The 57,671-nt window shown below is 62.0% G+C and carries 51 protein-coding genes and 2 pseudogenes (1 of these 53 running past the window's edge); 28 read left to right on the top strand and 25 right to left on the bottom strand.

Going from position 1 to position 57,671, the window contains the following annotated elements; genetic code table 11:
- From CO655_RS09055 to CO655_RS09085, 7 genes and pseudogenes are all read left to right on the top strand, one after another.
- Positions 1-185: pseudogene (locus CO655_RS09055) on the top strand (S-(hydroxymethyl)glutathione dehydrogenase); the annotation flags it as partial.
- A 3-nt stretch (positions 186-188) separates the two neighbouring features.
- A complete protein-coding gene (gene fghA, locus CO655_RS09060) occupies positions 189-1,025 on the top strand; it encodes an S-formylglutathione hydrolase (RefSeq protein ID WP_097664410.1) in 837 nt (278 codons plus the stop codon).
- Between the two features lie 57 nt (positions 1,026-1,082).
- Positions 1,083-1,655 carry an S-(hydroxymethyl)glutathione synthase gene (gfa, locus tag CO655_RS09065; RefSeq protein ID WP_097608700.1) on the top strand — a complete coding sequence of 191 codons (573 nt, stop codon included), beginning with the start codon at positions 1,083-1,085 and terminating at the stop codon, positions 1,653-1,655.
- Positions 1,656-2,179: 524 nt separating this feature from the next.
- The gene (locus CO655_RS09070) at positions 2,180-3,385 is read left to right on the top strand and encodes a sugar ABC transporter substrate-binding protein (protein ID WP_245423768.1); all 1,206 of its coding nucleotides are present in this window, start codon (positions 2,180-2,182) and stop codon (positions 3,383-3,385) included.
- 73 nt (positions 3,386-3,458) lie between these two features.
- Positions 3,459-4,376: a sugar ABC transporter permease gene (locus CO655_RS09075; protein ID WP_097608702.1), complete on the top strand. Its 918-nt coding sequence runs from the start codon at positions 3,459-3,461 to the stop codon at positions 4,374-4,376.
- Complete coding sequence (locus CO655_RS09080; protein ID WP_097608703.1) at positions 4,376-5,206, top strand: carbohydrate ABC transporter permease; 831 nt, start codon at positions 4,376-4,378, stop codon at positions 5,204-5,206. Before CO655_RS09075 ends, CO655_RS09080 begins: the two co-directional genes overlap by 1 nt.
- A gap of 13 nt (positions 5,207-5,219) precedes the next feature.
- Complete coding sequence (locus CO655_RS09085; protein ID WP_097664412.1) at positions 5,220-6,368, top strand: ABC transporter ATP-binding protein; 1,149 nt, start codon at positions 5,220-5,222, stop codon at positions 6,366-6,368.
- Between the two features lie 26 nt (positions 6,369-6,394).
- Here the strand turns inward: CO655_RS09085 and CO655_RS09090 are convergent, their stop codons facing one another.
- Positions 6,395-7,138, bottom strand: coding sequence for a GntR family transcriptional regulator (locus tag CO655_RS09090; protein WP_097608705.1), 744 nt, complete (start codon positions 7,136-7,138; stop codon positions 6,395-6,397).
- A 149-nt stretch (positions 7,139-7,287) separates the two neighbouring features.
- Between CO655_RS09090 and CO655_RS09095 the strand changes: the two genes are divergently transcribed.
- From CO655_RS09095 to CO655_RS09155, 13 genes are all read left to right on the top strand, one after another.
- The gene (locus CO655_RS09095) at positions 7,288-8,487 is read left to right on the top strand and encodes a mandelate racemase/muconate lactonizing enzyme family protein (RefSeq protein ID WP_097608706.1); all 1,200 of its coding nucleotides are present in this window, start codon (positions 7,288-7,290) and stop codon (positions 8,485-8,487) included.
- Positions 8,488-8,501: 14 nt separating this feature from the next.
- Positions 8,502-9,266 carry an SDR family oxidoreductase gene (locus CO655_RS09100; RefSeq protein WP_097608707.1) on the top strand — a complete coding sequence of 255 codons (765 nt, stop codon included), beginning with the start codon at positions 8,502-8,504 and terminating at the stop codon, positions 9,264-9,266.
- Positions 9,267-9,293: 27 nt separating this feature from the next.
- Positions 9,294-10,328, top strand: a complete 1,035-nt coding sequence (locus tag CO655_RS09105) for an L-idonate 5-dehydrogenase (protein ID WP_097664413.1) — start codon at positions 9,294-9,296, stop codon at positions 10,326-10,328.
- Positions 10,329-10,690: 362 nt separating this feature from the next.
- Positions 10,691-11,407, top strand: coding sequence for a GntR family transcriptional regulator (locus tag CO655_RS09110; RefSeq protein ID WP_088936132.1), 717 nt, complete (start codon positions 10,691-10,693; stop codon positions 11,405-11,407).
- The gene (locus CO655_RS09115) at positions 11,404-12,315 is read left to right on the top strand and encodes a dihydrodipicolinate synthase family protein (protein WP_097664414.1); all 912 of its coding nucleotides are present in this window, start codon (positions 11,404-11,406) and stop codon (positions 12,313-12,315) included. Before CO655_RS09110 ends, CO655_RS09115 begins: the two co-directional genes overlap by 4 nt.
- Complete coding sequence (locus tag CO655_RS09120) at positions 12,308-13,825, top strand: aldehyde dehydrogenase (protein ID WP_097664415.1); 1,518 nt, start codon at positions 12,308-12,310, stop codon at positions 13,823-13,825. Before CO655_RS09115 ends, CO655_RS09120 begins: the two co-directional genes overlap by 8 nt.
- The gene (locus tag CO655_RS09125) at positions 13,822-15,168 is read left to right on the top strand and encodes an FAD-binding oxidoreductase (RefSeq protein ID WP_097664416.1); all 1,347 of its coding nucleotides are present in this window, start codon (positions 13,822-13,824) and stop codon (positions 15,166-15,168) included. The genes CO655_RS09120 and CO655_RS09125 overlap by 4 nt, the downstream gene beginning before the upstream one ends.
- 78 nt (positions 15,169-15,246) lie before the next feature.
- Positions 15,247-16,098, top strand: a complete 852-nt coding sequence (locus CO655_RS09130; protein WP_097664417.1) for a glycine betaine ABC transporter substrate-binding protein — start codon at positions 15,247-15,249, stop codon at positions 16,096-16,098.
- An 83-nt stretch (positions 16,099-16,181) separates the two neighbouring features.
- Entirely contained in the window at positions 16,182-17,273 is a 1,092-nt protein-coding gene (locus CO655_RS09135) for a glycine betaine/L-proline ABC transporter ATP-binding protein (protein WP_097664418.1), read from the top strand.
- A 21-nt stretch (positions 17,274-17,294) separates the two neighbouring features.
- Positions 17,295-18,143 carry an ABC transporter permease subunit gene (locus tag CO655_RS09140; protein WP_097664419.1) on the top strand — a complete coding sequence of 283 codons (849 nt, stop codon included), beginning with the start codon at positions 17,295-17,297 and terminating at the stop codon, positions 18,141-18,143.
- Positions 18,140-18,991 carry an ABC transporter permease subunit gene (locus tag CO655_RS09145; protein ID WP_097664420.1) on the top strand — a complete coding sequence of 284 codons (852 nt, stop codon included), beginning with the start codon at positions 18,140-18,142 and terminating at the stop codon, positions 18,989-18,991. Before CO655_RS09140 ends, CO655_RS09145 begins: the two co-directional genes overlap by 4 nt.
- Before the next feature lie 16 nt (positions 18,992-19,007).
- Positions 19,008-20,006 carry a 4-hydroxyproline epimerase gene (locus CO655_RS09150; RefSeq protein WP_097608715.1) on the top strand — a complete coding sequence of 333 codons (999 nt, stop codon included), beginning with the start codon at positions 19,008-19,010 and terminating at the stop codon, positions 20,004-20,006.
- Positions 20,007-20,031: 25 nt separating this feature from the next.
- A complete protein-coding gene (locus tag CO655_RS09155) occupies positions 20,032-21,045 on the top strand; it encodes a GlxA family transcriptional regulator (protein WP_097608716.1) in 1,014 nt (337 codons plus the stop codon).
- A gap of 20 nt (positions 21,046-21,065) precedes the next feature.
- Here CO655_RS09155 and CO655_RS09160 read toward each other — a convergent pair whose 3' ends face one another.
- From CO655_RS09160 to CO655_RS09170, 3 genes are read right to left on the bottom strand one after another with little or no spacing between them, the layout of a single operon-like run.
- Positions 21,066-22,346, bottom strand: coding sequence for a Xaa-Pro peptidase family protein (locus CO655_RS09160; protein ID WP_097664421.1), 1,281 nt, complete (start codon positions 22,344-22,346; stop codon positions 21,066-21,068).
- Between the two features lie 39 nt (positions 22,347-22,385).
- Complete coding sequence (locus tag CO655_RS09165; RefSeq protein ID WP_097664422.1) at positions 22,386-23,477, bottom strand: hybrid-cluster NAD(P)-dependent oxidoreductase; 1,092 nt, start codon at positions 23,475-23,477, stop codon at positions 22,386-22,388.
- A complete protein-coding gene (locus CO655_RS09170) occupies positions 23,467-24,720 on the bottom strand; it encodes an aromatic ring-hydroxylating dioxygenase subunit alpha (protein WP_097664424.1) in 1,254 nt (417 codons plus the stop codon). The genes CO655_RS09165 and CO655_RS09170 overlap by 11 nt, the downstream gene beginning before the upstream one ends.
- Positions 24,721-24,830: 110 nt before the next feature.
- Between CO655_RS09170 and CO655_RS09175 the strand changes: the two genes are divergently transcribed.
- Entirely contained in the window at positions 24,831-25,718 is an 888-nt protein-coding gene (locus CO655_RS09175) for a LysR substrate-binding domain-containing protein (protein ID WP_097608720.1), read from the top strand.
- On the opposite strand, the gene CO655_RS09180 is transcribed toward CO655_RS09175, so the two are convergent.
- Together CO655_RS09180 and CO655_RS09185 are read right to left on the bottom strand one after the other, a co-directional pair.
- Positions 25,719-27,371 (bottom strand): acyltransferase, encoded by a 1,653-nt coding sequence (locus CO655_RS09180; RefSeq protein WP_097664425.1) that lies wholly within the window; start codon positions 27,369-27,371, stop codon positions 25,719-25,721.
- Positions 27,372-27,439: 68 nt separating this feature from the next.
- Positions 27,440-27,934, bottom strand: coding sequence for an Lrp/AsnC ligand binding domain-containing protein (locus tag CO655_RS09185; RefSeq protein ID WP_097608722.1), 495 nt, complete (start codon positions 27,932-27,934; stop codon positions 27,440-27,442).
- A gap of 173 nt (positions 27,935-28,107) precedes the next feature.
- Here CO655_RS09185 and CO655_RS09190 point away from each other — a divergent pair, with 173 nt between their 5' ends.
- The 3 genes from CO655_RS09190 to CO655_RS09200 all read left to right on the top strand — a co-directional run bounded on the left by CO655_RS09190 (position 28,108) and on the right by CO655_RS09200 (position 34,965).
- Positions 28,108-28,314, top strand: coding sequence for a hypothetical protein (locus CO655_RS09190; protein ID WP_097608723.1), 207 nt, complete (start codon positions 28,108-28,110; stop codon positions 28,312-28,314).
- A gap of 29 nt (positions 28,315-28,343) precedes the next feature.
- Complete coding sequence (putA, locus tag CO655_RS09195; RefSeq protein ID WP_097664426.1) at positions 28,344-32,051, top strand: trifunctional transcriptional regulator/proline dehydrogenase/L-glutamate gamma-semialdehyde dehydrogenase; 3,708 nt, start codon at positions 28,344-28,346, stop codon at positions 32,049-32,051.
- Between the two features lie 373 nt (positions 32,052-32,424).
- Complete coding sequence (locus CO655_RS09200; protein ID WP_097664427.1) at positions 32,425-34,965, top strand: HAMP domain-containing methyl-accepting chemotaxis protein; 2,541 nt, start codon at positions 32,425-32,427, stop codon at positions 34,963-34,965.
- Between the two features lie 33 nt (positions 34,966-34,998).
- Here the strand turns inward: CO655_RS09200 and CO655_RS09205 are convergent, their stop codons facing one another.
- The gene (locus CO655_RS09205) at positions 34,999-36,324 is read right to left on the bottom strand and encodes an FAD-binding oxidoreductase (RefSeq protein ID WP_097664428.1); all 1,326 of its coding nucleotides are present in this window, start codon (positions 36,322-36,324) and stop codon (positions 34,999-35,001) included.
- A gap of 231 nt (positions 36,325-36,555) precedes the next feature.
- Between CO655_RS09205 and CO655_RS09210 the strand changes: the two genes are divergently transcribed.
- The gene (locus CO655_RS09210) at positions 36,556-37,032 is read left to right on the top strand and encodes an Lrp/AsnC family transcriptional regulator (protein ID WP_004679019.1); all 477 of its coding nucleotides are present in this window, start codon (positions 36,556-36,558) and stop codon (positions 37,030-37,032) included.
- Positions 37,033-37,150: 118 nt separating this feature from the next.
- On the opposite strand, the gene CO655_RS09215 is transcribed toward CO655_RS09210, so the two are convergent.
- The 4 genes from CO655_RS09215 to CO655_RS09230 all read right to left on the bottom strand — a co-directional run bounded on the left by CO655_RS09215 (position 37,151) and on the right by CO655_RS09230 (position 39,673).
- Positions 37,151-37,666: a DoxX family protein gene (locus tag CO655_RS09215; protein ID WP_097608727.1), complete on the bottom strand. Its 516-nt coding sequence runs from the start codon at positions 37,664-37,666 to the stop codon at positions 37,151-37,153.
- The gene (locus tag CO655_RS09220; RefSeq protein WP_097664429.1) at positions 37,663-38,445 is read right to left on the bottom strand and encodes a DNA-binding domain-containing protein; all 783 of its coding nucleotides are present in this window, start codon (positions 38,443-38,445) and stop codon (positions 37,663-37,665) included. The genes CO655_RS09215 and CO655_RS09220 overlap by 4 nt, the downstream gene beginning before the upstream one ends.
- Entirely contained in the window at positions 38,442-39,323 is an 882-nt protein-coding gene (locus tag CO655_RS09225) for a DUF692 domain-containing protein (protein ID WP_097664430.1), read from the bottom strand. Before CO655_RS09225 ends, CO655_RS09220 begins: the two co-directional genes overlap by 4 nt.
- A 62-nt stretch (positions 39,324-39,385) precedes the next feature.
- Complete coding sequence (locus tag CO655_RS09230) at positions 39,386-39,673, bottom strand: DUF2282 domain-containing protein (protein WP_097608730.1); 288 nt, start codon at positions 39,671-39,673, stop codon at positions 39,386-39,388.
- Positions 39,674-39,872: 199 nt separating this feature from the next.
- Between CO655_RS09230 and CO655_RS09235 the strand changes: the two are divergent.
- A pseudogene (locus tag CO655_RS09235) lies at positions 39,873-40,049 on the top strand (Lrp/AsnC family transcriptional regulator); the annotation flags it as partial.
- Between the two features lie 272 nt (positions 40,050-40,321).
- Positions 40,322-40,678 (top strand): cupin domain-containing protein, encoded by a 357-nt coding sequence (locus tag CO655_RS09240; protein ID WP_064685941.1) that lies wholly within the window; start codon positions 40,322-40,324, stop codon positions 40,676-40,678.
- Positions 40,679-40,942: 264 nt separating this feature from the next.
- Here CO655_RS09240 and CO655_RS09245 read toward each other — a convergent pair whose 3' ends face one another.
- Genes CO655_RS09245 through CO655_RS09260 form a run of 4 tightly spaced genes read right to left on the bottom strand, consistent with a single transcriptional unit; the run spans position 40,943 to position 45,228 of the window.
- A complete protein-coding gene (locus tag CO655_RS09245; RefSeq protein WP_097664431.1) occupies positions 40,943-42,445 on the bottom strand; it encodes an NAD(P)/FAD-dependent oxidoreductase in 1,503 nt (500 codons plus the stop codon).
- The gene (locus tag CO655_RS09250; RefSeq protein ID WP_097664432.1) at positions 42,442-42,744 is read right to left on the bottom strand and encodes a (2Fe-2S)-binding protein; all 303 of its coding nucleotides are present in this window, start codon (positions 42,742-42,744) and stop codon (positions 42,442-42,444) included. The genes CO655_RS09245 and CO655_RS09250 overlap by 4 nt, the downstream gene beginning before the upstream one ends.
- The gene (locus CO655_RS09255) at positions 42,725-43,852 is read right to left on the bottom strand and encodes an FAD-dependent oxidoreductase (protein WP_097664433.1); all 1,128 of its coding nucleotides are present in this window, start codon (positions 43,850-43,852) and stop codon (positions 42,725-42,727) included. The genes CO655_RS09250 and CO655_RS09255 overlap by 20 nt, the downstream gene beginning before the upstream one ends.
- A 53-nt stretch (positions 43,853-43,905) precedes the next feature.
- A complete protein-coding gene (locus CO655_RS09260; protein ID WP_097664434.1) occupies positions 43,906-45,228 on the bottom strand; it encodes an FAD-binding oxidoreductase in 1,323 nt (440 codons plus the stop codon).
- A gap of 447 nt (positions 45,229-45,675) precedes the next feature.
- Here CO655_RS09260 and CO655_RS09265 point away from each other — a divergent pair, with 447 nt between their 5' ends.
- Positions 45,676-46,359: an aspartate/glutamate racemase family protein gene (locus CO655_RS09265; RefSeq protein ID WP_097664436.1), complete on the top strand. Its 684-nt coding sequence runs from the start codon at positions 45,676-45,678 to the stop codon at positions 46,357-46,359.
- 281 nt (positions 46,360-46,640) lie between these two features.
- Here the strand turns inward: CO655_RS09265 and CO655_RS09270 are convergent, their stop codons facing one another.
- From CO655_RS09270 to ltnD, 10 genes are all read right to left on the bottom strand, one after another.
- Positions 46,641-48,296, bottom strand: a complete 1,656-nt coding sequence (locus CO655_RS09270) for an ABC transporter ATP-binding protein (RefSeq protein WP_097608735.1) — start codon at positions 48,294-48,296, stop codon at positions 46,641-46,643.
- Entirely contained in the window at positions 48,293-49,159 is an 867-nt protein-coding gene (locus CO655_RS09275) for an ABC transporter permease (RefSeq protein ID WP_097664437.1), read from the bottom strand. The genes CO655_RS09270 and CO655_RS09275 overlap by 4 nt, the downstream gene beginning before the upstream one ends.
- The gene (locus CO655_RS09280) at positions 49,156-50,106 is read right to left on the bottom strand and encodes an ABC transporter permease (RefSeq protein ID WP_097664438.1); all 951 of its coding nucleotides are present in this window, start codon (positions 50,104-50,106) and stop codon (positions 49,156-49,158) included. The genes CO655_RS09275 and CO655_RS09280 overlap by 4 nt, the downstream gene beginning before the upstream one ends.
- Before the next feature lie 91 nt (positions 50,107-50,197).
- Positions 50,198-51,808 (bottom strand): ABC transporter substrate-binding protein, encoded by a 1,611-nt coding sequence (locus CO655_RS09285; RefSeq protein WP_097608738.1) that lies wholly within the window; start codon positions 51,806-51,808, stop codon positions 50,198-50,200.
- Positions 51,809-51,871: 63 nt separating this feature from the next.
- The gene (locus tag CO655_RS09290) at positions 51,872-52,585 is read right to left on the bottom strand and encodes an HAD-IA family hydrolase (RefSeq protein ID WP_097608739.1); all 714 of its coding nucleotides are present in this window, start codon (positions 52,583-52,585) and stop codon (positions 51,872-51,874) included.
- Between the two features lie 219 nt (positions 52,586-52,804).
- Entirely contained in the window at positions 52,805-54,181 is a 1,377-nt protein-coding gene (locus CO655_RS09295) for an aspartate aminotransferase family protein (protein ID WP_097608740.1), read from the bottom strand.
- Positions 54,182-54,192: 11 nt separating this feature from the next.
- Positions 54,193-55,029, bottom strand: a complete 837-nt coding sequence (locus CO655_RS09300) for a GNAT family N-acetyltransferase (RefSeq protein WP_010035350.1) — start codon at positions 55,027-55,029, stop codon at positions 54,193-54,195.
- 147 nt (positions 55,030-55,176) lie between these two features.
- On the bottom strand, positions 55,177-56,457 hold the full coding sequence (otnK, locus tag CO655_RS09305; RefSeq protein WP_097608741.1) for a 3-oxo-tetronate kinase: 1,281 nt from the start codon (positions 56,455-56,457) through the stop codon (positions 55,177-55,179).
- Positions 56,458-56,461: 4 nt separating this feature from the next.
- A complete protein-coding gene (gene otnI, locus CO655_RS09310) occupies positions 56,462-57,238 on the bottom strand; it encodes a 2-oxo-tetronate isomerase (RefSeq protein WP_097608742.1) in 777 nt (258 codons plus the stop codon).
- A gap of 11 nt (positions 57,239-57,249) precedes the next feature.
- Positions 57,250-57,671, bottom strand: partial view of an L-threonate dehydrogenase gene (ltnD, locus tag CO655_RS09315; protein WP_097664440.1) — the 3' end only. The gene runs 523 nt beyond the window's last position; the window shows 422 of its 945 coding nt (coding positions 524-945); its start codon lies beyond the right edge, outside the window; the stop codon is at positions 57,250-57,252.

Raw genomic sequence — 57,671 nt, forward strand, 5'->3', positions numbered from 1 at the left:
GGATGGGCACCGCCTTCGGCGGCGCGCGCGGGCGCACCGACGTGCCGAAGATCGTCGACTGGTACATGCAGGGCAAGATCCAGATCGACCCGATGATCACCCATACGATGCCGCTCGAAGACATCAACAAGGGCTTCGAGATGATGCACAAGGGTGAAAGCATCCGCGGCGTGGTGGTCTACTAAGCCATGAAAACCATCTCGATCGACAAGTCTTACGGTGGCACTCAGGGTGTCTATGTCAATCGCTCCGAGGCCTGTGACTGCGACATGACCTTTGCAGTGTTCGTGCCGCCGCAGGCGGCCGAGGGCAAGCGCCCGGTTCTGTGGTACCTGTCCGGCCTGACCTGCACGCATGCCAATGTCATGGACAAGGGGGAGTATCGGCGGCTTGCCGCCGAGCTCGGGCTGATCGTCGTCTGCCCGGATACCAGCCCCCGCGGCGATCACGTTCCTGACGAGCCCGACAATTGGCAGTTCGGCAAGGGCGCCGGCTTTTACGTCGATGCCACCGAGCCGCCGTTTTCGGCGAATTATCGCATGTACAGCTACATCACCGACGAGCTGCCGCGCCTGCTTGCCGCGGAATTCCCCGTCGACATGGATCGCCAGGGGATCTTCGGCCATTCGATGGGCGGACATGGCGCGATCACCATCGCGCTTAAGAACCCCGACCGGTTCCGCAGCTGCTCGGCCTTCGCGCCGATCAGCCACCCCTCGGTGTCCGGCTGGTCGAAACCGGCCTTGCGGAAATATCTCGGCGCCGACGAAAACACCTGGCGGGCCTATGACACCTGCTCGCTGATCGAAGACGGGCATCGCTTCCCCGAGCTCTTCGTCGACCAGGGGATGGCGGACAGCTTCCTGGAGGACGGGCTGCGTCCCGATGAACTCCGGCAGGCCTGCGAGGCGTCAGGCATCCCGCTCAGGCTGCGCATGCAGGAAGGCTACGGCCACTCCTACTTTTTCATTTCGACGTTCATGGACGATCATCTGCGCTGGCACGCGCAGAGGTTGGGGAACTGATTTTAGCGAGCTCGGCCGGGCATAACGCAAACGGCCAGGGAGGAAGGGAGAAAAGCAATGAGCAGCATAGCCATTCATCCGGCAGTGGATTCAGGCTTTCGAGCGACGGACGCTGCTTTCACAGGCGGGACGCTCGTGTGCAAATGCACGAGCAATCCCGTCAAGGTCAGGATCAAGGGCGATATTGCCCACAATCACGCCTGCGGTTGCACCAAGTGCTGGAAGCCCGAGGGAGCAGTCTTTTCGGTCGTGGCGGTCGCCCCGACCGAGAGCGTCGAGGTGCTGGAGAACGGCGACAAGCTCGCCGTCGTCGATCCCGCTGCCTTGATCCAGCGGCACGCCTGCAAGCAATGCGGCGTGCATATGTACGGGCCGGTCGAGCGCGAACATCCGTTCCAGGGACTGTCGTTCGTCCATCCGGAGCGCTTCCAGGAGAGCGGTTGGGCCAAGCCCGGCTTTGCGGCCTTCGTGTCGTCGATCATCGAAAGCGGCTTCGATCCTTCGAAGATGGACGCCGTCAGAGCGCAGTTGAAGGCATCCGGTATCGAGCCGTACGATTGTCTCAACCCCGGACTGATGGACTATATCGCCACCTGGACCGCCAAGAAGAGCGGCGTTCTGGCTTCGTGATTAACCGGGGGCGCCGACCCCGGCGCCCCCGACAAACCTGCCGCCACCGGGATGGCAAAATATTCCCGTGGCCGCACTGCTGTTCGTTGCCTCCCGCACATTCCCTGCGGCTCTATGAACTGGATAATTTCCGGGCTCGAACGCGCTGACGTGAGCTTCGACAGTCTGCCCGCGCCGAGCCTACCCCTTTCATCAGCATTTCGAGGCTGTCGCCGGTCTGTTAGAACAATCATGGTCTTAGGCCGGGCTGCCCTGAAATCTGAATTCCGTTCTAAAGCAAACTGACCGCAATATCGATTGAAAGTCTCTCACGCGTTTCGGTATCAGCCTCCCGGCTCGCGTTATCTCTCCATTGTTCTTCTCCCATGAAATTCACCAAGGCCGCTGCCAGCGCCCGTCGGCGATTGCCGACCAACTCCCTCCTCGTTGACTTTTGTGAAATATCACGACATTCTACGATCTATCATCGGCGTTGGAGAAGGGCGCCGATCGATATCAGGGAGGACCCATCGATGAAGAGTTCAATGAAATATCTAGCGGCCGCAGCCATTTCGCTGAGTTTGCTTCCGCTATCCGCACCGGCTTTTGCGAAGGACAAGATCACATTCGCGGCGGCGGTGTTTGCCGAAGCGGGTCGAGGCGACCGGGTCAAGGCCTGGATACAGCGGTTCAATGAAAGCCAGACCGAGGTAGAGGTCGAGCCGATTGCGATCCCATTCTCGAGCCTTGCCAATACCGTATTCACCCAGATGGGCGGCGGCGGCGGTCCGGATCTCGTACGGTTCGATCAGACGGACTTTTTTGCTGCCATTCCGTCTGGAAGGCTGCTGCCGCTTGACGGTCTCGTCGATGACAAGAGCTACGACTTCCTGGGGCCGGACAGGTTCATGAAGGTGAAGGGTGTTCGGTACGGCCTGCTGTTCGACACAACGGGATATGCGCTGCTTTACAACAAAGACATCGTGCCTTCGCCGCCGACGGATTTCGACAGCTTCCTGGCTGCAACCAAGGCCCAGACCAAGGACGGCAAATTCGGTTACGCCTATCGCGCCACGATGGCCGAGCGTGCCGGCTTCTGGCAGGATCTCTGCAACTACGTTTTCGGCTTCGGTGGGCGCTGGAGCGACAAGGACGGCAAGCTAACGCTCAACAGCCCGGACGTAATTCGGGGTGTGACGGCTTATAAGCAGGTCTACGATGCCGGCGTCACGCCGCGTGGCGCCGACGCGGCCACCTACCGCCGGATGTTTTGGGAGGGCAAGATTGCCATGAACGTCGACAACGGCGGTGTGGCGGCGATCTTCCACCAGAACGCGCCGCAGCTGCCTTTCGCAGCCGCGCCATCGCCGTTCCCGGACAAGGCGCAGGGTCTCATCATGACGGCGCTGGTGGTCAATGCCAATACCAAGCACAAGGATGCCGCCGGCGCCTTCATCAAGTGGGCTTATGCGCCCGAAAACCAAAAGTCCCTGCAGGCCGCCATGGGCACCGGCGTCGGCACGAAGCTCGACATGTCACCCGAGGAACTCGCTAAGCAGCCGTGGCTGAAAGTTTATGAAGGCCAGATGGAGAACGCGCTGCCTCAACTCGTGATCGGACAGGAAGGTAAGACGCCGGAAATCCAGCAGATCGTGCTCGAGGAGGTATTGAAGGTCCTTCAGGAAAACGCCGATCCGAAGGAAGCGATGGATCGCGCTCAAAAACTCGTCGAGCGCCGGGTGCTGCGCTAGCGGAAGCGGGAGGCTTCCCGAACGCCGGTGAAGCCTCCGACTATCGGACCATGTACCGATCGGGGAATGTTTGATGAAACGCGCAAATCTCGCCAGGCCCAGGCTCGATGGCAGCCGGTGGACACCTTACCTGTTTGCGGCACCGGTCGGTGTCTACCTGCTTCTGTTTCAGTTCTATCCGCTGATTCAGCAGTTCTACCTGAGCTTTACCGCCACGGACCTGCTTACTCCCGGCGTCAGTCCTTTTGTCGGGGCGGACAACTACGCCTTCCTGATCGAGGACGGCGAACTCTGGAAGGTTTTGTGGATCACGGCGATCTATACGGTGGCCTGTGTGGTGTTCGCCATCGGTATCGGCCTTGGCTCGGCGCTGCTGCTGGACTCGCCCTTCGTCGGGCGCGGTGTCGCTCGCGCGCTGATTACCGTGCCGTGGGCCGCTCCTTCGGTTGCCGTTGCGCTAGTGTTCACCTGGATCTTCAATTCGCAATACGGCATCTTCAATCATATCCTCGAGGCTCTTGGCCTGCCGCTCAGCGGTGAGAACTGGCTGGACGATCCGAAGCTGGCGCTGCCGGCTATTCTGCTGACGACGGTGTGGCAGATTTTCCCCTTCTCTTCGGTGGTCATTCTTGCCGCGCTGCAGGGTGTACCGCATGAATTGAAAGAAGCCGCGGTCATCGATGGAGCTGACCGCTTCAATATCTTCAAGACGGCCGTCTGGCCGACGATCCAGCCAACCGTTCTGATGCTGACGCTTTTCGTCACCATCTGGTCGCTGCGCCGCTTCGACCTGATTTGGCTGATGACCCAGGGAGGCCCGATCGGAGCGACCAATACGCTTGTGATCGAGCTTTACAGGCAAGGTTTCGTCTATCGCGATCTTGGCAGCGCCGCTGCCATGGGGATGATCGGCCTGTCGATCGCCCTGCTGATCACCGTGATTTACTTCAAGGTCACCCAGATGACCGAACAAGCAGAGGGGCGGCGCTGATGAACGCTCTCCGCAATGCGCAACACTTCCGCCTCATCGCCGTTCTGATGATGCTCGGGCTCGCCGCCTTTCCTATCTATTGGATGTTCGTCACCTCGATGACACCGTCTTCGGAATTGTTTGCGGACGCGCCGCGCGTGTGGCCGAACTGGTCGCAGATCGGCATTTACCTCGAGGTTTTCAGCACCATCCCGGTCGCCAGGTGGCTGCGCAACAGCTTTCTCGTTGCTGCGGGAACGACGATATTGAGCATTCTGCTCGCGGTGCTGCCGGCCTATGCTTTGTCGCGCTTCCGCTTTGCCGGTCTTGCCGTTCTCGGCTTCGCATTGTTTGCGACCCAGATGCTGCCGGAAGCGATGCTGGTCGTGCCGCTTTATTCGATCTTCGGCGACCTGAACCTGCTCGACAGCATCCTTGGTCTAGTGCTCGCGAATACGGCCTTCGTCGTTCCAGTCATTACCTGGATCATCAAGGGGGCGATCGACAGCATTCCAATCGAAATCGAGGAAGCGGCACGTGTGGACGGATGTTCGCGGTTCGACATCGTTCTCGGTATCGTCGTTCCCCTGATCGCACCGACGCTGGCGGCTGCAGCGGTTATCTCCTTCTTCCACGGATGGAACGAATACGTGTTCGCCCAGACCCTCGTCAGCAGCGAGAGCCTGCGGACGGCCTCCGTCGGGCTCGCGAGCTTCGTCGGCGAACTTTCCACGCCTATCCACTCCGTCATGGCGGTCGGTGTCATCTACACGTTGCCGGCGGTCGTCTTCTACCTCTTTGCCCAACGCTACGTCGTCGCCGGAATGACGGCGGGCAGCGTCAAAGGTTGATGGGAAAACCGATATGTCTGCTATTGAATTCAACAACATTTCGAAGCGTTTCGGCGTCAAGGAAGTTATCCGCGACATCAACGTCTCCATCGAGAAGGGCGATTTCCTTGTTCTTCTCGGACCGTCCGGTTGCGGAAAATCGACATTGCTGCGCATGCTGGCCGGGCTCGAAAGCATCTCCGGCGGCGAGATCAAGATCGGCGGCAACCGCGTCGATCAGCTTCCTCCGGGAGAACGCGACATTGCTTTCGTTTTCCAGTCCTACGCACTCTACCCCCATCTTTCCGTCCGCCGAAACATGTCCTTCCCCCTGCTCATGCAGGAATTCCGCTGGTGGCATCACTTGCCTCTCTTCGGTGGATTCGCCAAGCGCAGGATCGAAACTTCGCCGCGCGTCGTGGAAAAAGTCGAAAAGACCGCGCGCATCTTGGCGCTAACGGAAATGCTCGACCGTTTTCCCCGGACGCTTTCGGGGGGACAGCGCCAGCGTGTCGCCCTCGGACGCGCCATGGTGCGCGAGCCGGAAGTCTTCCTCATGGACGAGCCCTTATCGAATCTCGACGCCAAGCTGCGCACCTCGATGCGCTCGGAAATCTCACGCCTGCACAAGGAGATCGGCGGCACTTTTGTCTATGTGACGCATGATCAGGTTGAGGCGATGACGATGGGCACGAAGATCGCGCTCATGCGGGACGGGATTATCCAGCAATTCGGCACGGCGCGCGAGATTTATACCGATCCGGCCAATACCTACGTCGCCCGGTTCATCGGCACGCCGCCGATGAACCTCATCGCCGGCAAGCTGGAGGGACGCGGAATCAAGATTGGCTCCGTCGCCATCCCGGTCGATCTTTCCAGCGCAGCCGCAGCTTCGGACGCGCTTCTCGGCATTCGCCCGAATGCTATTTCGCTGACGACCGTGCCGGCAAGCGGCGCATTGAAGGGGACGGTCGCAATGGTCGAGCATATCGGCGCCGAATCCGTCGTGGCGGTCCGGCTCGACGAAGGGAGGACCGCGCACAACGACGATGGCGACATGGATGCGGTCATGGTCACCTTGCCCGGCTACTGCGACCTCCAACTCGGGCGGGACGTCTATCTCCTAATCGACAGTTCGCAGGCAGTTTTGTTTTCGGCCGCGACGGGCAAGCGGATACAATGATGATCGCCCGCCGCACGACAACTCCGTCAGCGCGAAAACAGCGGCTCGATGCTGCAGTCGAGCGCCGAAGGATCGATCTGTCGTTCGATCTCGCCGAACATGTCCTCGACGAAAGAGATGAGCTGGTCCGAAGCCTCGATTGCCCGCTCAACGTGACGGGAAGCGATGGCATCCAGTACATCCAAGTGACAGTCGATGGTGCGCAGAAGGCTCTGCTCATGTCCGATATGGAGATGATGAATCCAGCCGATCCTGCGGAAGATCGTATGAAGCGGTCGCAGCGTGTGCTCGAGGAAGGGTTCGCCGGCCGCCACGAGGATGAGCTTGTCGATGCGCCGGTCGAAGACGTTGAACTCGTCGATGGTCATCGTCTCGCGCCGGTCGCGCAGGGCTCGCGTGACATGCAGCATCTGCGTTCGATGGGTGCTGTTGGAACGTTCGGCCACAAGCGTCAGGACGAAGCGTTCGAGATCTCGCCTCAATCGCAAAAGCATCCGTTCTCTCGCCAGATCGATCGGCGCAATCTTCACGCCGTGGCGCGGATGGATCATCACCAGCGTGTCGGTCGCAAGGCGGTTCACCGCCTGATAGATCGGCGTGCGGCTGTAGCCCGTCATTCGTTGCAAGTCCTGGATGGACAGGAAAGAGCCCGGTTTCAATTCGCATTTGATGATCAGTTGTTCCAGCCGTTCATAGGCAATTTCCATCAGGTTCGACTGGCTGCGGCGCGGGCCGGCGGTGTTGGCATCGGTGTCGTCTTCGGTCGTCATGGCTATGTTTCGGCTCCGATCTCGGCGGCTGGCGCATCGCCGCCTTTATTTATCTCACGATATATCACGACATTTTTCAAACCTCCAGCGATCGGGCATTCGGCATCGGCCCGTTGCCCATCGTTCATAACTCTTCTGCACGAGGCAAAATGAAGATCACCGCCATCCGCACCTTCCGATTGGAAGAATTCGCCAATGTTCTCTGGGTCCATGTCGAAACCGACGCCGGCATCGTTGGCCTGGGCGAGACCTTTTACGGAGCCGGATCTGTCGAAGCCCATATTCACGACGTACTGGCCGGTCGCCTCATCGGCCGCGATCCCTTGCGGATCGAAGCGCACTCGCGCGAGCTCGTCAACCTGCCGATGGCGCAGGCGTCGACGGGTGCGGAATATCGCGCAGCGTCGGCTCTCGATCTCGCGCTGTGGGATATATTCGGAAAAGTATGCGGCCAGCCGGTCCATCAGATGCTGGGCGGTCTGTGTCATGATCGCATTCCGGTCTACAACACTTGCGCAGGCTATGGATATGTCCGCTCCAACAAGATCAAGCCGGTCGATACGTGGAATTTCCGCGACGCCGAAGGTCCGTATGAAGACCTGAAGGGCTTCATGACCGACGCTGGCGCGCTGGCCGAAAGCCTGCTCGAACAAGGGATCTCGGCCATGAAGATATGGCCGTTCGATCCTCCGGCCATCGAGAATGACGGTCGCTTCATCACGGCGGAGCAATTGCGCACCGCGATGATGCCGTTCGAGGCGATCCGCAAGCGTGTCGGCGACAAAATGAGCATCATGGTAGAATTCCATAGCCTGTGGAACCTGCCGACCATCAAGAAGATCGCGCACGAACTCGAAGCCTTCGACCCCACATGGTATGAAGATCCCATTCGCATGAATTCGGTATCGGCTCTGTCCGAACTTGCCGCTTCGACGAGGGTGCCGATCTGCGCATCGGAAACCTTGGGCTCGCGTTTTCCCTACAAGGACATGCTCGAAGCCGGCGCCATCGGTGTCGTGATGACCGATCTCGTCTGGACGGGCGGACTGACCGAGGGACGCAAGATTGCCTCCCTTGCGGACACCTATCATCGTCCCTATGCGCCGCACGATTGTACGGGTCCCGTCGCCTATGTCGCCGCCGTCCATTCATCGTTTTCGCAGCCGAACACTTTGATCCAGGAATCGGTTCGGGCCTTCTATACCGGCTGGTACAAGGAACTTGTCACCGAGGTTCCTAAGATCGAGAACGGCTATGTCTTGCCGATGGAAGGACCGGGGCTCGGCACGGAGTTGCTGCCCCAGGTCTTCGAGCGCTCCGATCTGAGCGTTCGCGCGTCTGAACTTTGAGATAGGCTGAAACTATGAGCAAACTGTTCGACCTCAATGGCAAAACGGCGTTGGTCACCGGCTCGTCGCGCGGGTTGGGCAATGCCATTGCATCTGCGCTCGGTAATGCTGGCGCGCGGATCATTCTCAACGGCATCGATGCCGGGCGCCTGGACGACGCATTGAAAGAAATGCGCGGCAGAGGTTATGAGGTTCTGGGCGCCGCCTTTGACGTGACCGATGAGGCTTCTGTTCTCGGTGCTTTCTCTCGTTTGGACGAGGCCGGGATCGAGGTCGATATCCTCGTAAACAATGCGGGGATTCAATTCCGTAAGCCGATGCTGGACTTGGAGACAGCCGACTGGCGCCGTGTGATCGATACCAATCTGACAAGCGCTTTCATGATCGGTCGCGAAGCTGCGAGGCGGATGGCGGCACGCGGGCACGGAAAGATCATCAATATCGGTTCGCTGACGAGCGAACTCGCGCGCGCCACCGTGGCCCCGTATACGGTGGCCAAGGGCGGCATCAAGATGCTGACCAAGGCGATGGCCGCCGAGTGGGCGGAACGCGGCATTCAAGCCAATGCCATCGGCCCGGGCTATATGATCACCGACATGAACGAGGCGCTGATCAACGACCCGAAGTTCGATGCCTGGGTCAAGGGTCGCACGCCCGCGCGACGCTGGGGCCGCCCCGACGAACTCGGAGGCACGGCGGTCTTCCTCGCTTCCTCCGCATCCGATTACGTCAACGGGCAGATCATTTATGTCGACGGCGGCATGATCTCCGTTCTCTGATTTCCATTGGCACATAGGATCGAAACCATGCAAGGCGTCGTCATTCACGCTCCGAAAGATCTGAGGATTGAGCCTGTGGAGGTCCGCACACCTGGTCCTGGCGAGGTTCGCGTCTCCATCATGGCGGGCGGCATCTGCGGTTCCGACCTTCACTACTACAATCACGGCGGCACGGCGACGATCCGCATCCGCGAACCGATGACGCTTGGCCATGAGGTGGCCGGCATCGTGGCAGAAGTGGGAGAGGGTGTGACCGGCCTTTCTGTCGGCACAAGGGTCGCCGTCAACCCCAGCCGGACCTGCAGACGCTGCGAATACTGCGCGGCCGGCATGCAGAACCATTGCATCGACATGCATTTCATTGGAAGCGCCATGCGCATGCCGCACGATCAGGGCGGCTTCAGGCAAAGCCTCACGATGCGCTGCGAACAGATGTTCCCGATCGTGGACGCGGTTACCTTTGGCGAAGCCGCGATGGCAGAACCTCTTGCGGTCTGCCTGCATGCGGCCAGGATAGCCGGGCCTCTTCTCGGCAAGAAGGTTCTGATCACCGGTTCCGGCCCCATCGGCGTCCTGACGGCGATTTGCGCGCGTCTCGGCGGTGCGCGCGAAATCGTCATTACCGATCTGCACGACTTCCCTCTGCAGATTGCCGGCCAATGTGGCGCCACCCGGACGATCAACCTGAAGACCGAGCCGGATGCCATGCCTGATTATGCTGCAGGCAAAGGCTATTTCGACGTCCATTTCGAAGCATCCGGCAATCCATTGGCCCTGCAGCAGGCGCTGCCGGCCATTCGCCCCCGCGGTGTCGTCGTACAGCTCGGCCTGGGTGGAGAATTCGCCATCCCGATCAATGCGCTGATCACACGCGAAATCCAACTGTTGGGCTCGTTCCGGTTCGATGCAGATTTTGCGCTTGCGGTCGATCTGCTGAATAGCGGCAGGATGAATGTGAAGCCATTGATTACTGCGATTACTCCTTTCGAAGATGCCCGCAGGGCATTCGAGAATGCCAATGACAGAAGTTCTGCCATGAAGGTGCAGCTCTCGTTTTCCTAAAGCAGGACGGCTCTAAGCGGGTCGTTCTTAAATCCGAATTCATGATTTAAAAGCAGCGTCCACGGTTATGCGAAAACCGGGATGCTCCATTCCTGCGGGCTGACGCTTAGGTCGGGCGGCCATCCGTTACTGACGTCGCAGGACGGTTTGACCTCTCATTTCAATGGAAGATTTCGCTCCGAGCCGGAGCGCATCCATCTTTGGGCGACGTCTTGATGTCGGACGATATCGCTGTCACACGGGCATCGGCCATTGTGTATCCTGGGAATAATAATTGTGTACGCAAAGTACACAATTATTGACTCCTCCAGGGATGCATGCCATCTTCAGGGCGTAGAGCAACAAATGGCCGGAGATCGACGATGGCGAAGACACCGAAGAGCAATCTCTACGACGACCTGAAACGCCAGATTCTGACGATGGAACTGGATCCGGACGCTGATCTGGACGAGGCCAGTTTGAGCGAGCGGTATGGGCTTTCCCGGACGCCGGTGCGCGATATCTTCCGTCGCCTTGCCGGCGAGGGTTATATCGACATCCGCGAGAACAGGGGTGCGCGGGTCATCCCGATGAACCACTCCACGCTTCGCAATTTCTTTCTCGTCGCACCGATGATCTATGCGGCGATCGGCCGTCTCGCGGTGCAGAACTTCAAGCCGGCTCAACTGGCGGACCTGAAGCAGACGCAGGAGCGGTTCCGTGCTGCCAGCAAGAACATGGACGCCTTGGCGATGGTTCTTGAGAACAATCGCTTTCACGAGATCTTCGGCGAGATGTCGGGCAACGTCTATCTGCAGCCGAGCCTTGGCCGGCTGCTGATCGATCACGCGCGCATCGGTCACACGTTCTTCCGGCCGAGGAACGAGGACATGAAACGGCGGCTGCAGGTGGCGGTCGACCACCATGACGGCTTCATCGCAGCGCTCGGCGCACATGACGAGAATGCCGTCGTCGATCTCGTTTTCGAACACTGGGAATTGTCCCGCGAGAACATGGAGATGTTCATCGCTCCGCAAGGCCTGAAAGCGGACGCCTTCCTCGGCGGTCCGGCCACGCAAGTATTGGAGAAGTCGTCGTGAAGTTTGAGGGGATCTATACGCCGGCGGTGACGCCGCTCGACAAGAATGGTCAGATCGACCGGACCGGATTTGCCGCCGTGCTCGAGTCGCTGATCGAGGCGGGCGTCCACGGCATCATCGTCGGCGGCTCGACGGGCGAATATTACGCCCAGAGCAGCCAGGAACGTTACGAACTCGCGGCCTATGCGAAGAACGTCATCGGCACGCGGCTGCCGCTGATCATCGGCACCGGCGCCACGCGCACCGAAGATTCGGTCGAATACGCCAAGGCGGCGAAGGAAATCGGCGCGGATGCGATCCTGGTGTCGTCGCCGCCTTACGCCCTGCCGACCGAACGCGAGAACGCGGTCCATGCGCTGACGGTCGATCGCGCCGCCAACCTGCCGATCATGCTCTACAACTATCCGGCCCGCATGGGCGTGGTGATGGGCGAGGAGTATTTCTCCCGCGTCGGCAAGTCGAAGAACGTGATCGCCATCAAGGAAAGCTCCGGCGACATGGGCAATCTTCACCGGCTCGCCCGGAAGTTTCCCCACATATCGCTGTCCTGCGGCTGGGACGACCAGGCCCTCGAATTCTTCGCCTGGGGTGCGAAGAGCTGGGTCTGCGCCGGCTCCAACTTCCTGCCGCGCGAGCATGTCGCACTCTACGAGGCCTGCGTCCTTGAGAAGAACTTCGACAAGGGCCGGGCGATCATGAGCGCGATGCTGCCGCTGATGGACTTCCTCGAATGCGGTAAATTCGTCCAGTCGATCAAGCACGGATGCGAGATCATCGGCCTCAAAGCCGGTCCGGTGCGGGCGCCGCTGCGCGGACTGAACTCCGAAGAGAAAAGAACCCTTGAGACCGTCGTTTCCACGTTGAAGCGCACGATCGGCCAGATCACGTCGGGAGCCAACCATGCATGAACCTTTGACCGCAGCCGAATACAAGGCGATTGCCGCCGGTCTTCAACTTCCGACGAATGCCTTTATCGATGGCGCATTCCGTCCGGCAAATTCCGGCAAGACCTTCACCTCGACTAATCCCGCCACCGGCGAGGTCCTGGCCGAAATCGCAGCCTGCGATTCCAGTGACGTCGATTTCGCCGTCGAGAAAGCGAAAGAGGCATTTGACGACGGACGCTGGCGGCTTCGTTCGCCGGGCGAGCGCAAGGAAGTGCTTCTGAAGCTTGCCAAGCTCCTGGAGCGCAACCGGCACGAACTCGCCGTCATGGAAAGCCTCGACAGCGGCAAACCGGTCCGCGAATGCCAGACCGTCGACGTTCCCGATACCATTCATACGCTGCGTTGGCATGCCGAGCTGATCGACAAGCTCTACGACAACACCGCTCCTGTCGGCGCGAACGCGCTGACGATGATCGTGCGTGAGCCGATCGGCGTCGTCGGCTGCGTGCTGCCGTGGAATTTCCCGCTGCTGATGCTGGCCTGGAAGATCGGCCCGGCGCTTGCCGCCGGCTGCTCGGTTATCGTCAAGCCGGCGCAGGAAACGACGCTCACGACGCTGCGCGTCGCCGAACTCGCCCTTGAAGCCGGCATTCCGGCCGGCGTCTTCAACGTCGTGACCGGTTCCGGCCGCGAAGTCGGCGAGCCGATCGGCCTGCATATGGATGTCGATATGGTCGCCTTTACCGGCTCGACGCCGACCGGCCGCCGCTTCCTGCGCTATGCGGCGGACTCGAACCTCAAGAAGGTCGTGCTCGAATGCGGCGGCAAGAACCCGGCCGTCGTTCTCGACGATGCCGAGGATCTCGACCTCGTCGCCGAGCAGGTCGTCAACGGCGCCTTCTGGAACATGGGCGAGAATTGCTCGGCCACCTCGCGCCTCATCGTCCATGCCAAGGTCAAGGACGAACTGATGAAGCGCATCGGCGCCTATATGCGCGAGTGGAAGACGGGCGATCCGCTCGATCCGGAAAACCGCATCGGCGCGCTCGTCAGCAAGTCGCACTTCGAGAAGGTCAAATCCTTCCTCGACGATGCCAAGACGGAGAAGCTGTCCGTCACCCAGGGCGGCGAAACCTATAATGGCATCTTCATCGAGCCGACGCTGGTCGAGGATGTAACGCCGGCCAGCCGTCTCTTCCAGGAGGAGATCTTCGGGCCGATCCTGTCGGTCACGACGTTCAACACGCTCGCCGAGGCGACCGCTTTGGCCAACGACACCAATTACGGCCTGACGGCATCCGTCTATACCGGCAGCCTGCGCAATGCGATCCGGCTGACCCGCGACATCCGGGCCGGCCTGATCACGGTCAACTGCTTCGGCGAGGGTGATGCCACCACGCCGTTCGGCGGCTACAAGGAGTCCGGCTTCGGCGGCCGCGACAAGTCGGTCTTCGCCCACGACAACTATTGCGAACTCAAGACCATCTGGATCGACATATCCGAACGGTCGGTCGACGAGACGATCCGATGAGCCGCCATGTGATCAAGCACCTGCCGACCGACACCGGCGTTTCGGGATGGGAGGCGACCAGCGAACGCACCTTTCCCGTAGCGGTGCTTGAACACGACATTACAGCGGACTGGCTGATCATCGGCGGCGGATTTGCCGGCCTGTCGGCAGCCCGCCGTCTCTCGCAATCGCGGCCTGAGGACAAGATCGTCGTCCTGGATGCGCGTGAACTTGCCGAGGGGCCGGCCGGGCGGAATTCCGGCTTCATGATCGACGTGCCGCACAACCTGTCTTCGGGCGAGTATTCGGTGGCCGACGAAGCGGCGACGAAAGACGAGATCCGTCAGAATCGTCTGGCGATCTCCTTCGCGGCTGATGCGGCGGCCGAATATGGCCTGTCGCGCGAGACCTTCGATCCGGCGGGCAAGGTGAATGCCGCGGCCTCCGAGCGGGGGATGGGACTGAACGACAATTACCGCAAGTCGCTCGAAAAGATCGGCGAGGAACATCGTGTTCTCGATGCCGCTCAGATGCGGGAGATGACCGGCTCGCGTTATTATCTCGGCGGACTCTATACGCCGGGCGCGGTGATGATCCAGCCGGCCGACTATATTCGCGGCCTGGCGCGCGGGATTTCCTCCAAGGTGATCATCCACGAGCACTCGCCGGTCCTGGAGCTTGCCCGTGAAGGCCGGACCTGGAAGGCAAAGACGGCCCGTGGTTCCGTTTCTGCACCCAAGGTCATTCTGGGGGTAAACGGCCATATTCAGAGCTTCGGCCACTTCCGGGGCCGGCTGATGCACATCTTCACCTATGCGTCGATGACATCGGCTTTTTCCCAGAACGAATTCGGCGGCGATGTTACCGGCGTCGATCGTTGGGCGCTGCTGCCGGCTGACCCCATGGGCGCAACGGTGCGCAAGATCACCAAAGACGGGCTTTCCAGGATCGTCGTCCGGACGAGGTTCACCTACGACCCGAGCCTCAAAGTGTCGGAGAAGCGGGTCGCCGGCATCGCCGCCGAACAGCGCCGGTCGTTCGATGCCCGTTTCCCCGGGCTGGAGCGCCTGCCGATGGAATACAGCTGGGCGGGCGCGCTCTGCCTCAGCCGAAACCATGTGCCGGCGTTCGGCGAGGTCGAGGAAGGACTTTTCTCCGCCTGCTGCGAAAACGGTCTCGGCACCGTCAAGAGCACGCTTGCCGGGATGATGGCGGCAGATCTTGCGACAGGAGTGGGCAGCCCGGAGCTCGACAAATTCAAAAACCAGCCGGAACCGACGAGACTGCCGCCTGAGCCCATCGCCTGGCTCGGCATCAACTCGGTGATCCGCTTTCAGGAATTGCGTGCGGGCCGCGAGGGATGATCCCTCGGCTCACGCAATAGGAAGACTGCCGCCCGCAGGCTTCTATGAGAATGGGAACGAAAACCAGGAGTAACAACAATGAAAACTTTGTGGAAGGCTCTCTGCGCCGCTGCGGTGATCGGGATGAGCATCCTGCCTGCCCGTGCTGAGGAAAAGACCATCAATCTGGGCACGATGGCATGGGAAGACCTGACGCCGATCACCGGCATCACCAAGAAGGTTCTGGAAGACGCCGGCTATACCGTGAAGGTCACCGAATTTTCCGAATGGGGCATTGCCTATGCCGCTCTTGCCAAGGGCGACATCCAGGCTCTGACCTCGCAGACCGACTACGTTGCTCAGGACTATTGGGACAAAAACAAGAACCGCCTCGAGAAGATTTCTCCGGTTTCGCACGGCCTTTATCAGGGCGTGGCCGTTCCGAAATATGTTCCGATCGACTCGCTCGAACAGCTCAATGAAAACGCCGACAAGTTCGGCGGCAAGATCATCGGCATCGAACCGGGCGCCGGCCTGATGCGCGACACCTCGAATGCGGTCAAGGAATATGGCCTCAAGCTCCAGCTCGTCGAAGGCAGCACGGCTGCGATGACGGCGGCGCTGAAGTCTGCCTACGACCGCCAGGAATGGATTGCGGTCACGATCTGGGAGCCGTCGTGGATGGTCCAGAAGTACGAGGTCAAGTACCTCAAGGATCCGAAGGGCGTCTTCCCGCCGCCGCAGAGCTACTACTGGATCGGCCATAAGGGCTTCTCGGAAGAGTACCCGCATGCCCGCGAAGTCATGGCCAGCGTCTACGTGCCGATCGCCGACATCACCGCCATCAACGGCGCCGTCAAGGACGGCAAGACGATGGACCAGGCCGTGCAGGACTGGATCGGCGCCCATGCCGACCTGATCAAGCGCTGGGAAAACATCAAGAAGAACTAAGCGTCTCGTGGCCGTCCGCCCCGCGGGCGGCCACCTTGAAACCTAACGAAGAAGCCAGCGCCATTGGCTCAAAGGGGATCGCTATGAAAACCGCCAATATCGATGCCAATGATGTCCTGATCGACTGCCAATCGCTCTGGAAAGTCTTCGGCGGCAAGTCCGCTGCGGCGATGAAGTCGATCAAGGAGCGCGGCCTCGGCAAGAAAGAGGTTCTGAAGGAATTCAACTGCGTCGTCGGCGTCTCCGATGCGAGCATCCAGGTGCGGCGCGGCGAAATCTTCTGCATCATGGGACTGTCGGGAAGCGGAAAATCGACGCTCATCCGCCTTCTCAACAAGCTGATCACGCCGAGCTCCGGCAAGGTCATGGTCAAGGGACGCGACCTCGCCAGCCTGTCGCCGGTCGATCTGAGACAGATGCGCGCCAAGAATATAGGCATGGTGTTTCAAAGCGTCGCCTTGTTGCCGCACCGCACCGTCTTGGAAAATGCGGCCTTCGGCCTCGAAGTCCAGGGCATCGCCAAAACCGAACGAAACAAGATCGCCGCCGCCGCGCTCGAAAAGGTCGGCCTCGCCGACTGGCTGAGCCGATATCCCAGCGAGCTTTCCGGCGGCATGCAGCAGCGCGTCGGACTTGCGCGCGCGCTCGCTGCCGACCCCGAGATCATTCTCATGGACGAGCCGTTCAGCGCGCTCGACCCGCTGATCCGGCGCCAGCTTCAGGACGAATTCCGCCAGCTGACCAAAGCGCTTGGCAAGTCCGCCGTCTTCATCACCCATGATCTCGATGAGGCGATCCGCATCGGCGACCGCATCGCGATCATGAAGGACGGTGTCATCATCCAGACCGGCACGGCCGAGGAGATTATCCTCAACCCGGCCGATGCCTATGTCGCCGAATTCGTCGCCGGCATATCCCGCCTGCATCTGATCAAGGCGCATTCGGTCATGCGCAGCGTCGCCGAATTCCAGCAGAGTGCGCCGAATTCCGACATCTCGTCGCTGGCGCGTACGACGCCGGACGCCGATATCGACGAGCTCATCTCCTTGACGATGCAGTCGGACCGCGACGCCATCGCCGTCGTCGACAAGGATCAGGTCATCGGCGTCGTCACGCCGCGCAGCCTGCTGATGGGCGTCAAGGGAACTTCCGCCCACGATCTGACGGCGGCGTGACCCCAACCGGAGCTGATCGACATGGATACTTCAGTCTTCACCGATCTGTTCGACGAATGGACGGACGCCGCGCTCGAATGGGTGAGCGACAACGGCGAATTCCTCTTCGACTATATCAGGCAGGTGCTCGAGGGGCTCTATGACGGGATCCTCTGGCTCCTCGAGCTTCCGCCGTTCTACGTGGTCGCGCTCATCGTGGCGCTGATCGGCTGGCGGCTGGTCAATGTCTGGTTCGCGGCGCTCAGCGGTGTCGCGCTGGCGCTTTGCTTTTCGATGGGGCTCTGGCCGGAGACGATGAGCACCCTGGCGCTGGTCCTGACTGCCACCGCGATCGCTTTGGCGATCGGCATTCCGATCGGCATAGCGGCGGGCTTCTTTACCGCTCTTGATCGCTTCATGGAGCCGGGTCTCGATCTCATCCAGACGCTTCCGCCATACATCTACCTGCTGCCGGCGATCGCCCTGCTCGGCTATGGACCGGCGACGGCATTGATCGCGACCGTGATCGTCGCCGTGCCGCCGGCAGTCCGCCTGACCTCGCTTGGTATCCGCATGACACCCAAGGAGTTCATCGAACTTGGCGAGGCGCTGGGGATGACGCCGGCAAAGATGTTCTTCAAGATCCGCCTTCCCTTTGCACTGCCCAGCATCATGGCGGGCATCAACCAGAGTCTGATGATGGCTTTCGGCATGGTCGTCATCGCCGGTATCGTCGGTTCGGGCGGGCTCGGAGAAACGATCTACGGCGCGATCAGGACGCTCGATATCGCGACCTCGATCAATGCGGCGATCGCGATCGTGATATTGACCATGGTGATTGACCGAATAACGCAGAGCGCCGCTCGCTTGGGAACGGGGAGGAAGTCATGAATCTTTCGGACTTGCAGTTTTCGCCCGGCGCTTTCCTGGCCCCGGTCGTCGATTGGCTCAACACCAACTTTCATCCGCTGTTTGCAGCCATCAGCTACGTGGTCGAAACGGTGCTGTCCGCCATCGAGGCCGCACTTCTCTTCGTGCCGCCTTATGCGCTGATCGCGATCGTCGTCGTGCTGGCATTCTTTGCCGTCAGCCTGCGCGCCGCCGTCCTCGCCGGCCTCTGCCTCGGCTTCTGCCTGCTTGTCGGACTGTGGACGGCGTCGATGCAGACGCTTGCTCTGGTCACCGTCGCCGTCGTGATCTCCGTTCTCATCGCCTTTCCGATCGGCGTGCTCTGCTCGCGCTACAAGACATTGGAGGCGGCGGTTCGCCCGGTTCTCGACGTCATGCAGACCGTGCCGCCATGGGTCTACCTCATTCCCGCGGTGATGATCTTCAGCCTCGGACGCGTGCCGGCGATCATCGCCACCATCGTCTATGGCATTCCGCCGATGCTGCGTCTGACGACGCTTGCCTTCAACCAGGTGCCGAAGGTGTTCATCGAGCTTGGCAGCGCCATCGGCGCACCGCCCCGCTCGATCCTGTGGAAGATCGAGATGCCGCTTGCCAAGCAGACGCTGCTGGTCGGGCTCAACCAGTGCATCCTGCTGTCGCTCGCGATGGTCGTGCTCGCCGGCCTTGTCGGCGCAGGCGGTCTCGGCGCGGAAGTGACGCGCGGCCTCACGCGCATGGAAATGGGGCTCGGCCTCAGAGCCGGCCTGGCGATCGTTGCCGTCGCTCTGCTGCTCGACCGGTTGACCCGCGGCCTGTTCGACCGCGGCCAACCGGCGAAGGCGCAGTGAGCCGGGATATGAAAAGATGAGAAACAGCTTCTTCTGCATCGATGCCCATACCTGCGGCAACCCGGTCCGTCTCGTCGCCGGCGGCGGTCCACTGCTTCCGCATCTGCCGATGGGCGAGCGCCGGGAAATCTTTGTCCGCGACCACGACTGGGTCCGCAAGGCGCTGATGTTCGAGCCGAGGGGGCATGACATCATGTCGGGCTCGATCATCTATCCGGCCTATCGGGAAGATTGTGATTTCGCCGTTCTTTTCATCGAGGTGAGCGGCTGTCTGCCGATGTGCGGCGCCGGCACGATCGGCACCGTCACCGCCGCGATCGAAGAGGGCCTGGTCAAGCCGCGTGAAGCCGGAAGGGTCGCCATCGAAACGCCGGCCGGCAGGGTCGACGTCACCTATGAGGAGAAGGGCGGATATGTCGATTCCGTTCGTCTCCACAATGTGGCGAGCTATCTCCACCAGGCGGATGTCGAGGTCGATGTACCTGATATGGGCCGGCTGCGTGTCGATATCTCCTACGGCGGCAACTATTACGCGGTCGTCGAGCCGCAGGAGAACTGGAGCGGGCTCGACGGCATGAGCGCCTCCGACATCGTCGGATGCAGCCAAAGGCTGAGGGCAGCGCTTGCGCATGTCTGCGATCCCGTTCATCCGGATGATCCGAGGATTCGCGGCGTGCATCACGCGATCTGGTGCGACCGCCCGGTGAACGACGTCTCGGACGGGCGCTGCGCCGTCTTCTATGGAGAAAAGGCGATCGACCGGTCGCCTGGCGGCACCGGCACTTCCGCGCGCATGGCGCAGCTTTACGGAAAGGGCCGACTTGCCGTCGGTTCGACATACCGCCACGAGAGCCTGATCGGAACCATTTTCGAGGGCAGGGTCGAAGCCGAGGCGAAAATTGGACCCTATGCCGGCATTCTTCCGAGTATCGGAGGCTGGGCGCGGGTGATCGGGCACAACACTATTTTCGTCGACGATCGCGATCCGCTGGCGCACGGTTTTCAAATTCGATGAGCGTTCGAAGGGGCAGGAGATGAACATGCGATCTGAGCAGCATCGATTTGTAGACGATGGCGCAAAGCAGCCGGCCCGATTGAAAGTGGGGTTCGTTCTGTCGCGGTCCTTCACGCTGTCGGCCTTCGCCTTGTTCGTGGATACGCTCAGGCTTGCCAGCGACGAACAGGATCGTTCCGGAAGGGTGCTTGCCGACTGGCAGGTGATCGGCAGCACGCGGCATCTGATCACCTCCAGCTGCGGCGTCCAGGTTGCGCCGACCTCGGATTTCGTCGATCCCTCAAGGTTCGATTATATCGTGGTCGTCGGCGGCCTGCTGACGGTCGAAAATCCGGTCGACCAGCAGACAATCACCTTCCTGCGGCAGGCGGATGCGAAGAAAGTGCCGCTGATCGGCGTGTGCACCGGTTCGTTCATCCTGGCTGCGGCGGGCCTGATGAAACGGCACGAATCCTGCGTCAGCTGGCTGCATTACAAGGAGTTTCGGGAGCGCTTTCCGGAGCTTGCCGTCCGCTCCGACCGACTCTTCAATCTCGATCGGCAGCGCGGATCCTGCGCCGGGGGCAGCAGCGCTGCCGACATGGCGGCATTGCTGGTGAGAAAATACATCAGCCGCGATGCCGAACGAAACGCGCTTGAAGTGCTTCAGATCGAGAAGGCCCGAACGCCGTCGGATGTTCAGCCGCGGCGTCCGCTCTATGACGACTATGACGACGCCCGCGTCAAGGCGGCGATGATCACCATGGAGCAGTTCGTCGACGGCAGCATGCCGATCGAGAAGCTTGCCGCCATGGTCGGGCTCTCAAGGCGGCAGCTGGAGCGGATATTCATCGAAAAGACGGGCATGTCGCCTGCCAAGGCCTACAACCGCGTTCGCATGGAGCGGGCAAAATCGATCCTGGCGCAGTCGAAGGCGCCGCTGATCGAGATCGCGCTGGACGTCGGCTTTGAAAACGCCTCGCAGTTCACCAGAACGTTCAAGCGCACATTCGGGCAGACGCCCTCGCAGCATCGCGCGGCGACCTTGAGAGCGCACTGAAGCGGTTTCGCACCGGCGTCTCAGGCGTCCTCCCAGGGAAAGCTGTCCAGTCGCTCGGCTCCCTTTGAGGTGATCAGCGCCTGGGTTTCCAGTTTGATGCTTTCCGAGCCGGCTTCGGCGATCAGGCTTTCGACGTTGAGCACCATGCCCTCCTCGATGATGCCGCTGAAATCAGGATCGAAATCCGGATGCAGCAGCACGCCCGGCCATTCATCGGCCATGCCGGTGCCGTGCAGGGCAAGCGTGTAGCGATAGGGCTGGTATTTTTCCGGGATCCGCCACGACAGTTCGTTGAACTCCCGGAACGCCATGCCGGGCCTGATGATGGAAAGATTGTGCTCGATCTGATCCCTGGCCGCGGCGTAAATTTCCTTCTGCTTGCCGTTCATCGCGACATGCCCACAGGTCCATGAGCGCGAGAGGTCGGCGCAATAGCCGTAGGGGCCGATCATGTCGGTGTCGAAGGCGATCATCTCGCCGCGTTTGATGACGTAATCAGAACATTCCTGATACCAGGGATTGGTTCTCGGGCCGGCAGTCAGGAGCTTGGTCTCCAGCCATTCGCCGCCACTGCGGGCATTTTCGAAGTGCAGTTCGGCCCAGATTTCCCGTTCGGTGCGGCCCGGCTCGGAAACCTCGTACATGCGCGCCATGCCCGCTTCGCAGACGCGGATCGTCCAGCGCATCAGCTCGATTTCCTCGGCGCTCTTGATCGACCGCGCCCGTTCGGCGAGTTCCTGGCCGTCGAGCAGCGTAAAGCCGCGTTCCGTCAGTTCGAAGGCGCCCGCCGGTTCGAGCCGGTCCACCGCGATCCGCCTGTTGCCGCCATTGCCCTTGACGATGTCGGCGATCTCGTCCGCCCAGGCCTTCAGACGCGGTTCCACGAGGTTGCCTGCCGTGAAGAAGATCCAGGATTTCGAAGGCCGGATCTCATCGATGCCAGGGAGCCCGTCATTGACGTGCTCGGCGCCTTCGAATTCGAACATGATGGCCGGGCCGTCGGCCAGGATCAGCGCGTAGCGCGACGGATTATGCATCGTCCAGATGCTCATATTCGACGAGTCGAAGGCATAGCGGATGTTGACGGGATCATAGAGCAGCAGCGCGCCGCAATCCCATTCGCGCATCTTCATGCGCAGCCGTTCCAGCCGGTAGCGGCGCGCGCGGTCGAGGGTCGCGGCCGGCACCGGACTGATGAGCGGCCGGTCCGCGCCATCGGGGTTGAGGTAGGCCTGCTTCCGCTCGTCCTTGAAGACGGCCGAGCCGCTCAGCTCGACGGAATCGGTTTCGTCTCGCAGCATCGGGATGATCCCTGTTATCGGTGATTGATGCGGTGTCGCTCAGCGTTCGATGACGAGATCGCTGAGCGGCTTCGAGCAGCAGGGCAGGAAGAAGCCGGCGTCGATTTCCCTCTGGCGGATGCCGCCATTGTGGTTCATGTCGACCGCGCCTGAGGTGAGCTTCGACTTGCAGGTGCCGCAGACGCCATTGGCGCAGGAGGATGGTATCCTGACGCCCGCCTTCTTCGCGCAGGAGAGCACGCTCTGGTCGCCTGTGACCTCGATGCTGCGGGCCTGCTTGGAGAAGGTGACCTGAAAGACCCTGGCGGCCGCTTCCTGGATCGCGGGGATTTCAGGCTCGTCGATGACGGCAGCGTCGAAACTTTCTTCGAGATAATGGGGGGCGGGAACGCCGAGTTCGGCGGCAATGCCGCGCGCCGCCGCCATGAATGGGGCGGGGCCGCAGCACATCACCGTGCGATCGGCGATATCGGGAACCGCCAGTCTGAAATAATCCGCCGAAATGCGGCCGGTGAGGCCGGACCAGGAGGGTTCGCCCGCAACCGTTTCCGGCAGAAAATGCAGCCGCAGCCCTTTCAGCTTGCGGGCGATGCAGGCGAGTTCGTCGCGAAAGATCAGATCGAGCGGCGTGCGCGCGGCATGCATGAAGATGACGTCGGCAGGCTCGCAGCTGTCGGCGAGTTCACGCAGAATGGACATGACGGGGGTGATCCCCGAACCGCCGGAGAGCAGCAGAAGCTTCGGCTTTGCCGCCTCGGACCGGACGAAATGGCCGAGCGGGCCGTTCGCCTTGACCGACGCTCCCGGCACCAGCGTGTCGTGAAGCCAGTTGGAGATCTTGCCGCCCGGAACGCGCTTCACCGTTACCGAGAAGGCGTTCGTGCGATGCGGTGAAGAGGAGATGCTGTAGCAGCGGCTTTCAGCCTCTCCATTGTGCTCCAGGTCGAACAGGAAATATTGGCCGGCCTTGAAGGCGAACCGCTTCCCGCGAGGGGAGGCGAAGGTGAAGGTCTTGACGTCATGGGTCTCCTGCTGGACGTCGAGGCAGACGAGCGCATCGTCTTCCTCGGGATTCCAGACATCGTGACGGGCTGCCTTTGCGAGCGGCGCTTGCGGGTTCCTAGTATCCATGAGCGCGCATCCGGTCGATGTACCAGGTGGCGAACTTGTCGAGGTTCGCCTCGGAGAAGCGGGAATAGGGCCCCGGCTGATAAGCGGGATCGAGAGCGCCGGCATGGGAGCGGGCGACGAGGTCGGCGTCCTGATCCGTCGTTGCGACCCAGACATCCGTCAGCTTGTCGAGGTCGTAATCGACCCCTTCGACGGCGTCCTTGTGGACCAGCCACTTGGTGCGGACCAGCGTCTTGCCGGCCGAAAGCGGGATGACGGTTGCGACGACGGCATGGTCGCCCATGAAATGGTTCCAGCTGTTATGGCCCCAGAGATGGGTGTCGCCGAGATCCTTGCGGGTCATTTGCCCGAGGAGCTTGGAAGAGGCGGCGGTGGCGTCATGCGTCTGGGATTCGCCGGCGCCAGCGATGATCAGCCGCTGCGTGCGGAAATTGGTGGCGCAGTCGGCGAGCTGCTCGATGGCGGCGGATGGGAAGCCATCGGCTTCCCATGCCTGGGTGCGTTCCTCGTAGAGCCGGAAATGCTCCTCAGCCTGTTCGCGGTCTTCGGGGCTCAGCGTTTCGGGATCGAAGCCGAAATCGAGATCGACGAAGGAGACGCAGAGCTCGGGATGGTTCGCGGAGCAATGATAGCACTCGCGATTGTTCTCCATCGTCAGCTTCCAGTTGCCGTCCTCGATGACGTCGGTCTGGTGGGCGATCTTGGCATTGCGGATGTCGTAGGGCGCGAGACGGTCGACCATCGCCTGCTCGAGGCCGGCAATGTCCTCCGGCGGATTGTCGGACAGGCAGACATAGATCAGGCCGCCGATCGATTTGAAGGTAACCGGCTTCAGACCGTGACAGTCCTTGTCGAAATCCTTGCCCATGTGCGGGGCATAGCTGAGCTCGCCCGTCAGCTCATAGGTCCAGGTGTGATAGGGACAGACGAGCTTCGAAACGATCGTCTTGCCCGGGTTGAGAAGACGGGAGCCGCGATGGCGGCAGACATTGTGCAGCACGCGGATTTCGCCGTCGTCGTCGCGCAGGAGGATCAGGCTCGTCGTGCCGATGTCGACGACGGTGGCGTCGCCGGGCTCCGGAACATCGCAGTCGAGGCCGACACAGATCCAGTGCTTGTGGAAAAAGACATCGATATCCGCTTCGAACACGTCTTCTCTCACGTAGAGGCCGGCCGGCAGCGAATGGCCTTCCGCGCGGGAGTCGAGAAGTGCCGAAATGGAAGAAGGAAGCCTGTTTAGCATGAGAACCCCTTATGTGAGAGTTTCCCTAGATTGCGCTTGCAGCGCGGGGCTTTCAACGGCATAAAAAATCACGCTCACATAATATTTTCTCATGTGAAGAGGATTTCGAGATGCAGTTTCGAAGACGGCTGCCGTCGCTGACGGCGCTGGTGACGCTGGAAGCGGTGCTGCGCAGGAAAAGTTTCACGCTGGCAGCGACGGAGCTCGGCGTCACTCAGGCGGCCGTCAGCAGGCAGATTGCATCGCTAGAGGAGGAGCTCGGCCAGCCGCTGTTCCTGCGCAAGCACCGGGCGATCGAACCGACGCCGGCCTGCGTCAGCCTCGGCGCGACGCTGGCGAAGAGCTTTGCCGATATCGCGGAAAGCGTGGAAGCGATCCAGTCGCGCAGCCAGGACGTGGTGACGATCGGCGCGACCGTCGCCTTCTCTTCCTTCTGGCTGCTGCCGCGGCTTGCCGAATTCCGCCGGGCCAATCCCGGTATTCTGGTACGGGTCATATCCCAGGATAACCCGATCAGTCTGGATGACGGAGAGATCGACGTGGCGATCCGATACGGCGTGCCGCCCTTCAGCGATGGAACCGTCATTGCCTCGCGTGGCGACGTCGTCTGCCCGGTCTGCTCTCCCGACCACCTCCGGCGCCGGGGAAATGGCCCGCTCGGCTCCGCCGACGAATTCATCGAAACGGATGTGCTCGATCGTTCCTGGTATGGCTGGGCGCAATGGGTGTCGCTGACCGGCGGTAATATCGAAATCAAGCCATCGCTTCGCTTCAACCACTACACCGAAAGCATCGCGGCTGCGCGTGCGGGGCAGGGGATCGCTCTTGGCTGGCGCATGCTGATCGGCACCTTCCTGGAGGACGGAACCCTGGTGCCTGCTACGGAAACCGAGCTTGCCGCCGAAGGCCGCTACAACGTGATCGTGCCGATCAAAGCCAAGCGCAGCAATGCGCGCGATCTCGCCGCCGCTTGGCTGACGGCCTCGCTGCACGGTTGATCAGAGGCCGAGGCCTGGGGTCGCCGTTCGATGAACGCCCTTCGGAACGAAGGCGAACTGATCCGCCAGGCCGAGGAAATCGGCTGCCAGGTGAATGACCGAAAGCCACATTTCCGTTCCCTGCAGGCTCGGCTCGCCGCCGTCGGCGAATGGGAAACCCTCGCCATCCCGCCATCTGTCGAGCGCTCGGGAGATCAGGCCGCGGGCGATCGCCTCGCCATCGGTCCGGCGGTAATCGGTCTGCCGCCCGATCAGCAGGAGAGGATGGATCGTGTCGAGCAGGTTGCAGGCATTGTATTTCTCGGCAACGAAGCCTTTGTGGTTGCGATAATTCAGATGAACCGTCTCGAGCGCGGCATGCGGGTGCGGAAGCGGCATGCCGAACTGCGCGTAGGTGCCGCGCGTCAGGCGATAAAATCCATTCACCGGCTGGAGCCATCCCTCCAGTGCCGTCGGCTCGCCCCAGAGGCCGGAAACGCCGTTGGCATTGCGGCTCAGCCACTCGAAGAGCGCCTGTCGCGGCCCGCTGGTGCCGAAATACCTGGCGTTGAAATACATGGCGGTTCCGATGGCATCGACGACGCTGCCGGCATGCCATGCCCGGCTCGACCAGGGCAGGGCGCTCAGCCATTGCTCCAGCTCCGGAGCATCGATCTGAACCGCCGGGATTGGTTGCCGTGGCCCGGAGCCGAGCAGCTCGAGCGCATAGCCGACCGAAAGCACGTTGTAGAGCGCCTTCGGATCGTCTCTCAACGCCCGGCCCGGCACACGCGAATGCGCTTCCGGAAAGAGACCCGTCTCCCGATCCTGAAGACCCTGGAGTCGCTCGACGGTTTGCGCCGCATCGAGTCCGGGCGGCAGCTGATCGAAGCCGGCAGCGATCTCGATGGCGTCGCAGAGATGCCGGATCGCCGGCCGCCTGATCCCGTCGGCTTCCAGCGATTCATAGCCCTCAGGTGTTTTCCAGCGCGCAAGGATGTCAGGCCATTGCTCTTTCGCCTTCTGCCCGAGCCTGACCAGTCGATCTTCGACCTCTCCGTTGCCGGATTTCCTGGTGGGTGTGCCCCGGCTCCGCAGCACCTTTGCCGGTACGCCGCCGGCAATTGCAAGCGCAGGAATATCTTGCGTGACGACCGCCCCGGCAGCAATGACGGCGCCGTTGCCGATCGTGACGCCATCGAGGATCACGCAATTGGCACCGATCCAGACGTCGTCGCCGATCAAGATGCCGATGCTGACGACGCCCTGGCGATGGATGGGCCGATCGGGATCGTCGAATCCATGATTGAAGCCGACGATCGATGCATGCGAGGCAATCCGCACGCCGTTGCCGCACGTGACCCTGCCGGAAACGCAGGCATAAGGATTGATCGAGCAATCCTCGCCGAGGATCACATCGCCCCGCACGAGCGCATGCCCCGCAATCCAGGACCGCTCGCCCATCGCCAGGCTCTCGGTGAAGATCGCAGCATTTTCGGCGATATAGGAGGTTTCGGCCAATTCGGCGCCGCAGGATCGCCGGAGTTCTGCCTTGCGGGCGCAATGAGCGGGATGGTCGAGATCCTCCGCGATGCGCTCCCAGGGAAGATATTGCAGCCGGCGCGCTTCTCGCTGTTCATTCGCCGATAATGGGACGCTATTGGCTTGATCCATTTTGACCCTCGCACTCGGCTTCAGTCGCCGAATATCGGCTTAGCAGGACTGTCGGCAGCCGTCTTCCTTCACGAAAGGCTCGAGCCGAATTTGTCCCAGCCTTCCTTGATCGTCTCCATCGCGACGTTCGTCGAGGTGTTGGCAACATGGGGCAGCGTCGAGATGCGTTCGCCGAGAACGCGGCGGTAGCGGCCGATGTCGCGGGTGCGGATCTTGAGGAGATAATCGAACCGGCCGGCGATCATATGGCACTCTTCGACTTCCCGGATCTTCTTGATCGCTTCATTGAAGCTTTTCAGCGCATCCTCGCGGGTGTCGGAAAGTTTAACCTCGACGAAGGCGATGTGGTCGAGCTGCATTTTCGATGGATTGAGGACGGCCTTGAAGCCTTCGATATAGCCGTCGCTGATCAGCCGCTTGAAGCGGATCTGGCACGGCGTCTTCGACAATCCGACCCGCGCGGCGAGGTCGGTGATCGATAGCCTGCCGTCCTCGGCGAGCGCGGCGAGGATCTTTCTGTCGAATTGGTCCAATTCACTAAAGAAATCGGTTTCTGCAGCCATCTGAACTCTCACGGGTGAATTAATAAGTTCATACAGCCTGAAAATGGCGAAAATCAAGTAAGATCGCGATTTGTGCCTGTGATAGGTTATGTGCCGGCAGTGGAGGAACGCGTCCCACCGGCCGGCAGCTTGCCGGGACCGCTGTCGGCGCCGAACGCAAAATGGGGAGTGACATGCACAAGAAAGAGACGGGTGAGGATCAAAAGCCGGATCTGCTCGTTCACTATCGACCACTGGCGATAAAAGCCGTGGCGGCGGCATTCACCCTCAAGCGCGACAAGCCGGATGCGCGCCCGCTCCGCGAGACGGAATATTCCGGCCCGATTTTCACGGACGATGCCACCTGGGATGATGAGCCCGGTGTTCCATTTATCCGTTAGACGAAACATTCACTGATCAGGGATTTCCCATGTTGAACGCAGCGATCGACCCCGCATCCTCCAAAGAACCTACCGGCGGCGCGCCGTTCGCCGCTTTTGCGCCGCCGATCCGGCCGCAATCGGAACTTCGCCAGGCGATCACGGCAGCCTATCGCCGTCCGGAAACCGAATGCCTGCCGCCGCTCGTTGCGGCCGCGCGCGTTTCCGAGGCGAAACGCTATGACATCCGCAGCACCGCTCGCACGCTGATCGAAGCCTTGCGCGCCAAGCACAAGGGCACCGGCGTCGAAGGGCTGGTGCAGGAATATTCGCTTTCCAGCCAGGAAGGCGTGGCGCTGATGTGCCTTGCCGAGGCGCTACTGCGCATTCCCGATACCGACACCCGCGACGCGCTGATCCGCGACAAGATCGCCGAGGGCAACTGGACCTCGCATATCGGCGGCGGCAAATCGATGTTCGTCAACGCCGCCACCTGGGGCCTCGTCGTCACCGGCAAGCTGACGTCGACGGTCAACGCCCGCAGCCTGTCGGCAGCGCTGACGCGGCTGATCGCACGGGCCGGCGAACCGGTCATCCGTCGCGGCGTCGATATGGCGATGCGCATGATGGGCGAGCAGTTCGTCACCGGCGAGACGATCGAGGAGGCGCTGAAGCGCGCCCGGCCGCTCGAAGCGCGGGGCTTCCGCTATTCCTACGACATGCTGGGCGAGGCCGCGACGACGGCCGCCGACGCCGAGCGTTATTTCAAGGATTATGAAAAGGCGATCCACGCCATCGGCAAGGCCTCGAACGGACGCGGCATCTATGACGGCCCGGGTATTTCGATCAAGCTTTCGGCGCTGCACCCCCGCTATGTCAGGGCGCAGGCCGGTCGCGTGATGGGAGAATTGCTGCCCAAGGTCAAGGCGCTGGCCGTTCTCGCCAAGACCTATGATATCGGCCTCAATATCGATGCCGAGGAGGCCGATCGGCTGGAGCTTTCGCTCGATCTGCTCGAGGAGCTCTGCTTCGCGCCGGAGCTTGCCGGATGGAACGGGCTCGGCTTCGTCGTGCAGGCCTATGGCAAGCGCTGCCCCTTGGTGCTCGATTACATCATCGATCTCGCCCGCCGCTCCGGGCGCCGGATGATGGTCCGTCTGGTCAAGGGGGCCTATTGGGACGCAGAAATCAAGCGCGCCCAGCTGGATGGCCTCGACGACTATCCCGTTTATACCCGCAAGATCTACACCGACGTCGCCTATATCGCCTGCGCGCGCAAGCTGCTCGGTGCGCCGGATGCGGTTTTCCCGCAGTTCGCGACCCACAATGCGCAGACGCTGGCGACGATCTATCATCTCGCCGGTCCCGATTTCGCGGTCGGCAAATACGAGTTCCAGTGCCTGCACGGCATGGGCGAGCCGCTCTATGACGAGGTCGTCGGCAAGGAAAAGCTCGACCGGCCCTGCCGCATCTATGCGCCAGTCGGAACCCATGAGACGTTGCTCGCCTATCTGGTGCGCCGCCTCCTCGAGAACGGCGCCAACTCCTCCTTCGTGCACCGCATCTCCGATCCGAACGTTTCGGTCGAGGCGCTGATCGCCGATCCCGCCGAGACCGTTGCGGCCATGCCCGTCGTCGGCGCTCCTCATGTGCAGATCGCTGCGCCGAAGGCGCTCTACGGCCATGCCCGCGCCAATTCGGACGGGCTCGATCTCTCGAACGAGGCGACGCTGACGGATCTGGCGCAGGCGCTCGCCGCCACGGCCGCGAGCCCGTGGCATGTGCTTCCGATCCTCGCCGATGGCACCACCGACGGAGTAACACGCGACGTTCTCAATCCTGCCGATCACCGCGACGTCGTCGGCACGGTCACCGAGTTAAAAGTCGAGGAGGCGGCCCGTATCGTTGCGATGGCGGCCGACTATGCACCGCAATGGGCGGCCGTGCCGCCGGCCGAACGGGCGGCCTGCCTGGAGCGGGCGGCCGACATCATGCAGGCCCGGATCAAAACCCTGATGGGCATCGTCATGCGCGAGGCCGGCAAATCCGCGGCCAACGCCGTCGGCGAAGTGCGTGAGGCGATCGATTTCCTGCGCTATTACGCCGAACAGGCGCGCAAGACCCTTGGGCCCTCCCACGCGCCGCTTGGGCCTATCGTCTGCATCAGCCCGTGGAATTTCCCGCTGGCGATCTTCACCGGGCAGGTGGCCGCGGCGCTGGTGGCCGGCAATCCCGTGCTGGCCAAGCCCGCCGGCGTGACGCCGATCATCGCCTCGGAGAGCGTCAAGATTCTCCACGAGGCGGGCGTGCCGGTCGGCGCTCTGCAATTCGTGCCCGGCAGCGGCCGGCTCGGCGCCGGCATGGTCGGGGCTCCGGAAACCGCCGGCGTCATGTTTACCGGCTCGACCGAGGTCGCCCGCATGATCCAGGCGCAGCTGGCCGAACGGCTGTCGTCGAGCGGCAAACCGATCCCGCTGATCGCCGAAACCGGCGGTCAAAACGGCATGATCGTTGATTCCTCGGCACTGGCCGAGCAGGTCGTGGCCGACGTCATTGCCTCCGCTTTCGACAGCGCCGGCCAGCGCTGCTCGGCGCTCAGGGTCCTGTGCCTTCAGGACGATGTCGCCGACAGGACGCTTGCCATGTTGAAGGGCGCCTTCCGTGAACTGACGGTCGGCCGTACCGATCGCCTGAGCGTCGATGTCGGCCCCGTCATCAACGACGGCGCCAAGGCCGAGATCGACCAGCATATCGAGCAGATGCGCGGCTCCGGCTGCAAGGTGGAGCAGCTGGCGCTGCCCGCAAGTGCGGCGGCGGGCACTTTCGTTCCGCCGACAATCATCGAGATTAAGTCGCTGTCGGATCTGACCAAGGAGGTCTTCGGACCGGTCCTGCATGTCTACCGCTTCAAGAGAAACGGACTCGACCGCCTGATCGACGACATCAATGCCTCGGGCTACGGCCTCACATTCGGACTTCACACGCGGCTTGACGAAACCATCGTGCATGTGACGAGCCGCATCAAGGCCGGCAACCTCTACGTCAACCGCAACATCATCGGCGCCGTCGTCGGCGTCCAGCCTTTCGGCGGCCGCGGCCTGTCGGGAACGGGTCCGAAGGCAGGCGGTCCGCTCTATATCGGCCGCCTGGTGCAGCGCGCCCCGGTGCCGCCGCAGCAGGATTCGGTTCATACGGACCTTGCCCTGCGCGACTACATCGTCTGGCTCGACAAGAAGGGCCTGTCGGGCGAAGGGGAGGCGGCGCGCGGTTATGCCGGCCGCTCGGCACTTGGGCTCGAACGCGAGCTCACCGGCCCGGTCGGCGAGCGCAATCTTTACGCGCTGCATCCGCGCGGCCGCATTCTGCTCGTGCCGCAGACGGAGAGCGGGCTCTATCGCCAGATCGCCGCAGCCCTTGCAACGGGCAATCATGTCGCGGTGGATGCCGGTTCCCTCTCGAAATCGGTGCTTGCCGATCTTCCGGCGGCGGTCGCCAGCCGCATTTCCTGGACCTCGGACTGGGAAAAAGACGGGCCTTTCTCGGGCGCGCTCGTCGAGGGGGATCGCGACAGGGTCCACGCGGTCAACAAAAGGATTGCGGCTTTGCCCGGTCCGCTTCTCCTGGTTCAGGCCGCCACGAGCGAAGAGCTTGCCAGCGATCCTGAGGCCTATTGTCTGAACTGGCTGTTGGAAGAGGTCTCGACCTCGATCAATACCGCCGCTGCCGGCGGCAATGCCAGCCTGATGGCGATCGGCTGACCGAAACCGACGAGGGCGTCAAAAGTCCGCCCTCAAGGCCGCTGACAGAGCCCTCTTTCGTCATGCTCGGGCTTGTGCCGAGGATCTGGCTTCCGTCGATAGGGCAGCAGATCCTCGGCACAAGGCCGAGGATGACGTCGAGGAAAGGGCGAGGTTGCCAGAAAATCGCGGCAGAAGAGCCAGAAAAAATATGCCTTCGGTCATCTTCGCGAACAAACTCGACACTATTGACCATTCTTTTAATAGTTATGCCTATCGTGATGGCCTCGGGCGCAGCCGCCGACTGGAACGGGTCTATTCGCATATAAGCGTGCTGTTGCATGGTGGGCGCCGGAGTTAAGAGCCGAATTTCCTGGGCGGGGGCCACCATTTCATGTCGTTGATTGATCGTCTGTTGCAGCGTATGCGGATCGTGACGAAGGTCCTCTTCTTCGTGGTGCCTCTCGTCATCCTCATCGCGGGCATCGGCCTGTTCGGTTATTTCACGGCTGGTACGCTGAATGGCCAGATGACCCTGACCCGGCAGACGATCGATACGCTTTCCAGTTTCCAGCAGCTGCGATCCTCGCTCACCGCCTTTACCGATCTTCCGACACCGGCCACGCGCGATCGGCTGGTCGCCAGCATCGCCGATCAGCAGAAGGGTGCGGCGACGCTCGATGCCATGTTGATCGATCCCGCCCAGAAACAGCAGATCTCCGCCGTGCGCGAACTCGGCGGCAAGATGCAGGGCGGCGCCGACACGCTCTGGGCGGTGGCGCAGGAGCGTGCCAATACCGAACTGGCGATCGATGGGGCGGTGACGCAACTTTTCAAGGAAAGCCAGACCGCCCGCAAGCAGCTCGACGTTCTTCAGGACCAGGCCAATGGCAAGGAGGCCTTCGTCCGGGCGCTTCTTCTCGACGCCTCGGCCTACAAAAATCTCTCGGGACGCATTGCGAAATTGCGCAAGGCGACCACAGCCGCAGCCGACCCTCAGAAGCTTGCCCAGGCCATCGGCAGCCTTCTGCCACCGCTCGTCAAGGAAGTCGGCGAGGGTGAGGCGCTTGGCTCCGATAAGGCGAAAAGCCAGATCGCCCCGCTGAAGCCGGTTCTGGACAAGCTTGCCGCGATGGCCAAGGACAGCGCCAATCTGTCGCTCGACGGTTATGCTCCCGTCGACCAGGATCTGCAGCGTTTCGAGGAGCAGTTTGCAAAACTTGCTTCCGGTAATGCGGATACAGCGATCGAGCGCTTTGTCGGCATGGATGCGAGCATAGCAACGCTTCGCTCGATGGTGGCGATCGTCAATGCCGCGTTCAAATCGATCGACGATCTGCGACTGCACCTGAGCGAACTGAATAGGCGGGTCGATGCCGAGTCGCGCGATGCGGTTCTGGTGGATCTGAAGGCCTTGCGCGAAAGCGCTGCAAAGCTCGAGCCCCTGAGCGGCAAGAACGCCGCTTTGAAGGATCTTGCCAAGAAGATCGAGCCTTCCCTTGCCCTGATCGAAAAGGGGACCTCGGCACTGATATCGATCGCGGATCAATGGCAGGGCAGCAAGCAGGCAGCGACCGAGCTGGTGGCGGCCGCAAGCCACACGCTCGAACAGTTCGTCAGCACCGCGCAGGAGAGCGGCAAGGAAATCAGCCAGCGCTCGGCCACTATGTCGCTCTCGGCCATGATTGCCGGCACGGTGCTTGCCATCATCGGCGGACTGATGCTGATCGAGACGCTGCGCGGCCCGCTGAAGCGGATCACCCAGACGATGACGAGACTTGCCGCCGGCGATCTCAATGTTCCGATCGGCGATGGCAAGCGCGGCGATGAAATCGGCGACATGATCCGCTCCGTGACGGTCTTCCGCGACCAGGCGCTCGAAAAGACGAGGCTCGAAGAGGTCGCTGAAGCGAACAGGGCGCGGGACGAACAGGAACAGGCCAGCCGCGCAGCCGAGCAGGCACGCATCGAAGCCGAGCAGAGCGAGGCCCTGGACGCCCTCTCCGACATGCTCGGCAAACTCGCCGACGGCAACCTCGCTGCCGTGATGAGCGAGGAGCTGGCCGCCGATTATGTCGCGATGGCCAGGACCTACAACCAGGCGATCGATGCGCTGCGCCGCACACTCGCCGAGGTCCGCAACACCACCTATGAAATCGCCGAGGGCAGCACCAATCTTTCGGGTGCGGCCGACGACCTGGCGCGGCGCACGGAACAGCAGGCGGCTGCTCTCGAAGACAGTTCACGCGTGCTCGGCGAGCTGACCGCCAGCGTGCGTACGACGGCGGAAAATGCGCGCCAGACATCGGTGTCCGTCGCCGAGGCGCACCGGCAGGCAGAGCATTCCGCGGCCGTCGTCGCCAAGGCGGTCGACGCCATGGACGCCATCAACCGGTCGTCGGACAAGGTCACCAGCATCATCGGCGTGATCGACGAGATCGCCTTCCAGACCAATCTTCTCGCATTGAATGCCGGCGTCGAGGCGGCGCGGGCTGGAGAGGCGGGCAGGGGCTTTGCCGTTGTCGCACAGGAGGTGCGCGAGCTCGCACAGCGTTGCGCCACCGCTGCGCGCGAGATCAAGGGTCTTATCTCCAACAGCGCATCGCAGGTCGGCACCGGCGTCAAGCTCGTCGAGGAGACCGGCCAGGCGCTGGCGGCGATCATGGAGCACTTCACCTCGATCAACGGGCTGGTGCAGGTCATTTCGACGGCCACGAGCACCCAGTACAAGGGGATCGACGAGGTCAACAACGCCGTTCGCGACATCGAGCATATCACCCAGCACAATGCCGCCATGGTCGAGGAAAACACCGCCGAAATTCACCGGCTGCGGCAGCAGGTGGAACTGCTGAACGAACGCATCTCCCGCTTCCAGACCGCCGACGCCCGCAGAGCCTCAACGGCCGCCAGCCAGCGGATCGCCCTGGCCTCCTGAGGGGATATCGTTGGCTGTCCCGCGGACCGAGCCTTAGAAATCGGCGACCTTGCCCCAGGCCGAGGTCGCAAAGCGGTAGGGATGATAGGGCCGTGGATCGACAATCGGCTCGTCGCCGGTGACGATATCGGCAATCAGATGACCGGCGCCGGGTCCGATGCCGAAGCCGTGGCCGCTGAAGCCCGCAGCGAGGATGAAACCCGGAAGGGCGGCGGTCTCGCCGATCGCCGGCACGCCGTCCGGCGTGCTGTCGATATAACCCGCCCAGGCCGCGTTGATGTCGGTGTTCTTCAAGGCGGGCAGAAGCTCGAGCGCCCGCGCATGCGTGAGTGCAATGGTGGCCTCGTCTACCGCCGGGTCGAGGATGCGCATGCGTTCCATCGGCGTCTTGCTGTCGAGCCGCCAGCGCGCCAGCGATTCATGGCCCGAGCGAAATCCCTCCAATCCGCCGGGTGCGAGGCTTCGCCAGCGTCGGGCGAACATCGGGAGGAACTGCCGCGCGAAACGCAACTGCTGCGCGGTGGGATCAATGCGGCCGCGGCCGCTGATCGCAAGCGTGTAACCGCCGTCGCCGCGACGTGTCACGGAAACCGCGGATGTATGCAGGGCATCCGGCAGGCCGGTGGCACCCGGTGAAACCGAGAGGATCGACGAGCGGATCGAGGCTTGTGGAAATCGGATGCCGAGCTGCCGGCAGAAGGAGGAGGCCCAGGCGCCACCGGCGAGGATCGCGATTTTTGTCCGGATCGTGCCATGCTCCGTGACAACGCCCGAAAGCCTGCCGCCTTCGATCTCGACGCCGCGGGCCGCACAGGACTGATGCACCGTGCCGCCGAGCTTGACGATCGCACGCGCGACGGCCGGCGCCGCATTTGCCGGATCGGCGGTGCCGTCGGTCGGTGAAAACACCCCGCCTTTCCACACGGCGCCGGTCGCACGCCCGCGTTCGGTCGCCTCCGCGCTGCTCAGCATATGCGTCGTGACGCCGACCGACCGGGCGAACTCGCCCCAACGAGCCCAGCCGGAAAGCTCCTCGTCGCTGTTGCTGAGATAGAAGAGACCGCAGCGGCGGAAGCCGGTGTCCTCGCCGGTTTCGGCAGCGAAGCGCTCCCACAAATCGAGGCTCTTCGTCGACATCGGCAATTCACGGGCGTCGCGGTTCTGCTGGCGGCACCAGCCCCAGTTGCGGCTCGATTGCTCCGCGCCGACAAGGCCTTTCTCGACCAGGGCGACCTTCAATCCGCGACGTGCCAGATAATAGGCGGCGAAAACGCCGACGATGCCGCCGCCGATCACCACCGCATCGGCGGCGGCGGGCGGCAGTGGTGTGGTGTCGACGCGCGTGAGCGGTGCGGGCATGGCATGGTCTCCGGTTCAGGGCTAGTCTAACGGATCCGAAGCCGCGCCTTTGCCGGAGATCGGCCGGCGGCAGCAGAAGATTCTGTCTTGCGGGGAGTCCGACAGCCGTTTGTGCTTCTCGATATCCCGCAATCTGATCGACACCGCCTTGGTATATGTTAAGCTCGACGCTGGAAAGCCGCAGCATAATCTGCTGCGTCGTTGGCGATCTCTAGCACACGAAGGCGCGTGATGAAACTCGACCGGATCGACATAAAAATCCTCTACGAACTGCAGAAGAATGGCCGCGTCACCAATGTAGAACTCGCCGAGCTGGTCAATCTGTCGCCGAGCCCGTGCCTGATGCGCGTGAAGAAGCTGCAATCCGAAGGCTACATCGAAGGCTATTCGGCTCAGATCAATGTCAGCAAGCTCGGGCAGACGCTGACCGTGTTCACCGAGATCACCCTGAAGAACCATCGGCAGATCGACTTTGCCCGTTTCCTTGCGGCGATCGAGAAGGTCGACCAGGTGATCGAATGCCATCTGGTCTCGGGCGGTTATGACTACCTCTTGAAATTCGTCACCGCCGGCATCGACGAATATCAGACGATCATGGAGCGGCTCACCGATATGGATGTCGGCATCGACAAATATTTCAGCTTCGTCGTCCTGAAATCGCCGATCATCAAAGCCCACATGCCGCTGACCACCTTGTTTCCGCATTAATGCATGTCGCCCCGGAAGCGTGCCGCGGTGCCGCCGTGGGCATTCCACAGAGCGTAAACTGCGCGAAGGATGAGTTGGTCCAATCACGCGGCGGAAATCTGCTCAGCAGATCTAGATTCTAAAACCGGCGGCTTGAGTCAATCTCTGCGCTTTCAAAAAGGGGATCAAGGGCAATCCTGCCACCGCCGTACACGACCAGAGTCAATGCCATGGCAGCCCAGGGAAGATGGAAGTTGGCCCAGCCGTCCGGTATGGTGAGTTGGATCACTGCCGTCATCACGAGCAGGCCAAGTGCCGCGTAGCGGGTGCCAAGACCGAGCACCAATAGGACGGGCAGGACAAGTTCGGCAATTCCGGCCGCTGCCGCCATGGTCACCGGCATAGGGTAGGGAAATTGATTGCCGAATATGTGCAGCTTGAATTCCTGTTCGAACAGATATCTGGCGCCGGTCGAGAGGGCCAGAAATCCGTCCCACTTTGTCAGCCCCGATTTGAAGAACGGGATCGCCAGGCCGACTCGCAGCGCCAGAAGCGGCAGCGACGTTGGAACAGAGGCGAGCAGGCGCTCGGCCCGACGATGAAGAGCGATAAGCGCGGCGCCGCGGCCGCGAAAGGAAGCAAGGTCGATATTCACGGAAGGTTTCCTTCAATAGGTTCAAAAGCGCTGAATGCGCCAAGGCCGAGCAGACCGACGAACGCTGATCCAAAATCGAAATCGGGGGCGGCGGCGAACGCCGCTTGCGCCGCCTCGACGATGGTCGCGCCATCTAGGAGGAGGGCCACGAATGCGGCATCGCGCGGCGGTATGATATGGACTTCGACGTGCATCGCCGGCCGCACGACCAGCACGGCCTCCGCCTGCCGGCCGGCGACCGGCGCCAGGGTCTCGCCCTGATGGGCGCTCCAGATGGCGCCGGCTGGAAAATCCGACTGGATGAGCCGGGCCGAGGGATGCGGGACGAGCGCCACTTCGGCAAGTCGTTCCGGTGCCATGCCCGCGAATGCGGTGACCGTGAGCGGCCGGCTATCCGCGGCATGATAGGCGCGGGTCCAGGCGACCTCAATTCGCGCCACATCGGGCAAATAGGCGAGAGCTGCCGCGGGCGGGAACGCTGCGATGAAATCCGGAAAATCGTCGCCATAGTGCATAATCAGCGGCGAGGCGGGCTTGTGATCTGCGGCATAGGCACGGGCCATGCCGGCGAAAAAGTCGGAGCCGACAAGCCGCTTCGTTATCGGGAAGCGCTGGCCGAGTGCCGTCGTCAGCCCGACATAGACATTGTTGCGGTAGACGGCGAAGCGTGATGAATCGGCTACGCCCCGGGCGGTGGTGATGCCTGGTGGAAGTGGCCGGCCCGGATGAAGCAGCGCGTCGGCAAAGGCATCCTGGCTTTCGATGAAACTCATGGTCATGCCACCCGGATTGTGCCGCGAACCAGGGCCGCCTCGATCAGCATGGCATCGGCGCGAACCGCTTCCGCGTGAAGGGTGGCAAATTCCGGTACGTTATTGTCCCATTCGATCAAGGTCGGCAAAGCGCCGGTCATCGCCAGCGTGTGCCGGTAAAGCTCTACGACGCCGGTTTTGACAGCAGTACCGTGAGCGTCAATTAAAAGCCGGTCGCCGGCGCCGTCGACAGTTTCGTCATAGCCCGCCAAATGAATTTCACCCACTCGCTCGACCGGAAAGCGGTCGATATAGGCTACCGCATCAAGCCGATGGTTCACGGCCGAAACCATGACATTGTTGACGTCGAGCAACAGCCCACAACCGGTGCGGTCGGCGATTTCCGTCAAGAAATCTACTTCGTCGATCGTGCTCTCAGCGAACAACACGTAGGTCGACGGATTTTCGAGCAGCATTTGCCGGCCGAGCCATTGCTGAGTCTCGTCGACATGGTCGACCACCCTTGCCAAGGTCTCGGGCGTATAGGGCAAAGGCAGGAGGTCGTTGAGGAAGCCGGTGTCGTGGGTCGACCAGGCGAGATGCTCCGAAAAGCTCTGCGGCCGGTAACGGTCGATGAGGCCGCGAAGCCGCTTCAAATGTTCCTTGTCGAGATCGCGCGCAACACCAATGGATAGGCCTACGCCGTGGAGCGACAACGGATAGCGGTCGGCGACCGCCTCAAGGTAGCGGTGCGGCGGGCCACCGGCACCCATGTAATTTTCGGCATGGACCTCGAAAAAACCGACATCCGGCCTGTTGGCGAGAATGGTTTCGTAATGCTCCGGCTTGAGGCCAAGGCCGGCGCGTGGCGGCAAGACGGTGGCTCGGTTTGCGGAAACGGCCATTGCTATTCTCCCGATATCGGCGGATGAGGCGGAGGCCCGACAGCCCGGGCCTCCGGTCGGGCTCAGCCCTTCATGGGTTCCAACATGCCCTTATGGCCGTCGACATTCATCGAGGTGCAGGTGCCGGCGGGGACCGCCTTCCAGGCGTTGCCTTGATAGTCGACCGTTGAGGTGCCTGCGCAGGTGGTGCCGGGGCCGGCCGCGCAATCGTTCTGGCCTTTTAGCGCGATACCATAGCATTTCTCGTTGCCAACCATCTTCTCGGGGGCAAGCGGTGCAGCGTAGGACGCGGATGCGATTGCACTGGCGAGCGAGCCGGCGAGGGCGAGCGTGAGCGTGGAACGGTTCATGAATGATCTCCTCTTTAACGCAGGCCGATCATCGGCTGCGTAACCACTCATTCGTTCCGGAGAGTTCCGAAGTTACGTCGGGCCGCGAACACAAGTTCGTGATGTCAGCGTCTGCCGGGGAGTCGCAGTTTTCCAGCACGACCCGACCCGGTGCGCGCTTGATCTGGCAACCGCGTCGCTATGGCTTCGAGGCAGGCATTCCGGCGGCTACGATTATCTGTTGAAATTCGTCACCGCCGGTATCGACGAATACCGGGCGACCATGGAGCGGCTCACCGACATGGATGTCGGCATCGACAAATATTTCAGCTTCGTCGTCCTGAAGTCGCCGATCATCAAAGCCCATATGCCGCTGACCACTTTGTTTCCACATTAGAGAGCGCGCATTGCGCCGGCATTTATGATCCGCACTTGGCCTCCTCTGTGACAGCTGTCGCAACACTCGGCAGGTGTGGCTGGGTCGTGGAGAGATTTCGAAATTATCGGCTAAAACAACGCTTTGTTCGGCAACGCCGCCTTCCGCATTGCCTTAATCTCGGGTGACACAACGATCCACCCCTCAACCTGGCCGCTGCCCTATCGCGCTCGGAAGCAGTCTACCCCCCCGCCTCGTAGATTCAGAACCGCCTCCCAAAGAAGGAAGATGACATGTCACTGCTGGTCACCATCGACACCGATCCGGATTTCACTCCAAAGGATGCGATCCCCGGACCGGAGCGGCTCATTTCGGGCAATCCCTTTTTCAAGACCTGGGCCCAGGATGCGTCCAAGGGAGAGAAGGTGTTAACCGGCGTCTGGGAAGCGACGCCCGGCGAGCATCATTCGATCAAGGGAACGACCTACGAATTCTGCCACATCATTTCGGGTCTCGTAGAAATCGAGGAGAAGGGCGGGGAGACGAAAACCTACCGTGCTGGTGACAGCTTCGTCATGAAGCCGGGTTTCGTCGGTGTTTGGCGCACGATCGAGACTGTCCGCAAAATCTATCTTTGTGTTTACGAGTGACCCGCAAAACTCAGGTGCGCCCGATGGCGCACCTGTGAATTCGCGATGGGCGACTTCGGGAATTTGAACCGCCGCGATGGCGCGCCTCCTCAATAGCCTATATCGATGATCTGCCCGCTCTTGTAATGCTGCCGGGCTCGCGAGCAGCTCCTTCGGTGCCCGCATCAGAATGGCCCACTGCGATCTGCGAACGCTCCATGAGGCTCTCGCCGGCGCGGCGAGATGATCGCGGCGACAATGCCCCGACGACAGCGGCAGGGGAGATCAGTAGTCCTGCGCACCATCGGAAGCTCTTTCAACGAATCCGGCGACGGCGACGATGGCTGTCTCCGTGTGCGGCAAGGCGGCCAGTTCGCCAAGTGTCACGGGTTTGACGGGAGGGCGCAGTCGATGGTAGCCGACCTCGCCGGCCGCAACGCCACGGCATTGCGCCAGCAGTTCAACCGCAGTCAGACCGCACAGCCGGCCTTGACACGGTCCCATTCCACATCGGGTGAACGCCTTCATTTGGTTAGGGCCCGGCACGCCGAGCGCCGCAACTTCACGCAGCTTGCCAGCCGTAATTTCCTCACAGCGGCAGACGATGGTGCCGTCGTCTTCTGGCACACGACACGTTTTGGCGGGTCGGAACCGATGCTCTATGAAACTCCTGCCTCTGATGGCGCGCGCGAGCTTTCGTGCGAGTTCGTTGCGGCGCTGTTCGTAGACACCCTGACCAATTCGATTGAGATCGAGCGCTGCAGTCAGGCCCGCCAACTCACCTTGGTGAGCCGAGGCAACCGCCCCGACAATTCCCGCCGCATCACCGGCGATCGAGACCCCCGGAACCGAACTTGCGCCGCGAATGTCGACGGCCGGGCGGAAGGCTGCCAGGCGCTCGTCCCAGACGTAGTCGCATCCGGCTGCCAGCGCGAGATTGAGGTTGGGCACGATCCCCTGATGCAGAAGGAGCAGGTCGCCTTCGACGTGCAGGGACTTGTCGCCGCGATGAAGCCGCAAGCCGCTGAATTGTCCGGAACCAACCGCCTCGACCGCGGTCGCTCCGCGGATGACACGGGTTCGACGGTGAACCTCCCAGAGGAGCTTCAGGCCCTTGAGGGCATAGGGCGACGCGGCAAAGCCAAGCACGTGAGGCAGGGCAAAGCGCCAGTTTTCGACCGGCGTGGTATCGACGACCGCTATCACGGACACGCCTGCCCGGAGAAGTTGGCTTGCCAGCAAGTACAGCAGCGGCCCGGTCCCGGCGAGGATGGTTCGCCCGGACGGCACGAGACCCGACGACTTCATCAGGATCTGCGCCGCCCCCGCCGTCATGACCCCGGGCATGGTCCACCCCGGGAATGGGAACGGACGCTCGAGCGCGCCGGTCGCGAGGATCACGCGATGGGCTGCGATCGGTCGAGCGATGCCTCCGAGCGAGATCCCGACCTCGAGCCCATGCGCGCCGTCGCCAGTTTCCTCGTCGGCAGGCCCGACGCTCCAGACTGTCGCCCGACGGGCATAGCTCAAGTCTGCCGCCAGAAACCGCTCTGTGATCATCCGACCGGCAGCGTAGTCTGGCCCCATGCGCGCGAGATCGGCGTTCGAAGCCCTGTCGACCGACCGATAGATCTGGCCACCGGGAGATTCGTTTTCGTCGGCCAGCAATACGGTGATGCCGTGGGCCGACGCTTCAACGGCTGCCGCGAGGCCGGCAGGCCCCGCGCCAACTATGATCAGGTCGTAGGCAGGTGCGAGATCAGCGGCAGAGTGAATGTTCCGGATCATGCTTCCTGTCCCACCACGGCGGCGCCATCCTGCGTTTCGACCCGCATGCCCTCTTCCACGGTGATCAGGCAAGCCTGTCGGTTCGCCCGGTCGTCGATCTTAACGAGGCACTCGAAGCACACGCCCATCATGCAATAAGGACCGCGGGCAGCGCCGGAAACCGGAGAGCGGCGGGTGGTGCAATGTCCGGCAGCCAGCAGTGCAGCGGCGACGCTGTCGCCGCTGCAGGCGGTGGTCGGCGTGCCGTTGAATGTGAAGGAGACAGAACTCTCCGTTCTGTCAGGCAGCCGCTGGAACACGGAACCTCCGGGAATGAAAGACGGAGAGATCTGCGCAGAGCTCGCCAGCCGAAATTTGCCGTGGCAGGACCAGCGCATGGTTCGCCGCCAGCGTCACGCCGGAATGGCAGGCGAATGCAAACGCACCTGGAAACCTCTCCGATTGCTCGTAAATGGGGTAGCCGTCCGTCGTCACCACACGGAATGCCGCCCAGGTCCGCACCGCCTTCACATCCCTCAGAAGTGGGAATGTGCGCACAGCGCGTTCGGCCATGACTGCGGAAATCGGCCCTCGCGGCCGCTGGTGATCGATTGTCGCTTCCTTGCTCTCCCCGATCAGCACTGAGCCCTCGTCTGTCTGCCGCAGGTAGCCGGTGGCATGGCTGAGGAAGGGCTTCAGCCGCTCGGTGACGATAATTTGGCCGCGGCTGGGCGTGAGCGGAACGTTCAGCCCAACCATCGGGGCGAGCGCGGTGTTGCCGATGCCGGCCGCAAGCACAATCTTGCCGGAAGTCAGCGTCCACCCGTCCCCAGACAATTCGAATGCGCCGGCCCTGTGGTGTATCGCCGTCGTCTTCCGATGCGGCAGATAATGAACGCCACGCTGCTGCAGCGCCTTGTGAAAGGCCGCGAACAGCCGCAGCGGGTTGACGTGTCCATCGAGAGGACTGAAAATCGCGCCTGCCACGGTCTCCCCGACCAGTGGCAAGCGGCGGCGTGTCTCCGCCTGATCGAGTATCTCATATTCGAGCGGCGGAGTACCTTCCGCCTCCATTCCCGGCTGGGTGGCGAGCTTCGCCATGGATGCGATCCCGCGCTGCAGCTCCGTTGGCGTGAGCCGAATCGAGAAACCGCCCGATTGGATGAAGCCAGTGTCGATGCCGGTTTCTGCCTTGAGCTCGGCTGCCAGTCGATGCCAGTTCGCCGTCGAGGTTCGCGACCACCGCGAATAGGCGGCATTGCCGAGGCCCTTGCTTGAGCTCCAGACGAGACCGAAATTTGCCCGGGCGGCCCTGTTTGCCAAGTCGCCTTCGTCGACGATTGCGACCCTTTGTCCGCATCTCGACAGGCCCCAGGCTATCGATACGCCTACCAGCCCGCCGCCGATGACGATTAGGTCGTAATCCATTCCGCTAGCTTCCCCCAGGCACCCCACGGCTTTCTCCGGATTTGGCCTCACGATCAGATTGCGCCGACTTTGACCTTCGAACCGTCAAGGAGGCGCGACAGGCGGAAGGGGGTGGGGTCAACACAGGGTGTATCATTGGCAACCAGGTCGGCCGCCAGGCGGCCGATGCCCGGGCCAAGGCCGAAGCCATGGCCGGAGCAGCCCGCGGCCAAATAGAGCCCTTTCACACCGTCGGCCGGCGAGATGACCGGCACCGCATCCGGCGTGAAATCCACGTAGGCTCCCCAGCTGTCGGCGAGTTCGACTCCCGTCAATGCAGGAAACTGCTCGCTGACCCGTTTCAAAATAGCCGCAATCGTGCGGCGGCTCGGTGGCGGGTCAAGAACGCGCATCCGCTCGAAGGCCGATAGTTTACTCTTGCTCAAGCTTCCGAATGCTTCCGGCCCCTGGAGGAAGGATTTGCCGATGCCGAACTGCACCGCTTTCAGACGCTTCATGAACATCGGCATGAACCAGCGGGCATAGCGAATGCCTTGTGGGGTGATGTCGAGCATCGCCCTGCCGCTGATCGCAAGCGTGTAGCTGCCATCCAACCGGCGGGTCAGCGCGCAGTCCGGCGTATAGATCGCCTCGCCCACATTCGCTGTGGGCCGCGTACGAAGCGCTGTCTGGCGCACGCTTGCCTGCGGGAACAGAACTCCGTGCTGGCGACAGAACATGGACGTCCAGGCACCTCCGGCGCAGAGAACGGCTTGGGTCCGGATTGTTCCCTTTTCTGTGATCACCCCGGCTACTGCTCCATTCGTCAGATCAAGACCTCGCGCAGCGCACTCCTGATGGACCGTCGCTCCAAGTTTGCGAGCGCCCTCAGCGATCGTCGGCGCGGCGATGGCGGGCTCGCCCTTGCCATCGTCAATCGAATGAACCCCGCCGAGCCATCGGCGACCATTTGCCGGGATTGCGGCAGCCGCTTCCGCGGCACCAAGCATCTTCGTGTTGACGTTGAACTGGCGGGCCGTATGACGCCATGCTTCCCATTCCGCCAATTGCTGCGGATTGTCGGTAGCGTAGAGCAAGCCGCATCGACGGAAACCGACGTCCTCGCCAATTTTGGATTCAAACTCACCCCAGAGCCGCAGCGCGACACCCGAGAGCGGCAACTCCCGCTCATCCCGGTTCTGCTGGCGGCACCAACCCCAGTTGCGGCTCGACTGCTCGCAGCCGACATGGCCTTTTTCGACCAGAGCGACCGACAGTCCCCGCTCAGCTAGAAAGAAAGCCGCCGTTGCGCCAATGATGCCGCCGCCGATGACGACGACATCCGCCGTGGCGGGGAGTTCTTCATCGCTGTGTATTCGTTTGAGGAGTGGAGACATGGAGGCTGACCTGAACTGATTTGGAACCGACTTATACGGCACTGTTTCTGCCTCTCCGGCAGAAGCATCTGAGCCGATGACGGCTATCGTATCGAGTTGAAATGGCGGTGCGAGCCGGCCGCAAATGCGGTGGGCTGGGGCAGACTGCCTGGATCAAAGTTTGGTGTCATGCGCGTCCTCGAAGTGAACTCAGCTGAAGCTACCGGAGGAAGGCGAGCAGCATGCATCGAAAGAAAATGCAGGGACGGCGGAATGTTCCGTGTTCGGCGGCATGACAGTCAAAACTTCGGCCGTTGAGCACGTAAGTTGTAAAGCATCGTCTGACGACAATGGTTTTGAATCGACTTCCGGTCGTAGCACGACAGATGCCGGGTTCAGGGCCACATCAACCCGACTGCTGCCGGCTCCAATTGATGCGCGCGCACAACCAAAATAGAGATCTAAGCCATGCCTACGGAAATTAATGATTGCCCAGCGCTTGCTATGATCCATACGGTTCCCGGGATCATCCCCGCATTTAACGAACTCGTCGGTGTCCATCTGCCCAGTTGGCGCTCGTTCAACATGTTAGATGAGAGCCTGCTGGGAAACACAATTCGTGAAGGCGCGTTGTCACCTCAAACTATGCGGCGGCTAGCGGGTCACATTTGGTCGGCGGTGGATGCAGGGGCTTCGGCGGTCCTCGTCACCTGTTCCTCACTCGGTCCTGCAGTGGATGCGACAATGTCGCTCTGCCCCGTCCCGCTCTTCCGGATAGATGATGGCATGGCGATTGAGGCGATCCGGCGCGGGAACCGAATTGGCGTCCTTGCAACTCTGCCTACGACAATGAATCCTACAACCCGGCTAATTGAACGCCATGCTCAAAGAATGGGGCATAAGGCTTCCGTGACCGGTCGTCTTTGTGATGGCGCCTTTGAAAAATTGCGAAGCGGGGACAGGGCGGCGCATGATGCAATGATACGTGAAGGCCTCGCTTCACTCGTGGGCAGCGTCGACGTGGTTGTCCTTGCTCAAGCGTCAATGGCGAATGCTCTCAATAAAATGAGCGAGGCATCGGTGCCGGTACTTGCTAGCCCTGAGCTTGGCGTCCTACACATGTCCTCCGCACTGAACGCGCTCGCGCGTTGAAGAAAGTGCGCGCAGTTAATGCATGTCGCCCGGAAGTGTGCAGCGGTTCCGGGACAACGACATGCATAAAAACAATGGGTTAAAGCGCGTCGCATGAATCAAATTTGATGCGACGCGCTTTAGGCCAGCGGTTCACCGGTTTTCAGCGGTTCGAAACAGGCCGGCTTGATGCTGCGCGATCCTGCTCGCAAAGCAGTGACCAAAGAAGGTCTCGCGCATCAGGCGGCGCGGCATTGTCTAGACAAGGCAGTCTACCGCGAGCCGCACCATCGGGTCTGACTTCAGTGGCGGCAATAGCTCCGCACCAATTCCGGATCCTGCTGGAGCCCGTCGAGCCAGGCCGGGTCGAGTGTCGGCACGGAGGAGAAGAGCAGTTGCGAATAGGGATGCTGTGGCGCCTTCACTTTCGAGGGGGTGATTTCCTCGACTTTCCGGCCGCCATACATCACGACGATCTCGTCGCAGATTGCCTCCACCACCGACAGGTCGTGGCTGATGAAGATGTAGGAAAGGCCGAGTTCGCGTTGCAATTCCTTGAGCAGGTCGATGACGGCGGCAGCGACAACGGTGTCGAGCGCCGAGGTGATCTCGTCGCAAAGGATCAGCTTCGGATCGGCCGCAAGCGCCCGCGCGAAGTTGACGCGCTGCTTCTGTCCGCCAGAGAGTTCTCCCGGCCGGCGGTGGCGCAGATTGCGGGGAAGGCGCACCATGTCGAGCAGTTGATCGATCCTGGTGTTTCGCGCCTGTCGATCCATGCGGTGGTAAAAAACCAGAGGCCTGGCGAGGATGTCCTCGACCGATTTTGCCGGATTGAGCGCGGTGTCGGCATATTGGAAGACGATCTGCATCTCGCGCAGCTGATCGCGTGAACGCTCGCGCGCATTGCGGCGCAGTTCCGTGCCGTCGAAGACGATCTTGCCGACTGCGGCCGGCAGGATGCCGGCGATGGTGCGGGCAAGCGTCGACTTGCCGCAACCGGATTCGCCGATGATGCCGAGGTTGCGCCCTTTTTCCACTGTCAGGCTCACATGCTCGACCGCGCGTACGAGAGGAAGGCCGTCGGCCTGGCGCTGCCCATAACCCGCAACGACGTCCTCGATCTTCAGGAGCGGCGCCGTCGCACTCTCGGCGATGCCTGCCGCGCCGCGCGGTTTCGGCTCGAAGGCCGCAAGCAACTGCCGGGTATAGGGATGCTTGGCATTGTTGAGGATTTCTTCGGTGGTGCCGGTTTCCTGGGTCTCCCCGCCTTTCAACACCACGATGCGGTCGGCGATCTGCGCGACGACGGCAAGGTCGTGGGAGACGTAGACACCTGATATGCCGCCCTTCTTCATGACCGATTTGAAAGCACGCAGCACTTCGATCTGGGTTGTCACATCGAGCGCCGTCGTCGGCTCGTCGAAGATGACAAGTGTCGGGTTGCCGATCAGCGCCATGGCGGCAGCCAGACGCTGCAGCTGCCCGCCGGAAACCTGATGCGGATAACGGCTGCCGATCGTTTCCGGTTCGGGCAGGGACAGCGCCCGGAAGAGCTCGATCGCCCTGGCACGCGCATCTTCCGGCGACATCAGCTGATGAATACGGGTGACCTCGATCACCTGATCCATGATCGATGTGGCCGGGTTGAAGGCGGCGGCGGCCGATTGCGGCACATAGGCGACCTCGGTGCCGCGTATTTTGGCGCGCTGCTTTTCGCCGAGCCTGACTACATCCTTACCGCCGACCGAAACACTGCCGCCGGAGATGCGACAGCCCGGCCGGGTATGGCCCATCAGGGTCAGGGCAATCGTCGTCTTGCCGGAGCCGCTCTCGCCGATCAACGCAACGATCTCGCCCTCGGCAACGTCAAGGTTGACGCCTTTGATGATCTCGACGCGTCGGCCGGAATCGGTGGTTGCTTCGACCTTGAGGTCACGGATTTCGATGAAATTGCTCATGACTCGCTCCGATCGCGGATTTTCTGCGGCAGGTTGTCTATCAGCAGGTTGACGCTAATCGTCAGGCTGGCAATGGCAAGCGACGGAAACATGACCGCCGGCGCGCCGAAGGGAAGACCGCCGATATTCTCACGCACGAGTGCGCCCCAATCAGCATAGGGCGGCTGGACGCCGAGACCCAGGAAGGAAAGGCCGGACAGCAGCAGGACGATGAAGACGAAGCGGATGCCGAGGTCGGCAAGCACCGGCCCGACGATGTTGGGCAGGATTTCCGAGCGAATGAGATAGAGGGTGCTCTCGCCGCGGATGCGTGCGACGGTGATGAAATCCATTGCATTGATGTTGACGGCGAGTGCCCGGGCGAAGCGATAGGCGCCGGGGATATAAATCACCGACAGTGTCAGGATCAGAACCGGGATCGAGGAGCCGACTGCGGCAACCACCACCAGGCCGAAAAGCTTGCTCGGGATAGAGTTGAGGGCGTCGAGGAAGCGGCTGAGAATCGTGTCCAGCCAGCCGCCGGCGACGGCTGCGATCATGCCGAGCACGACGCCGCTGAAACAGGCGATCGTCACCGCCGCGAGCGAGATGCCGACCGTATAACGCGCACCCATGAGAATCCGCGAGAGCATATCGCGGCCGAGATAGTCGGAGCCGAGCCAGAGTTCCCGGCTCATCGGGCCGAAATAGTCGAGATCGACAATCTCGCCGACGGGATGAGGGATGATCCACGGTGCGAAGATCGCGACGAGCGACCACAAGAGGATGACGGCAAGGCCGATCGCGCCGACGATGTTGAAGCGATAGCCGAGCCGGACTCCGGACGGCCGGTCGGAAGTGGTCTCGGAACGGGTCATTGTCATCGGAGCCTCGGATTGGAAAGGATGGCGACGATATCGGCGATGGTGATCAGCAGCAGGTAACCAAGGCAGAAGATCATCGCGCAGCTCTGGATCAACGGCAGGTCGCGGGTGGCGACGGCATCGAGCATCAACTTGGCGATACCGGGATAGTTGAAAATGGTCTCGACGATGATGACGCCTCCGAGCAGATAGGAGAGCGACAGCGCAACGGCATTGACGATCGGCCCCAGTGCGTTGGGCAGCGCATGGCGAAAGACGATGCGCGGCCGCGAGGCGCCTTTGAGCAAGGCCATCTCGACATAGGGTGTGCTGAGCGTCTCGATGACAGCTGCCCGCGTCATGCGGATCATCTGCGCGGAGACGACGAAGGTCAGGGTGATCACCGGCATGGCGTAGACGCGCATAATGTCGGTCAGGCTATGGACCTCATTGGCGAAAGAGAGCGCCGGCAGCCATTTCAGATAGACGGCGAAGATCAGCACGGCCGACGTCGCCACCATGAATTCCGGCACGGAGATGACGCCGATAGTGATTACGGTGACGATCCGGTCGTAGAGGCTGCCGCGCAGCATCGCCGCGGTGATGCCGAGCGTCAGCGCGATCGGCACCGAGAAGAGCGCGGTGACGCCGGCAAGTTTCAGCGTATTGACGAAGCGGCCGGCAATGAGACTGGCGACAGGCATTTCGTTGGCATAGGACGTGCCGAGGTCACCCTGCAGCAGCCCGATCGACCACCGCAGGAAACGGAACAGTGCGGGCTCGTCGAGATGCATGGCCTTGCGCAGGCCTTCGACGGCTTCCGGGGTGGCAGCCTGGCCGAGCAGGATCGTCGCCGTATCTCCCGGCAGGAGCGTTGTCGCGAAGAAGACGGCGAAGGAGACGATCGCCAGCGTGATCACGGCGACGAGCAATCTGCTCAGCACAAGGGACAAGACGTGAGTGTTCACGGGCGCCTCCCTTTCTGCGTTCGAGTTGAATCCATCAATACGAATGGAGGGACCGGAACGGCGCGGCTGCTCCGGTCCCCGTCTGTTTTCGTCAGGCTTCGAGCCAGACATATTCCGCGAAAGCATACCCCATCTGGCCGCCGAGCGGGTTGGCTTCCAGGCCCTTGAGCTTGGCAGCGATTGCGTCGACGTTGGAGAGATAGGCCGGGATAATCGTGCCGGCCTCCTGGGCCACCATGACCTGCATATCGTTGTAGATCGCCTTGCGCTTCTCCTGGTCGAGCAGTCCGCGCGCCTCGATCAGCATCTTGTCGAATTTCTCGGACTTATACTGGCTTTCATTCCAGGGCGCGTCCGACGCATAGAGCAGCGAGAACAGGATGTCCGGCGTTGGGCGCGGGTTGATGTTGCCGAAATGGATCGGCGCCTTGAGCCAATAATTGTCCCAGTAGCCGTCGGCCGGAACGCGTTGAACATCGAGCTTCATGCCGATCTCGGCGCCTGCAGCCTGCATGATCATGGCCATGTCGATCGAGGAGTTCGCCGCATCCGAGGCGATGACCGGGATCGACTGTCCCAGCACGCCGGCTTTTTCGAAGTGGAACTTCGCCTTATCAGGATCAAAGCCCCGCGCTTTCAGATCTGCGTTGCGATAGAAGTTGACGGGGGAAACCGGCTGGTCGTTGCCGACTTCACCAAGGCCGCGTAGCGCCGATTTGACGATCTGCTCGCGGTTGACCAGATATTTCATGCCTTCAATGAAGTCCCGCTTGCTGCCGGGCTCCATGTCGAGGCGGATGTTGAGGTTGGTATAGTTACCGGAGGTCGTCTTTGACAGGACGAAGCCGTCGCCCTGGGCTTCGACGAGGCGCATCGAGCGCGGGTTGATCGCAGATGCCAGGTGAATATCGCCCGACAGCAGCGCGTTGACACGGGCATTGTCATCGCTGATGGCGAAATATTCGAAGGAATCGACGTTCGGGCCGGATTTCCAGTAATTCTTGTTCTTGATCCCGACCGAGCGCACGCCCGGCTCGAAGACCTCCTTGACGAAAGCACCGGTGCCGTTGGCCTTGGTGAAATCGGTCGTGCCATCGGCGACGATCATGAAATGATGCATCGCAAGGATGGTCGGCAGGTCGGCATTCGCATTGGCGAGCGTGATCTCGACGGTCTGCTTGTCGATCGCCTTGAAGCCCGTCATCTGAGCGGCGATCTTGGCAACTTTCGAGCCGACCGACGGGTCGAGATGGCGTTTCAGCGAGAAGACCACGTCGTCTGATGTCAGCGGCTTGCCGTCATGGAACGTGACGCCCTTCCTCAGCTTGACCGTCCAGGTCTTGGCGTCCTTGGATTCCACGGCTTCGGCGAGCTCCATCTGCGGCGTGCCTGATTTATCGAGGAAGGTCAGGCGGTTGTAGAAAGAGCAGCAGCGGACATAGTCGGTGGAGAGCGATGCCTTGGCGGGGTCGAGCGTATCGGCCGTCGAGGACGACCAGCCGGCCGCCTTCAGCGCCCCGCCGGAAACGGGCGTGGCAGCGAGCGCCTTGCCGGCGCGACCGAGCACGAGCCCGCCGGCGGACATGGCGACGCCACCCGCGAGCATCATATGCAGCAGCTCGCGGCGGGTGGCGCCACGACGGATGGCGGTTTCGACCATGGCGTCGTCGGATCTGGTCCAATTGGTGATCTTGTCGTTCATCTCATTCCCCTTTTCTTCTGTGGCGGGCGGCCGTGCAGGGCGAGCCCGATCCGGTTTTAAAAGTCAGGCGCGCGCGGCGGCCACGGCATCGGCAAGGCCGGCCATGGACGTGAAATGATAGTCGGGCGTCGTGAACTCGGCTGGTTCGATCGTGCCGCCGTAACCCTTCTCAGCGTGCCGCCGCTCAATCCAGCAATTGGTCACCCCGAGTTTCCTGGAAATCCCGATATCGTGATACTGGCTCTGGGCGACATGCAGGATGTCATCCTTCGAATGCCCTTCCGACGCGATGTAGGCGAAGACCGTCTCGAAGAAGGCGGGATCGGGTTTCTCGGTCCCGGTATCGTCGGCGGTGAAGGCGGCATGGAAGGGATTGCCGAGCTCCTTCTCGAAGAAGGCGAAGGCCCAGCGGCGGGCATTGGTCATCGCAACGAGGCGGTAGGTTTGCCCCAGCCTTGCCAGGGCTGCGGCGCTGTCTGCGAAACCCTTCCAGCTTTTCGCCGAGTCCCGCAGCCGCTCGCCATATTTGCGATCGGCGGGCAGGCCGAGCTTCGGCGCGATTGCGAGGTAGACGCGCACGAGGTCGTCGGGAAAGAGGTCGGCGTCGTCTGAGTAGCGGGCTTCGCGATAGAGGCTGAGCGCCTGCTCGCCATCGATTTCATTTCCCGTTTCGGCCGCGATCTCGGCGAAACAGCTCTTGAGGCCGCCCTCGAAATCGATGAGCGTGCCGACGACGTCGAAGGTCAGGTACTTGAATTCCGGAAGGCTCTTGCTCACGCGAATTCCCCAGTGTTCGGCTCCGATTGAGCGCGCTTCTCAAAGAAGAATATTCTGTTCCCGGCGGGATCATCGTCCCGCTCTTGTATGGAAGGCCCGCAATTTGTCGGGATCCGGGCCTTTCGTCGATTTCAGTTTGTCACCTGCACCGCGCCGAATTCTCCGAAAAGACGCCATGGAGCGGCACAAAATACCGAATCTGACCGTTTCGCGGTATTCTCAGGCCTGCAGCGCCCGGCGCACATCCGGGTCCTCGAGCGTCTGGTCCAGCGTGGTGCGGGTGCGCTCAACGATCGCATCGATTTCCGTTTCGGTGCAGCATAGCGGCGGCGCATAACCGAGGACACCGTTGCCGAAGGCACGGATGACGAGCCCGTTTTCCCAGGCGCGATCGAAGATCCGGCGGGCGGGTTCGGCGGATGCCGGCAGCGGCGTCTTGTTGACCTTGTCGACGACGAGCTCGATGGCGGCGAGCATGCCGCGGCCGCGGACATCACCCACGAGCGGGTGATCTCTCAGCGATTGGAGGCCCTGCATCAGCCGCGCCCCGGCCCTGACGCCATTGTCGAGCAGGCCGTTTTCGTAAAGCTTCAGGACTTCGAGACCGACGGCGGCGCTGACGGGATGGGCCGAATAAGTGTAGCCGTGACCGATAGCGGCGGCACCAGCACCCTCGGCAATCGTTTCATAGATGTGATCGGCCATGAAGACGGCGCCCATCGGGACGTAGCCGGAGGTGAGGCCCTTGGCGGTCGTCATAAAATCCGGCACGACCCCTTCCTCGCTGCAGGCAAACAGCGGTCCGGTGCGGCCAAAGCCGGTGATTACCTCATCGGCCACGAAAAGGATGTCGTGCTCGCGGCAGAATTCGCGCATCGCCTTCAGCCAGCCTTTCGGCGGCACAAGGACGCCGCCCGAACCCTGGATCGGTTCGACGTAGAAGGCGGCGACGCGCTCCGGCCCGATCGCCTCGACCTTGCTTTCTAGCGCCGCCAGCGAGGCTTCGATGATCGCCTGCGGATCATCGCCGACAGGGTTGCGGTAGGCGTAATGAGACGGAATCTTATGCTGCCAGTCGAAGGGGATGCCAAAACCGGCATGGAAGGCAGGCAAGGCGGTCAAGCCCGCCCCCACCGTCGAGGAGCCGTGATAACCCTGTTCGACCGAGATGAACTGATCGCGTTCGGGCCGTCCACGGGCATTCCAGTAGTAACGGATGAACCGGATTGTGCTGTCCACCGCGTCGGAGCCGCCGAGCGTGAAGTATACATGGTTGAGATCGCCCGGCGCCCGGTCGGCGAGTTCCGAGGCAAGCCGGATCGCCGGCTCGGAGCCGAGGCCGAAATAGGCGGTTGCATAGGGAAGTTCCCGCATCTGCCGGGCCGCCGCCTCGACGATGCTCTCATGGCCGTAACCGGCATTGACGCACCAGAGGCCGGCGAAACCGTCGATCAGCTGTTTGCCGGAGGCGTCGGTGACGGTTGCGCCTTTGGCCGAGGCCAGCACACGCACGCCCTGCTTTTCATGACTGCGGTAGGAGGCCACCGGATGGATGAGATGGGCGCGGTCGAGTTCGATGAGCGAATTGGCGTACATGGGGTCTCCGATCAGCCGAGCGCCTGGCTGGCAAGGGCGAAGGTGGTGGCAGCAGGGGCAGCGGCGTGGCCGACCGATGGTTTTCTCATCGCGATACCGCCGCCGACATGGGCGAAGCCGTGGTCGGCGAGCCATGGAGAAAGTCCGACCTCATCAGTGGTATCCACTCTGAGGAAGCGCCCTGATCGTCTGGCGATGTGATGTTCGATGAGTTTCCGGGCGTCCTCGATGTCCGCGGCAACCACGGGTCCGATCACCTCGCCGCGCCCGAAGGCACGCAGGCAGGCAAAGCCTGAAACGCCGCCGTCGCGGCGAATGACGGCAAATTCGCCGACCTTGGCGAGATAGGAGAGCAGATCTTCGCGGTCGGCGCCGAAGGCAAGACGATCGAGCGCCATGATTTCAAGGAAGTCGTCGGCGGTGGCGGCGTCCGTGCCGGCCGGCGCAGGGATGTCTCCGGCAAGGCCCTGGTGCTGCAGCACGGTTCCGGTTTCGTGGAAACCAAGCTTTTGATAGAGCGGCAGGCCGGCCGTCGTCGCGACCAGCCTCAGCGGCCGGTCGCCTGCGATCTGCAGCGCGGCGTCCATCAGGCTGCGGCCGAGGCCACGGCCGCGCATCGTTTCGTCGACGATGACCATGTTGATGGTCGCGCAATCTTGCTTGTATGGCGTGACGAGCACAGTGCCGACGACCCTGTCGTCTTCGATTGCGACCATTCCCTCGCTCAAGGCGAGGGCCATCTGCCAGTCTTCCGTCCGATGCGGCCAGCCGGCCTGTCGGGAGAGCGCGACGGCGGCGTCGAGATGGTCGGGCCCGAACGCGGCGATTTCGATTTGACGTGTTTGCATAGACCGTCCTTCATATCCTGCCCGCCAGTCTGCCGGAGCGCCGGCGGGCAGATCGTCTGAAGGCCGTGGTTCAGGCAGTATCTTATGGCTTTGCGATCACCGGCTGCCGCATCTTATGCTGGAGGACCGAGCCCTTCGCAAACCTTGTCACCGCATCATCGTCAGCGCCGCAGTGAAGAAATCTTCGCCGCCGAAATTTCCTGATTTCAACGCCAGCAGCATGTCGCCCTGCGCATTGCCGACCGTGCGCAGCACCGGCACGCCGGGCGCAATTTCGGGGCCGATCAGAAAGGCTGGAATGGCGAGCCTGTCGACTGCGGCTCCCGAGGTTTCGCCGCCTGCGACCACGAGGCGCCGCACGCCTCTCTCCACCAGTTCGGCGGCGATGATCGATGTGGCGGTCTCGATCGCGTGGCCGGAGGCCTCCCGCCCATATTGCGATTGCAGCCGGGAGACGGTTTCGGGCGCCGCGCTCGCGGCGACCACGACCGGGCCGGCAGAAATACGCTCTCCTGCCCAGGAAATCGCCGCGGCGATTTGATCCGGACCGGCGGCCAGCAGCCGCTCGGGATCAAGCCGCAGCACCGGCATCGATTGCTCGGCGACGTCGAGCTGGCGCAGCGTCGCCTTCGAACAGCTGCCGGAAATGATCGCTGACAGCCCGCCCACAGGGCGAATGACGTCTTCATCTGTCGCGCGGCCGGATATGCGACCGGAGCGCACGAGCGCGCGGGCAAGGCCGAGGCCAAGCCCGGACGCCCCGGTGGACACCGGTGTTTCCAATGCGATTTCGCCCAGCGTTTCCAGATCCCGTTCGAAAATCGCGTCGGCGATAGCCATGGTCACGCCCGTCGTGGACAACGCGTCGAGCTTCACCTTGACGGCGGCCGGTCCGGCCGCGATGGCTGCCAGATCGATCAGTCCGACGGCGCCGCGCGATTGCCGGGCGAGAACGCGCACGAGATTGGCGTCGTGCATCGGGTTCAGCGGATGGTCCTTGAGCGGGCTTTCGTGCAATGGTTGGCCGCCGACGAAGAGGTGGCCGAGATAGACGGTGCGCCCCGTTTCCGGAAAGGCCGGTGTAACCAGCACGCCGCCGCCGCCCGCAGCCTCGCTCAAGGCCTCGGTGACGGGGCCGATATTGCCGGCATCGGTGGAATCGAAGGTCGAACAGATCTTGTAAAGCACATGGTCCGCGCCCTGCTGGCGCAGCCAGCGCTCAGCTTTGGTCGCGGCGGTCACAGCCTCCGAAGCCGGAACGGAGCGGATCTTCAGGGAGACGACCACCGCATCGACATCCGGCAGCGCGAGTGACGGATCGGGAATGCCGACCGTCTGCACCGTGCGCAGGCCGTTCTTCGTCAGCGTGTTGGCGAGATCCGACGCGCCGGTATAGTCGTCTGCGATCGATCCAAGCGATATAGCCATCCGTCTAACTCCGTGCAAAAGGTTTGAACCAGCCGAGGCCGTCCAGCGTCCGGCCGCGCGGGATATATTCGCAGCCGATGAAACCGTCATAACCCAGCCGGTCGATTTCGCCGAACAGATAGGGATAGTTCAGCTCCTCCCCGTCCGGCTCGTTGCGTGACGGCACGCTGGCGATCTGGATGTGGCCGGTGATCGGCAGCAGGCGCCGCAGTGCCATCGTCACGTCGCCATGGAGGATCTGACGGTGATAGACGTCGAATTGCAGCTTCAGGTTGGGCAGGCCGCCTTCGGCGATCAGCCGCTCGGCGGCGGCGAAATCGTTGAGGAAATATCCCGGCATGTTGCGCCCATTGATCGGCTCCAGCAGGAGATCGATGCCTTTTTCCGCAAGCCGGCCGGCAGTGTAGGCGACGGAGCGCCGGTAGGAAGAGGCAGCCTCCTGGTCATGAGGGTTGGCGATACCCGCCATCAGGTGCAATCGCCTGACGCCCGTCGCCGCCGCATAGTCCAATGCCCGCTCGACATCCGCTTTGAGGTCGTCGAACCGTCCGGGAAGAGCCGCGATGCCGCGCTCGCCCGCACCCCAGTCGCCCGGCGGCAGGTTGAACAAAGCTTGCCGCAGATTGTTGCGGGCGAGCCGTTCGGCGATCGCCTCCGGTGCGACCTCGTAGGGGAAGAGGTATTCGACGGCGGAAAACCCCGCATCGGCCGCGGCGTCGAAGCGGTCGAGGAAGTCCCATTCGTTGAACATCATCGTCAAGTTGGCGGCGAAAGCGGGCATATCGATGTTCCTTATCGGCTCTGCGGTTCTTTGGCCGGGCCGGGCAATTGCGCGCCGGAAAGCTGGGCGTAGAGGCGGGCGAGCGAGGAATCGTCGTCACGGCCCATGCCGGCGCCGGCGGCCGCCAGGTACATCTGCAGGGCGGCTGCCGCGAGCGGTGCCGGATAACGCTCTGAACGGGCCATATCCTGGACGATGCCGAGATCCTTGACGAAGATCTCGATGCTGCTGAGCGGCGTATAGTCCCCGGCCAGCACATGCGGGACACGATTTTCGAACATCCAGGAATTGCCGGCCGAGGCGGTGATGACTTCATAAACCTTGTCGAGGTCGAGGCCCTGCTTGGCGGCAAAGCTCATCGCCTCGCATGCGGCTGCAATGTGCACGCCGGCGAGAAGCTGGTTGATCATCTTGAACGCAGCGCCTGTTCCGG

It is taken from the genome of Rhizobium sp. M1, from assembly GCF_002531805.1.
In the GTDB taxonomy this organism is placed as follows: Bacteria; Pseudomonadota; Alphaproteobacteria; order Rhizobiales; family Rhizobiaceae; genus Rhizobium; species Rhizobium etli_C.

Coding starts and splice junctions, on each gene's coding strand:
- fghA (WP_097664410.1), top strand. CDS start 189: ATGAAAACCATCTCGATCGACAAGTCTTACGGTGGCACTCAGGGTGTC.
- gfa (WP_097608700.1), top strand. CDS start 1,083: ATGAGCAGCATAGCCATTCATCCGGCAGTGGATTCAGGCTTTCGAGCG.
- CO655_RS09070 (WP_245423768.1), top strand. CDS start 2,180: ATGAAATATCTAGCGGCCGCAGCCATTTCGCTGAGTTTGCTTCCGCTA.
- CO655_RS09075 (WP_097608702.1), top strand. CDS start 3,459: ATGAAACGCGCAAATCTCGCCAGGCCCAGGCTCGATGGCAGCCGGTGG.
- CO655_RS09080 (WP_097608703.1), top strand. CDS start 4,376: ATGAACGCTCTCCGCAATGCGCAACACTTCCGCCTCATCGCCGTTCTG.
- CO655_RS09085 (WP_097664412.1), top strand. CDS start 5,220: ATGTCTGCTATTGAATTCAACAACATTTCGAAGCGTTTCGGCGTCAAG.
- CO655_RS09090 (WP_097608705.1), bottom strand. CDS start 7,138: ATGACGACCGAAGACGACACCGATGCCAACACCGCCGGCCCGCGCCGC.
- CO655_RS09095 (WP_097608706.1), top strand. CDS start 7,288: ATGAAGATCACCGCCATCCGCACCTTCCGATTGGAAGAATTCGCCAAT.
- CO655_RS09100 (WP_097608707.1), top strand. CDS start 8,502: ATGAGCAAACTGTTCGACCTCAATGGCAAAACGGCGTTGGTCACCGGC.
- CO655_RS09105 (WP_097664413.1), top strand. CDS start 9,294: ATGCAAGGCGTCGTCATTCACGCTCCGAAAGATCTGAGGATTGAGCCT.
- CO655_RS09110 (WP_088936132.1), top strand. CDS start 10,691: ATGGCGAAGACACCGAAGAGCAATCTCTACGACGACCTGAAACGCCAG.
- CO655_RS09120 (WP_097664415.1), top strand. CDS start 12,308: ATGCATGAACCTTTGACCGCAGCCGAATACAAGGCGATTGCCGCCGGT.
- CO655_RS09125 (WP_097664416.1), top strand. CDS start 13,822: ATGAGCCGCCATGTGATCAAGCACCTGCCGACCGACACCGGCGTTTCG.
- CO655_RS09130 (WP_097664417.1), top strand. CDS start 15,247: ATGAAAACTTTGTGGAAGGCTCTCTGCGCCGCTGCGGTGATCGGGATG.
- CO655_RS09135 (WP_097664418.1), top strand. CDS start 16,182: ATGAAAACCGCCAATATCGATGCCAATGATGTCCTGATCGACTGCCAA.
- CO655_RS09140 (WP_097664419.1), top strand. CDS start 17,295: ATGGATACTTCAGTCTTCACCGATCTGTTCGACGAATGGACGGACGCC.
- CO655_RS09145 (WP_097664420.1), top strand. CDS start 18,140: ATGAATCTTTCGGACTTGCAGTTTTCGCCCGGCGCTTTCCTGGCCCCG.
- CO655_RS09150 (WP_097608715.1), top strand. CDS start 19,008: ATGAGAAACAGCTTCTTCTGCATCGATGCCCATACCTGCGGCAACCCG.
- CO655_RS09155 (WP_097608716.1), top strand. CDS start 20,032: ATGCGATCTGAGCAGCATCGATTTGTAGACGATGGCGCAAAGCAGCCG.
- CO655_RS09160 (WP_097664421.1), bottom strand. CDS start 22,346: ATGCTGCGAGACGAAACCGATTCCGTCGAGCTGAGCGGCTCGGCCGTC.
- CO655_RS09165 (WP_097664422.1), bottom strand. CDS start 23,477: ATGGATACTAGGAACCCGCAAGCGCCGCTCGCAAAGGCAGCCCGTCAC.
- CO655_RS09170 (WP_097664424.1), bottom strand. CDS start 24,720: ATGCTAAACAGGCTTCCTTCTTCCATTTCGGCACTTCTCGACTCCCGC.
- CO655_RS09175 (WP_097608720.1), top strand. CDS start 24,831: ATGCAGTTTCGAAGACGGCTGCCGTCGCTGACGGCGCTGGTGACGCTG.
- CO655_RS09180 (WP_097664425.1), bottom strand. CDS start 27,371: ATGGATCAAGCCAATAGCGTCCCATTATCGGCGAATGAACAGCGAGAA.
- CO655_RS09185 (WP_097608722.1), bottom strand. CDS start 27,934: ATGGCTGCAGAAACCGATTTCTTTAGTGAATTGGACCAATTCGACAGA.
- CO655_RS09190 (WP_097608723.1), top strand. CDS start 28,108: ATGCACAAGAAAGAGACGGGTGAGGATCAAAAGCCGGATCTGCTCGTT.
- putA (WP_097664426.1), top strand. CDS start 28,344: ATGTTGAACGCAGCGATCGACCCCGCATCCTCCAAAGAACCTACCGGC.
- CO655_RS09200 (WP_097664427.1), top strand. CDS start 32,425: ATGTCGTTGATTGATCGTCTGTTGCAGCGTATGCGGATCGTGACGAAG.
- CO655_RS09205 (WP_097664428.1), bottom strand. CDS start 36,324: ATGCCCGCACCGCTCACGCGCGTCGACACCACACCACTGCCGCCCGCC.
- CO655_RS09210 (WP_004679019.1), top strand. CDS start 36,556: ATGAAACTCGACCGGATCGACATAAAAATCCTCTACGAACTGCAGAAG.
- CO655_RS09220 (WP_097664429.1), bottom strand. CDS start 38,445: ATGACCATGAGTTTCATCGAAAGCCAGGATGCCTTTGCCGACGCGCTG.
- CO655_RS09225 (WP_097664430.1), bottom strand. CDS start 39,323: ATGGCCGTTTCCGCAAACCGAGCCACCGTCTTGCCGCCACGCGCCGGC.
- CO655_RS09230 (WP_097608730.1), bottom strand. CDS start 39,673: ATGAACCGTTCCACGCTCACGCTCGCCCTCGCCGGCTCGCTCGCCAGT.
- CO655_RS09240 (WP_064685941.1), top strand. CDS start 40,322: ATGTCACTGCTGGTCACCATCGACACCGATCCGGATTTCACTCCAAAG.
- CO655_RS09245 (WP_097664431.1), bottom strand. CDS start 42,445: ATGATCCGGAACATTCACTCTGCCGCTGATCTCGCACCTGCCTACGAC.
- CO655_RS09255 (WP_097664433.1), bottom strand. CDS start 43,852: ATGGATTACGACCTAATCGTCATCGGCGGCGGGCTGGTAGGCGTATCG.
- CO655_RS09260 (WP_097664434.1), bottom strand. CDS start 45,228: ATGTCTCCACTCCTCAAACGAATACACAGCGATGAAGAACTCCCCGCC.
- CO655_RS09265 (WP_097664436.1), top strand. CDS start 45,676: ATGCCTACGGAAATTAATGATTGCCCAGCGCTTGCTATGATCCATACG.
- CO655_RS09270 (WP_097608735.1), bottom strand. CDS start 48,296: ATGAGCAATTTCATCGAAATCCGTGACCTCAAGGTCGAAGCAACCACC.
- CO655_RS09275 (WP_097664437.1), bottom strand. CDS start 49,159: ATGACAATGACCCGTTCCGAGACCACTTCCGACCGGCCGTCCGGAGTC.
- CO655_RS09285 (WP_097608738.1), bottom strand. CDS start 51,808: ATGAACGACAAGATCACCAATTGGACCAGATCCGACGACGCCATGGTC.
- CO655_RS09295 (WP_097608740.1), bottom strand. CDS start 54,181: ATGTACGCCAATTCGCTCATCGAACTCGACCGCGCCCATCTCATCCAT.
- CO655_RS09300 (WP_010035350.1), bottom strand. CDS start 55,029: ATGCAAACACGTCAAATCGAAATCGCCGCGTTCGGGCCCGACCATCTC.
- otnK (WP_097608741.1), bottom strand. CDS start 56,457: ATGGCTATATCGCTTGGATCGATCGCAGACGACTATACCGGCGCGTCG.
- otnI (WP_097608742.1), bottom strand. CDS start 57,238: ATGCCCGCTTTCGCCGCCAACTTGACGATGATGTTCAACGAATGGGAC.